This window comes from Micromonospora sp. MW-13, from assembly GCF_003434305.1.
Taxonomy (GTDB): domain Bacteria; phylum Actinomycetota; class Actinomycetes; order Mycobacteriales; family Micromonosporaceae; genus Micromonospora.
Genome location: NZ_QKKX01000033.1, coordinates 114675 through 172345 on the forward strand (window position 1 = coordinate 114675; position 57671 = coordinate 172345).

Consider the following 57671-nt stretch of genomic DNA (forward strand, 5'->3'; position numbering starts at 1 on the left):
GTAGTTGCCCTCGGCGGGCTCGTCGAGGGCGGCGACCCGGCGGACCGCGTCGTCGATCAGGGCCACCACGTGCGGGAACGCGTCGCGGAAGAACCCGGAGATGCGGACGGTGACGTCGACCCGGGGGCGGCCCAGCTCCGCCAGCGGCACCACCTCGACACCGGTGACCCGCCGGGAACGATCGTCCCAGGTGGGGCGGCAGCCGAGCAGGGCGAGCACCTCGGCGATGTCGTCGCCCTGGGTGCGCATCGCGCTGGTGCCCCAGACGGTGAGCCCGACCGAACGCGGGTACCCGCCGGTGTCGGCGACGTGCCGGGCCAGCAGCGAGTCCGCCAGGGCCACGCCGACGTCCCAGGCGTTGCGGGACGGGATGGCCTTCGGGTCGACGGAGTAGAAGTTCCGGCCGGTGGGCAGCACGTTGACCAGGCCCCGGGTGGGCGAGCCGGACGGCCCGGGCGGGACGAACCGGCCGTCGAGCGCGGCGAGCACCCGGTCGATCTCGTCGGTGGTCCGGTCGAGGCGGGGCACCACCTCGCGGGCGGCGAAGCGCAACACGTCGGCGGCGTCCGGGACGCCCCGGCCGACGACCTCCGCGACGATGGCGTCGACCTTGCCGGCGTCCCAGCCGAGGGTCTCCATGCCGACGACGAGCCGGCGGGCCAGCCCCTCGATCAGGTCGACGGCGTCGGCGGCGGTGCCGGCCGGGCCGTCGACCGCCTCGGTGAGCGCCGCCGGCACCGCGATCCGCTCGCCCGGCGTGGCGAGCAACGCCTGCTCGTCGAGGCCGTACGCGGCGGCGAGGGCCTGGCGCAGGCCGGGCAGGGCGCGCACGCCGCCCCACACCTGCGGGGCGCGCAGCACGGCGAGGACCAGGTTGACCCGGGCCTCCCCGGCGGGGGCGCCGCCGAGGACGTGCAGGCCGTCGCGGATCTGCACGTCCTTGACCTCGCACAGGTACCCGTCGAGGTGCAGCACGAAGTCGTCGAAGTCGTCGGCGGCCGGCATGTCGTCGGTGTGCAGGTCGTGGTGCAGCTCGGCGGCGCGGACCAGGTCCCAGATCTGCGCCCGCACGACCGGCACCTTGACCGGGTCGAGGGCCTGCACCGTGGCGTACTCGTCGAGGAGCTGTTCCAGCTTCGCCAGGTCGCCGTACGTCTCGGCGCGGGCCATCGGCGGGACGAGGTGGTCGACGACGACGGCGTGGGCGCGGCGCTTGGCCTGGGTGCCCTCGCCGGGGTCGTTGACGATGAACGGGTACACCAGCGGCAGGTCGCCGAGGACGGCGTCCGGGGCGCAGTCGGCGGCCAGCCCGAGCCCCTTGCCGGGCAGCCACTCCAGGGTGCCGTGCTTGCCCAGGTGCACCACGGCGTCCGCGCCGAACCCGCCGTCGACGGCGGGCGCGGCCAGCCACCGGTACGCGGCCAGGTAGTGGTGGCTGGGCGGCAGGTCCGGATCGTGGTAGATGGCGATCGGGTTCTCGCCGAAGCCGCGCGGCGGCTGGATCATCAGCAGCACGTTGCCCAGCCGCAGCCCGGCCAGCACGACGTGCCCGTCGTCGGTGTACAGCTCGCCCGGCGGCTCCCCCCAGTGCGCCACGATCCGCTCACGCAGCCCGGCGGGGAGCCGGTCGAACCAGCGCCGGTACGCGTGCGCGGGCACCCGGGCGTCGGCGGCGGCGAGCTGCTCGGGGGTGAGCCACTCGACGTCGTGCCCGCCGGCGGCGATCAGGGCGTGGATGAGGGCGTCCCCGTCGTCGGGGACGGGCCGGTCGCCGAGGTGGTAGCCGGCGTCGGCGAGGGCGGCGAGCAGCCGCACCGCCGAGGCGGGGGTGTCCAGACCGACGGCGTTGCCGACCCGGGAGTGCTTCGTCGGGTACGAGCTGAGCACCACGGCGACCCGCTTGTCGGCGTTGGGCACGTGCCGCAGCCGGGCCTGGCGCACCGCGATCCCGGCGACCCGGGCGGCCCGCTCCGGGTCGGGCTCGTAGACCGACAGCCCGTCGGCGTCGATCCGTTTGAACGAGAACGGCACGGTGACGATCCGGCCGTCGAACTCGGGGATGGCCACCTGCATCGCGGCGTCCAGCGGGGACAACCCGGCGTCGCTGCCGGCCCACTGGTCACGGGTGCTGGTCAGGCAGAGCGCCTGCACGACGGGCACGTCCAGGGCGGCGAGCGCGCCGACGTCCCAGGCGTCCTCGTCGCCTCCGCCGGAGGCGTCGGCGGCGACCGTGCCGCCGGCGGCGAGCACGGTGACGACCAGGGCGTCGCAGCGGGCGAACAGGTCCAGGGGCCCGGTGCCGGCGGCCAGCCCGCGCAGCGAGCCGCAGAAGATCGGCAGCGGGGTCCCGCCGGCCGCGTCGACGGCGTGGGCGAGGGCGTCGACGAAGGCGGTGTTCCCGGCCAGGGCGTGCGCCCGGTAGAACACGATGCCGACGACCGGCCGGCCGGGCGTCGGGGGGTGGTCGCCGTGGATCCCGTACGCCGGGGTGGGGGCGGGCGGGGCGAAACCCTCGCCGGTGAGCAGCACCGTGTCGGAGAGGAACCGGGCCAGCTCGGCGAGGTTCTCCGGCCCGCCCTCGACCAGGTAGGACAGCGCCTGGGTGGCCGCGCCGGAGGCCACCGTGGAGGCCGCCATCAGCTCCGCGTCGGGCACCGCCTCGCCACCGAGGGCCACCGTCGGCACGCCGGAGGCGAGCACCGCGGCGAGGCCGTCCGGCCACGCCTGCCGGCCCCCGAGCAGCCGTACGACGGCCAGGTCGACGCCGTCGAGCAGCGCCGGTACCGCGTCGGCGGCGACCCGCGCGGGGTTGGCCAGCCGGTAGTCGGCGCCGCTGGCCCGGGCGGCGAGCAGGTCGGTGTCGGCGGTGGACAGCAGCAGGATGCGCACGGGATGCTCCGGACAGTGACGCCCGGGGTGGCGGTTCGGCCGTTCCGGGCAGCGGGTGGGCGCGGGCTCAGCGGGCACGGCGGGCCGGGAGCCGGTTCACCGGCGACGGCCGGTGAGCCGGGGGCGCGGCAGGGTACGCGCTGCGGGAGATCAGCGGCCGGGATCCCCGGCGGACGGCACGGCGGGCAGCACGCGGACGCCCGGCGGCGCGGCGCGGCGACGCCCGACGGTCGGCCCGGCGGTGAGCGCCCGGGCGCCGGGCCGAGCCGGCGGGGCGGCCAGGTGGGCGGCGGCCAGCCGGGCGACGCGGCGGCCGGCCGCTCCGGCAGCGGGTGGGCGGCCGGCGCCCGGCGCGGCGGCGCGGCGGCCGGCGGGCGCGGTGCCCCGCGCCGACCTGCGGCGACGGCGGCCGTCGATGTGCGAGACGCGACGCGTCATCGGGTCCTCCTCGGGTGTCCACGCCCTGGGGTCGTCCCGACGGCCGAAGTATCCTGGCTTCCGGATCGACGCTCACCCCCGGCCTTCCAACCGCAGACACACGGCCGTGGCGCTCGAGGGGGGATCGCTCCCCGGTGACAGTGGCGGGACCGCGCCGGAATCGCACCGGCTTCCTTCACTGCCGTCAGGCCGCGAATGCTGCCACACCGGCCCGCTGCCGGTCAACGCCGCCCCTCCCGTCACCGGACACCCCCGACGCATTGACATATGTCAATTCTTATTCCCCTCGGCGGAATGCCGTTCGAGTGGCGTCGGTCCATGGCTGTCGTCGGTTCTGCGGCGCGTTCACCGCCCTGCCCCCCGACCGGTCCGCCCGGCCCGCGCCGGGTGCCGGGCGGGCCGGGCCGCCGGTCGCCGACGGCCGCCGACCAGGGGCGCTGACCTGCTGTTTCCACCCGGACTCGGCAGGCGTCGGGCGACGCGGGCGACACCGCCGGCGGCCGGCCGCGACGGTGGCAAGGCACCGTCCGGCGTCGATCGGCGCGCAATGCCGGGACCCACCCGATCGGCGTGGGCCGGCCCGCCGGTCCGGCGCGGCTCCGCACCGGCGAGGCGGGCCCGGCAACCCCCGGGACGACGCCGACGAGCCCGGCGGTGTGATCGCCGACGCGCGGCGGAGCCCGACGCGCGGCGGGGGTTCCGGGTCCCGACGGGGCGGGTGCCTGCCCGCCGGGCCGGGTCCGGGTTCAGCGCGCCCGACGCTCCGGGTGCGCCCGGTTCCAGGCCCGCATCCGCTCCGGGTACCCGGTGCGCGCGGCCTCGTACAGCGGCACCGCGTGCCGCCGGGCGATCTTCGCCGCCGCCCGGGGCGAACCGGTCCGCCGCCGGATCCACTCCCCGTCGTGGGCGATCGCCATCACGGTGGTGTCGGTCGCGGTGGTCTCCGGCTCGAGGTAGAACTCCACCCCCCGGCGGCTGGCCACGAACGCCTCCAGGGCGGCGAGGTCGTCCGGGGTCGCCTCCCGGTCGAGTTTCGTCGGGGTCCCGTCGACGGCGCGCTGTCGCCGGCTGAACCAGCCCATGCCCGGCTCCTCTCCTCGGCGTCCCCCCAGTGGAGCACCCCCGCCTGGCAACCTGCTGGGCGCGCGGTGGGAGGAACCTGACCACGGGGCCGGTGGTCCACCCCGCGCCCGGTGACGGCGTGGCGGGCGACGACCGCGGCCCGGCGGCGGGCGCGGCGGTACGACGGCCGCCCGGCGCCCTCCGGCACCGGGCCGCACCCCACGGGGCGAGCCGGGGCGGATCAGCCGGTGGGCCGCGAGCCGGCCAGCGGCCGGGTCACCGGGACCAGGGCGAGCGCGGGCAGCAGCAGGAGCGGCACCACGATCAGGGCGCGCAGCGTGCCCACCTGGTCGCCGAGCAGGCCGAGCAGCGGCGGACCGCCGAGGAACGCGGAGTAGCCGATCACCCCGACGACGCTGACCCGGGCCGGCGCCCGGTCCTCGTCGTCCGCGGCGGCGCTCAGCCCCACCGGGAAGCCGAGCGACGCGCCGAGACCCCACAGCGCGACCCCGACGATCGCGACCGGCCCGGAGCCCGCCAGCACCGCGAGGGTGGCGCCGACCCCCGCGCACAGGATCGTGCCGAGCAGCACCGGCACCCGGCCCCAGCGGTCGAGCGCCACCGTTCCGGCGGTGCGGCCGACGGTCATGCCGACCACGAAGACGCCGAAGACGGCGGCCCCGGCGGCCTCGCTCAGCCCGTACCCGTCGACGAACGCCACCGCCAGCCAGTCGTTGGCGCTGCCCTCGGTGAACGCCATCACCAGCACCAGCAGGCCGATGAGCAGGGTGCGCGGCTCCCGCCAGGCGGCGAGCAGCGAGCCGCGGCGCGCGGCGGCGTCGTCGCGGGCGGACGCCGGGTCGGCGTCACGGGCCGCCAGGAAGGAACGGGCCCCGAGCAGGGTGCCGGCGAGCACGACCGCCGCCAGCACCGTCAGGTGCGCGGCGATCGGCACCCCGACCCGGGCGGCCCCCGCGCCGAGGCCCGCGCCGGCCACCGAGCCGAGGCTCCACGCCGCGTGGAACCGGGGCAGGATCGTCCGGCCCAGCCGCCGTTCGACGGCCGTCCCCTCGATGTTCATCGCCACGTCGCAGGTGCCGGAGCCGTAGCCGAAGAGGAACAGGCCGACGGCGACGCCGGGCAGGAACCCGGCGAACCCGGCGGACATCCCGGCCACCGTCATCCCGCCCGCCACCAGCAGGACGCTGACCGCCACCGTCCGGGTCGCGCCGAGGCGCTGGGTGACCAGCCCGGCGGTCGGCATCGCCAGCAGCGCGCCCACGGACATGGCGAGCAGCAGCAGCCCGAGCCGCCCCGCGCTGAGGTCCAGCGCCTCGCGGACCGCCGGCACCCGGGAGAACCAGGAGGCGACCGCGAGGCCGTTGAGGGCGAACACGGCCGCGACGCCGTTGCGGGCGGCCAGGACCGGGCGGGGCACGCCGGCCGGCGCGTTGCCCGGATCGGCGGTCGGGGCGTCGGCGGTGCTGCTCACGGGGGTGGTTTCCTCTCCGGCGTGGGGACGTCGTCCGACTATTGGACATCCCGGTACGACAGCACCACCTGTCGACCCCACCCCTTACCGCGATCCGGACCGGTTAACCGGCGGCGGACCGGGTACCCGCCCCGGCAGCGACCGACGCGAGGCGGTGAGGACGACGTGACCGAGCCCGCCCTGCCGCACCGGGAGCCGGCGCAGGACCACCGGCACGGACGGCTGGCCGCCCGACCGGCCCCGCCGACCGGCCGGGCCCGGCGGGGGCTGACCCCGGTGACCGGTCCCGGGGGCGAGCCCCGGGCACTGGTGTACGCCCCGGACGACGCCGACGAGCGGCCGTACCGGTTGGTGCTGCTGCTGCACGGCGCCGGCGGCTCGGCCCGGCAGGGCCTGGACCTGCTGCTGCCGCTGGCCGACGCGCACCACCTGCTGCTCGTCGCGCCGCAGGCCACCGCGTCGACGTGGGACCTGATCGCCGAGGGCTTCGGGCCGGACGTACGCCGGATCGACGAACTGCTGGAGAGCGTCCTGTCCGCCCACCCGGTCGCCGACGTGGCGTTCGGCGGCTTCTCCGACGGCGCCTCGTACGCGCTGTCCCTGGGCCTGACCAACGGCGACCTGGTCCGCGCGGTGCTGGCCTTCTCCCCCGGGTTCGCCGCGCCCCTGGTCACCCGTGGCCGGCCCCGGGTGTTCGTCTCGCACGGCGCCGCCGACCCGGTGCTGCCGGCGGACGTGTGCAGTCGCCGGCTGGTGCCCCGGCTGCGCGCGCTCGGCTACCCGGTCGACTACGCGGAGTTCACCGGCGGGCACGAGGTGCCGGCGGAGCTGCGCCGCCGCGCGGCGGACTGGCTCGTCGCCGCCCCCGCGTCCGGCCCGGCCTGACCGCCCGCGTCCGCGCCGGCCGGGTCACAGCGCCGGCAGGCCGAGCGCCTCGTCGACCCGACCGAGGACGGTCGCGTCGTCGTCCGCCCCGACCCCGCGCAGCAGGTCGATGGCGGTGGCCCGCACCGACCCGACGATCATGGCCAGCGGCAGGGTCTGACCGGCGGTGAACAGGCGGCCGGCGCCCCGGACCGCCTCCAGCGCGGTTGTCTCGGCGCGGGCGGCGTGCTCGTCGGCGAGGGCGTCCCGGCCGTCCAGGTCGGCGGCGAACGCCTCCCCGGCGGCGTGCATCGCGTCGGCCAGCGAGCGGATGGCGACCCCCAGACCGGGCGGGACGGGGGTGGGCAGCCGGGTGAGGGTCACCCCGGACCGGGCCAGGACCCGCACGTTGCGCACCGCGTAGTCGATCTGCCCGATGGACGCGTCGACCGAGCGCAGCCGGCCCAGGTGCCGGCGGCGGCGGACGTGCAGGGTCAGCGCCTCACCGGCGGCGAGCACCCCGGCGCGCAGCCGCTCCACGGCGGCGTCCATCCCCCGGGCCCGGTCGAGGGCGGCTAGGGCGGCGGTCGGGTCGCGTTCGTCCAGCGCGTCGGCGACCTCGCGCAGCAGCCCGGCGAGGTCCTCGAAGGTCTGCCGGAACTCGGCGACCAGCGGGGCGAGCGGGCGCCGGGCGTCGACGAGCTGGCTGGCGACGAGGGCCACCGCCCCACCGATCAGCGCGTCGACGAACCGGAACGGGACCAGCGACTCGGTGGGCGGGGAGACCACCACCAGGTAGAGGGCCGAGACGGCGGCCTGCACCACGGAGACGCTGCTCGCGCCGACCGCCACGGCCAGCACGATGGTCAGCAGGATGACCGTGAAGACCGTCCAGCTGGTGCGCGGCCCGAGGGCCTGCACCACCACGTCGGCGACGAGCACCCCGGCGGCGACGCCGAGCACCACCTCCACCGCCCGGCGCGTCCGCTGCCCGCGGGCCTGCCCGAGGACGATCAGCGCGGCGGCCGGGGCGAAGAACGGCTGCGGGTGCCCGACCAGGCGGGTGGCCAGCACCCAGGCGACGGTCGCCGCCAGGGTGCCCTCCACCACCGGCAGCCAGCCCCGCCGGACCCGGCCGGCGGCCTCCCGCAACCAGCCCCACCGCGCCATCGCCGCCTCCTTCGCCGTCACACCGCCCCACCATGGTGCCTCCCGGCGAACCGGGCGGCCGGGCCAGGAGGCGGTGCTCGTCGCCGACCTGCGGTACGTGCCGAACGCGCACGCCCAGCTACTGGCCCGGCCGCAGCGCGGCGTGGTCGGGGTCGTCGTGCACGACGACTCGGACCCGTGCTTCGCCGAGGTGACCCGGGGCTGCAACGGGTGGCCATCGAACGGGGCCGGCTGCTGATCATCTGCAACAGCTACCGCGACCCGAACTCGGTGCAGGCGGCCGTCACAGCGGGCGCGGGCACCGGCCGCCCCCGCTGTGCGGGCGGGGCCCTCCTGACGCACCGGGACGACAGGGCACCCGACCCGGCGTGCCGGGGCGGCGGACATCCCGCTCGCCGCCGCCCCGGCACGCCGACCCACCGCGCAACCGGCCCCGCGGCCTCATCCGGCGGCCCGGCGGGCGGCCCGGCGGTGCCGCCAGAGACGGGCCACCACCAGCACCACCAGCAGGGCCAGCAGCGCCTCCCCGCCCAGGCCGAGGCGATGCTCCAGCAGCCGGTACGAGGCTCCCGCCAGGTAGCCGAGCACCGCCACGGTCACCGCCCAGAGCACCCCGCCGCAGAGGTTGGCCAGGGTGAACGTGCCCCGTGGCACCCCGCTGAGCCCGGCGATCCCCGGCACGAGGGCGCGCAGCGCCGCCACCCAGCGGCCGAGCACCACCGCCACCGCGCCCCGGCGGCGGACCAGGTCCAGCGCCCGCCGCAGCTCCCCGGAGCGGACCAGTCGACGGGGCGCGCGGGACAGCAGCCGGCGGCCGTACCGGCGGCCGATGAGGTAGCCGGTCTGGTCGCCCAGCGCCGCCCCGGCCACCGCCGCGGCGACCACCGCCCACAGCGGCAGCCGACCCGAGTGCGCGAGCACTCCGCCGACCAGCACCGCGACCTCCCCCGGCACGAACAGCCCGAGGAAGGTGGACGCCTCCAGCGCGGGAAGCAGGAAGACCAGGGCGAGCACCAGCGCGGGCGGCAACGCCACCAGCACCGCGAACACCCGGTCCACCCGACCATTCTCCCCCGCACGGCGGCGGCCGGGTGACGCCGATCGCCGTTTCCGGCCGGCCCCGACCAGCGCCGCGCACCGGGCGAGGGACTGGGCGGCCACCCCGCCGGGCCCGGTGGAGTCCATCGCGGCCGGGGGGGCAACTGATCATGACCCGCCTGCTGGAGCGGGCCAGCGTGCACGCCACCCCGGAGGGGACCACGGTCCGGCTGGTCGAGCGGGTGTCTGGCAGCGGCCGGCCCGCGGCGGTTGCCGTCGCAAGGCCGACGACGGGACCCACGAACGGTGAAGATCAGCTATAAGTGGTCCATGGACTTCCCGCCGTACCTGGCCACCATGCCGATGCACGCGATCACCGAGATCCACGGCGAGCCCGGCCTGTTGGAGCGGTTCCGGCTGGAGATCCGCGCGTTCGACTCCGACGCGCGGGCCCGACTCACCGCCGCCCTCGACCTGGCCGCCGAGCTGCACCGCGACGACCGGCGGGTACGCGAGCCGTACCTGAACCACCTGCTGCGGGTGGCGATCCGGCTGATGCACCACTACCAGGTGCGCGACGTGGACGTGATCGTCTCCGGCCTGCTGCACGACGCGGTGGAGGACCACCCAACGGAGCTGGCAGGCCTGACGGAGGGCCACCCGGTGGGGCCGGCGGCGGCCGGCGACCGCACGGCGGCGGCGCTGGCGGTGCTCGCCGCGCGGTTCGGCCCCCGGGTCGCCCGACTGGTCGCCGCGGTCACCAACCCGGCGTACGACCCGGACCGCGACCGGCACACGCAGTACCGGGAGCACGTGGCGGCCAGCCTGGACCGGGAGCCGTGGGCCCGGGTCATCAAGGTCTCCGACTTCACCGACAACGGGGTTGGCGTGATCCACACCGTCGGCCCGAAGGTGTTCTCCTCGGCGACGAAGTACCGGCCGCTGGTGCCCGTCTTCCGCGAGCTGATCGCCCGGCCGGACACCCCGCTCGCCCCGGCGGTGAAGGCCCACATCTTCAGCCAGCTCGACCTGGCCGAGGAGCGCTTCAGCGCGATCCTCGACCATCCGGTGAGCGCCTCCTGAGGCCGGGCCCCGGTGGACCGACACGGCGCGGCGACCGGGCACCGCCCCGGCGGGCCGGCGGCCGGGGAGCCAGGAACCGGACGGCCAGCGGCAGGCGGCCGGGGCCAGGAACGCAACGGCCAGCGGTAGCCGGCCGGGGGCCGAGCGGTCAGCGGCGGGGCAGGGCGGCGACCGCCCGGCGGCGCAGGACCGGTATCCGGTCGGGGGCGTCGCGCAGCACGACCCGCAGCGGGTGCAGGGCGTCGGCGGCGGCGTCGCCGAGCAGGGTCAGCAGCAGGCCGAGGTGGCCGGGGGGCTCGTCGGCGAGCAACTGCGTGGCGTCGTCGACCAGCAGGGTCAGCGGGCCGGCGTCGAGCAGGTCGCGCAGGCTGTCGGCGAGCGCATCCCAGTTGCGCCCGACGTACCCGGGCAGGTCCAGGACGTCGACCAGCGCCGCGAACAGGTCGGCCCGGGTGCGGGCGGTCGCCGCCGGCAGCACCGCGTCCCGCGCACCGGGCCCCGGGGTGCGCTCGGTCGCCGTGACGGCCAGCCACGGCGGCAGCTCGGGCGGGTGCCCCTCGGTCATGGTGCCCTCCCCGGCGCGGGCCCGGACCCTGCGGCCCGGCCCCGCGAGGCGTCGCGTCAGAGGCGGTAGAAGTCGGTGTAGTGGTTGGGCGAGAACCACGTCGCGCCCGTGCTCCTGTTGACCACGATCCGGTACGCGTCGCGCGCGGCGCCGGAGGCGCGCGGGTAGACGTCGTACTCGTGGTAGGTGGCGCCGGCGGGGAGTTGGCCCTCGTAGTTGTGGAACTGGCCGCCGGCGAAGTTGGCGAGCCCGCCGCTCCACGAGTACCAGCCCCGGCTGGTCGGGAAGCCCTTGGCGGACCAGCCGGAACGGGCGGTGCGCGCGTCCGCGCAGCGGGTCATGGTGCAGGAGCTGTGGACGGCCGCCTGGGCGGGCTCGGCCAGCGTGGGCGTCACCACGGACGGCCCCGCCAGGGCCGCGGCGACCATCGCGGTGAGCAGGGCGAGCAGGCCGATCGTGCGGCGCACCCGGCCGCCGGTCGTCGTGGTGGTGGGCATCCTCGTGTCTGTCACTGTTCCTCCCCATCTCGGCGGCACCGATTTCATCGATGCACATGAGTTCCTTGCTGGGAACAGTGTCGACGCGACACCCGGCGTTGGCCAGGGTCGGCGGCGAAACTCGTCCGCACACCTCGATGAGGACCGCGCCAACTCGGGTCGGGTCGCCCGGGCGGAGCCACCCGACCCGCGTGGGGTCAGCAGCCGACCCGGCTCGACCCGACCGCGACGTCGTCGAACCAGAGGGTGTCCGACCCGTCGCCGTAGCTCTCCCAGCCCAGCCGCAGGTCGGTGAGCTGTGGGCGCCAGGTCCGGTTGAGCCACTGCCCGTCGATGTCGTGGGTCGGCGTCCCGTCCACGGTCAGGCCGGCCACCGCCGTGCCGTCGACCCAGGTGCGCAGCAGCCCCTGTGCGCCGTCCACCATGAACTCCAGGCAGGACCAGCGGCCGGTGGCCAATGGCACGCTCAGCGCCACCGACGGCGCGGGAAGCTACGGGAACGCTCGCGTGGCGACGCGCGACGGCGCGTACGCGCTGGGCCCGGCTCGGGCGGACGATCAGCCGCCGGGCCGACCATCGGTCGGACGGGGCGACACCCGCACAAAATGTAGTGACGCGAGCCTATGTATGCAAGCTCTACGGCAAGCCTGTGTCCGGACTCCGCCCAGTCGGGCGAGCCCCCGAGCAGGTACACCATTCGGACACGTTCGGTCAGCACCGAACGGGCCACGGGTGGGTCAGCGCATGCAGCACGGCCATGCGACTTGCCGGAGCCGAAGGAGCCGGGCAGGTAGGCGGCCTGGAGCGGGCCCCCTCGACGGATACCGTTCTGAGAGGAACACGAACCGCATGAGCCCCACGCGGCCGACCGGGCCTGGCCGGCACCACCCAGCCTGACCCACCCTGTCGGTGTTTGAACGGCGACGCAACGCATGACACGCTTCCGGCCATGCGACGCGCCACGGGCGGGATACGGCTGCCGAGACACCCGCGTCGCCTCGATCACGCCGAGTGCCTCGCGGTCGTCTCGGCGGCGACGGCGTTGAGCGCGGCGACCGGCCTCCGGTGGGCAGTGGCGAAGGAGATGCCGGACCGGGGCCTGCCGGACCTGTCCGAGGGTCTGGCCCGGGCGCGCCGGGAGGGCCAGGTCTTCCTTCTTCCGCCGGGCTCCCGCTCCTGGCTCGGCCTGCGGTACGCGCATGCCGACACCGGCTACCCGCTGGCCCTGATGGTGGTGTGGTCGTACGGCGCGAGCCGGACACCGGCCGACCGGGCACGGCCCGGCGATTACGTGGAGGTCGCCATGTGGCATCTGCGGCTGCTGTCACCACCGCACACGCACCGCATGCTGGAGCACGTGGAGGCTGCCTTGGTCAGGCACCGCTCGGCCGCGCGGACGGCGGCGGACGAGTCGCCGTGAACGGGCCAACGCAGGTCGCTTCGGAGAATCACGCCCGGGGCTGCCGGAATGCCCGTTCGAGGTGCATGAGCAGCAGGAAGGGTCGGGCGCGCTGAGCCGCCTTACGCCACGTGAGAGCGCGGAGGCCGTACTTGAAGACCACCGTCGAGGGGACGGTCGCGCCGAGGATGTCCCAGGCGACCTCCTCCACGGCCTGCCGGGCGACCCGCGGCCGGGCGAACTCCGCCACCGTTTCGCGGTAGCGGCGGGTCAGCTCGCGCGCGGTGGCCTCCGGGGTCAGCACCGGGTCGTAGCCACGCGCCATCGCGAGCAGCGAGTCGTCCAGCAGGGCACGGAAGGCACCGTTGAGCCGTCGCGCTTCAACGATCTGCGCCACGCTGAGCTGATTCAGCGAGCCGATTCGCAACTGCCCGAGGACGTCCCGGACAACCGCGGCCTCGAACCGCTCCGCCGGTTGGTGCCCGAGGCTGTTGGCGAGGTGCGTCCTGACCGCGGGGTTGGTCAACATTCCATCCTGCTGGAGCTCGGAGGAGATCACCAGCGAGGCCATGTGGTTACGGAGGCTGACGATCTCCGCCGCTCCCTGCCTCAGGGGTCGCGCCGCGCCCTCGGCAGGCCGATAGGCTTCCTCCCGGACGGCGCGCATCACCTCGTCCATCCGGGTCAGGCTCTCGCGCAACTGGCCCTGCGGTATCACGAGATCAGCTCTCCGGCCGCGCCCGGCGGCACGTCCCACCCGCACCCTGCCCGAGTCGTCCAGCTCGTACTCGTGGCCCCACAGCTTCAGCAGGCCCGCGTCGTGCAGGTCGTCGATCCGTCGGTCTATTTCCACGGTCCGCTCGCGATACGGCGTTGCGACCTCGAAGGACGCGCGCAGCACGACGCGGTCGGAGAAGAACACGACCGACTGCAGAAGCTTGTCGATCGTGTGAGAGTCGATCACGCCGCTGTCGAGCAGCGTCAGCGAACGGGTCATCACGCCCCCGACACATACGTCAGGTAGTCGACTTCGTACAGGTGGGCGCTCCATGCCTGGTAACACACCTTGCTTCCGGTGAGCCGCAGGTCCAGCGCCGCGTCCGAGACGAGCTGCCCGAAGGTGAGCAACTCGGGCACCAGGCCCACCCAGACGTCCACACTGCGCGCGGTCAGGAAGAGGAGAAGGTTGCCTCCGACGATCCTCAGCGCGCCGCCCACCGGTGAGACGGGAAACAGGCCGCCGAGGTCCTCCTCCGGCCGCCAGGTCGAGAAGACCGCCGATCGGGTGTGCTCGTCCTGGCGGAGCAGGGCGACCGCCTGCTCGAACTGGTCGACCGGTGCGCCGGCCGGCGGGGCCCAGCGGCGCAGCCGCTGATAGAGCAGCGAAGACTCGCGCTGCTCACCGAAGACCCGGTCCCGGTAGTCCTTGATCAGCTCGGGATAGGGGTACCCCGGGGGCGGCGTCAGGTCCGCCGGATTCCGCAGCCACACCGTCAGGCCGGGAATGTCGAACGACACGCCGTGACGCGTGGCGATCCGGACAGGTAGCTGCCCGGAGTACAGGGCGATGACGTTCTGCCAGCCGGACGCGACGGTTCCGATCTCAATCTCCACCGTGCGACCCCCGTGACCGGTCCCGCGTCGTCGTCGCGCAGGCCCTCTGCAGGTACCTGTTGGACTGGTAGAACGCCTCCACGCTGCCGAAGTCCCACCAGCCCGTCAGCTCGGGCCGTACGACCAGGTCGGGCCGGTGGAACGCGACGGCCCCCGAGTCCAGCCGGGCTCCGGTGTCGAGCCACTGCTCACTCACGGCGATCCAGCCCGGCATCAGACCACACCGCTTCCGTCCGGCCGCTGCTGCCGCCATGAAGGACGGCATCTCCAGGACGGGCATCGCCGCGAGGTCGAACACCCCCGGAACGGGCGAGTCCGCGGTACGGGTCACCAGGCAGACGTCCGTCGCCATCAGGGGGATGTCGTGGTCCAGCCCGTTCACCGCCAGCGTCTCGCCCGATGTCACGAGCAGGACGCCGGCGCCGTGCGGATCCGCCCTGATGACTCCCTCCGTGGAGCCGTGCAACGTCACGACCCGTGGCTCCCCGGCACCGGCCCGCGCCGTGATCCACGCGCGGGTGATGGCCGGGTACTCGGTGTAGATCGTCCGCACGTCGCGGCCGGGCACCGTGCAGTACGTGACGAAGGACGTCCGCACGGCGGGTAGCGCGCGCAACACCAGCCTCTCGGCGCGGGCGAGCGACCATTCGACGCATACGTCGTAACCGGTGATCCCGACGTCGACGACGCCCGTCGCGACCAACTGCGGGATGTCGAAGCCTCGGCAGAGGACGAGGGTGTCGGCGGCGGCGCGGTGCCACAGGGAACGAGGATGGCCCCGCGCCAGACCCGGAAAGAGACCGGTGGTGAGACCGGCGACCGGGCCGTGCAGGCGGCTGGACGAGCCGGGCGCGGCGACGATCACGCCGAGCCCTCGGCAGGTGAGACCCGGCTGATCCGACGCACCTCGTCACCGATCTCGTCGACCGGCACGACCGCGTCGACCAACGCCCGCAGGGCGAACTCGGTCGGCTGCTCGGAGAACACCACCGTCTTGCCCTGGCCGACGGCGTAGCCCACTTCGATGCAGACGCTCACCCCCGCATACCCACCGTTCGCGATGACGAAGACAGCATCAGACCTGGCGACCTTGTCGAGAAACTCGCGGGTCAGTCGAATCTTGTCCGACTCGCCGACCCGCACCTGCTCCTCGCTGTAGTCGTAGCGCGGGGTGTAGACGGTCAGACCCGCCTTGCGGAGAAGGTCCTCGGCTCGCCGCGCCGTGTCGTAGAACTTGGAACTGCTGCAGATCGTGACTGAGCTGATCACGGAAACTCTCTCCACACTACCGAAATGCGATCATCAGTTCAACGGCACCAGGTGCCGAGGTCTTTGGAGATACCTCGCGCCCGACCTGCTGAGGAGAATGTTCTCCCACAACACGGACGGCGCCTCGGATTCCCTGGGACGGGGCAGTCGCCGCCGGTCGGCCAGGACGGGATAGTCGAGGTGGAACGGCCGCACCGCCAGCCGTGCGGGGAGACCGGGGCTGATCTCGGCCAGTTCGTCGTGGAGCCGTTCGAGTTGCTCGCCGGTCCAGTCGTTCGCGCCGACAGCCGGGTACACGTCGAACCCGATACCGAGTGCGAACTCGATGCCGCTCCGGATCGCCGGCCAGAGCTTGGCGCCCGGAGGGAAATGGAGGGTGGAGTGGAGCTTGACGCGGGACATTTCGACGGCCTCGTCCTGCGTCAGCCGGATCGAGTTCTCCCGCCAGGCCGACGGAAGCGCGGAGAGATTGGACTCCACCTTGAGCACGCTGGAGGAGAGCAGTTCGCGCCGGCGCAGTTCGCGATGGATGCCGATCACGAGAGCGGGCGCCAGCAGGGGTTCGCCGCCGCTGACGCGGAGCAGGCTGAGCCTGCGGCCAGGCGCCTCCATCGACCGCCGCAGCAGGACGAACTCGTCGACCACGTCAGCGGCGGTGGCGACGAAACTGTCAGCACCGGACAGGTGACCGAAGTCGACATAGCAGTAGGGACATCGGAAGTTGCAGGCGGCGACGTGGGTGATGGCGGCGAGGTTGTGCTCAGTCCAGTGCCCGCCGAGTTCGGCCGCGACCGTGAGCGGGCTGTCCGACAGGTTGGCCACATGCCGGAGGGCGGAGAACTCCGGAAGGGAGGTGGGCAGTCGCATCCGCTTCCGCTTGACCGGCGTGAAAAGGCGAAAATGCCGGTTCTGCACGCCGCCGAGCGCTGTCTCACGAAGATCGGTGAATGCGTACTCGCCGCAACCGGCGTTGACGATGCGATACGACCTGGACAGCAATCGCCCCTCGTCCTGGCCGGGCGTCGGTAACGATTCAGCCACGCGCTCCTCCGGCGAGGTGGGTTTGGGTGGCTCCGACGCCCTTCGCGCCGACGTCGGTCGATGACGAGAATGCTCCCCTGACGAACGGTGGCCGGTCAAGTCAGCACGGCTCCGCGAGTCCCGATCCGATCAGTCCCGCACGTCGAATGGAGGGTCAGTCCTGGTCGTCGAGGAGCGGGCGGAGTTGTTCCAACAATCGAGCCCGGCTGACATTCCGCGGCAGGTCCACCTTCAGGTCGATTCCGGGGCCGGTGACCGTCAGGGTCACCGAGGGGCGCGGATCCCGCAGCCGCCAGTTGCGAATCGCGGCCACCAGGTCGCTCAGTTGGGGCTGCAACGCGGCGAGTGCGGCGAGGTTCGCCAGCAGGCCCGTCCCTTCGACGGCGAGGGTGATCGCCGACAGGTCACGGACGCCCTCGTACGGCAGGTCGAGTTCCTCGAAGACCTCGGCCGGCAACAGCAGTTTGACGGTGGTCATTCCTCGCCTCTCACCAGGCCCGCGATCCGCTCGCGGGCGGCTTGATCCAGTGGTTGCAGCGACGTCGACGCGACGGCGCCGCTGAAGAATCCCTGCACGTGGTGGATTCCCAGGTCGTAGATCTGCTTGAGGGTCACCGGCGCCGCCTCGTCGAACCCCTCCACGATGACGGCTCGCGGCGTGGGGGCCTGCCCGAGGTCGCTCGCGTGCCGGGACACCCGCGCCACCAGCGCGAGTTCCTCCAGCGCCATCGGATGGTGCAGCACCGCGCGGTCGACCTTGATCTGGGTCAGCGGCAGCTCCGCCATCCGGGCCAGCGAGGCGTACCCGACGCCGAAGTCGTCGACGGCGAAGCTGATCCGAAGCTCCCGGGCCAGTTCGGTGAGTCGTCGGTGGAAGTAGAGCAGCGGCTCCTGCGGCCACCGCTCCCCCGGACCGGGCTGGATCGCGTCCTGCTCGGAGATCTCCAGCGTGAGCGTTCGCGGATGCATGGCGGCCTCGGCTAGCGCCCGACTCACCTGGTTGACGTACGAGGCGCTGAGCAGTGAGCGGACCGCGACGTTCACCGACAGCGGCTTGGTGCCGTGCCACGGGGCGTCCGCGTCCGCGGCGGCGTACGAGTGGATCGACTTGGCGAGCAGCAGCGAGTCTCGCTCGATGATGAAGCGGTCGCCCCAGACGTACGCCATCTGCAGCGCGGCGAGTGGCGCGCGAAGCTCCTTGTCGCTGCGGCGCGCGAGGGCCTCGAAGCTGTGGATGCTCACTCCGGCCGGGCGCAGGTCCAGCTCCACGACGGGCTGGAACACCATGATCATGGAGTCGACCAGCTTCTGGTAGAGGCTGAAGGCGTACTCGTACAGGTTCAGTGGCAGCCGACCGAAGGCGGTGCGCAGGGCGGTCGCCACCTGCATCTCGGCCTGTAACGGGTCGCCGAGGAGGTCCGAGTCCCACAGGGCCCGGAGCATGACGGCGAGCGGCTCGCCCATGTCGAGCAGCGCGACGGCCGGGTCGACGACGGTCAACGTGAGGATGCGATCGTCCTCGTAGGAGAGCGGAACGCAGAGCAGCCGCAGCCCGGCGTCGTTCGAGACGATGTGCCCGGGCATCGACGTGCGGTACCGGCTCGCGTCGGCGGAGCTGAGTTCCAGCAGCGGTCGCAGCTCCTCCTTGTCGAAGCGGGCAGTGGAGTCGGCCACCCGGATGGCCGAGCCGGAGAACTCCACCACGGCCACGGAGCTCGCGGCCAGCGCGTGCCGGACGATCTCCACCCGCTCGGCGTGCCCGCGCTGCTGGGACCCCCGCATCGGGTGGGCCTCGGACCGGAAGACCCGACCGAGCAGCTGCACGATGGAGCTGGACTGGTCCTCAAGGGGGCTCTTGCAGGGCCGGGTGGTGCTGGGGTTGGCGGGCGAACTCTGCAACCGACGCTCGTGCCGCGAGGTCGGCGGTTGGACCAGCACGGTGGTCGGGCCCCACATGTGGACGAGTTGGACCGGCGGTGGTTCGAGCCCCTGCTCGGCCACGAACGCGGCCATCTGACCGAACGACACCCGGCCCCTGTCGTCCGCGGCCCCACCGCGAAGGGCGCTGAGCAGGTGGTAGGTCAGCACGCCGTGCCCGTACTCCTCGTTCTCCCGCGCCGCCGCACCCTTGCGACAGGCCAGCAGCGCGCTGTGCCGGTCGACCCGGGTGCGGTAGGTCTGCATCGCCTCGGCGTGGCGCAGGTCGGCGTCGAGATAGATCCCGGCGTGGCAGCAGTCGAGGACGAGGAAGGAGGTGCCGGCGAAGGTCTCGAAGACGTCCCGCTTGAGGAAGGCCATCCGCAGGCCGTTGTCCGGCTCCCGGCGGAGGGCGTCCGGGTTGAGGTCCGCCGTGACGAGGTACGCGTCGAGCTGGGTGCTCCACTCGGGCACCAACGCGTGGCCGGCGAAGTACACGAGCAGCACGTCGGAGGGGCCGGAGTCCAACGCCATCTCGCGAAGCCCGGCCTTGATCTCACGCCAGGTCGCCTCCGCGCCGACGTACATCCTGATGTCGGCGTCGTCGAAGGTGCCGATCTCCTCGTCGAGCAGCACTCCCCGGACCGCCTGGACATCGCGTTCCGCATATCGCAGGGCGGGCAGCCGAACGTCGCTCCCGCCCTGGTTGACCCCGATCAGAACCGCCCGCCGCCGGCTCGGCGCCATGCAGAACCCCCACTGGATGATCCGCCCGCGCTGACGAGACGGAATCGGAGCAGCGCTCAGGGCGAGGTTATCGGTTTCGACGAGCGTCCTTGATCTGACGGCCGAGTCAGATACCCGTCAATGGGAAATCGGCCGGCGAGCACCCGGCCTGCCGCCCGAGCGGACGGCCGATCGGGAGACTCAGCGGGCCACGCACAGGCCCGGGGGCGGTGTGCGCGTCCACGCCCAGGTTTCCAGAGCCGCCCGGTCCACCAGCGCGATGTCGAGCTGCCGGGCCAGCCGCACGCCGTCGCCCGCCGTGAAGAAGCTGTTGGTCACGATCACGCAGAGCTGGCCCCCGTGCACCTCGCGGCAGGTCCCCGCGAAGCGCTGGATGGCGGCGCTGCCCACCCGGTTGTGCGCGCTCTGCCGCTTGCACTGCACCACCACCCGCCGCCCGTCCGGCGCGACCGCCACGACGTCCGCGCCCCGGTCCCCCGCCCCACCCGTGACCGTGACCTGCCGGAACCCCGACGCCTCCAACAGCCGGGCGAACCACCGCTCGAACTCCGGCCCGGACATCGCGTCCGTCACCGCGATCAGCCGGTCCCGCCGGGCCTGTTCAGCCCGCTGTCGTTCCTGCTCAGCCCGCTGTCGGGCCCGCTGCCTCGCCCGCGCGAAGAGCAACCCGGCGACGGCGAGGCCGACGACCGCCACCAGGAGGACCGACCAGTACGGGTGCCGCCGCACGAAGTCGACCGCCAGGACCACGAGCACCAGCGCGGGCACGCCCCAGAGGAGTGGCGCCGCGCTGCCGGACCGACCACGGCGGGCCGCCCCGCCGCCGCGAGCGCGCCGCCGCTTGCGGTAGTGGGCCCGGACCCGGGCACCGTCGCGGCGGATGTGGGACTTCACGTACGGCATGCGGCACCTCCGACGACGGGACACCAGCTTGCCGATCGGCGGGGACAGATTTCACGCCCCGACGCCGGTTCTGTCGGCTACCCGTCACGCCGGCACCGGCCTCGTCCGTCTACGGCTCCCGCATCCAGGTCTTCGGATCGGTGACGAAGATGCCCTTGCCCTGGTGCCGCCGGATGACGCGCAACGCCTCAAGGCGCACATAGACCATCTGAATCGTGGACGTGCCGACCTTGTAGTCCACCGCCATCTGCGCGATCGGCGGCAGCTTGTCCTCGGGCTTGAGCTTGCGCGCCTTGACAGCGGCAACGATGTCGTCGGCAATGCGGATGTAGTCGGGTGTTGTAGGCATGGCGCTCCTTGCGTGGCTCGCCAATTCGATCACGAAACGCCCATGAACGACAACAGCCAGTGGTTGACTTAAACGACTAAGCCGTTACTGTTGGACCAGGGCCGCTCCTCGCGTGGCAACGAGATCGGCTCATCCCCCGATCGGGGCGGGCGCCCCCTGCCCGCCCCGATCCACCGGGCTGCTCCACTGCCGTACCGCCGAACCGGGCTGCGGCGGCGGAGCGGGCGGGCCGTCCGTGGCCGGCGCGGACGGCCCGCCCTTCCCGACCCACCGCACGGACCCTGCACGTTTCCGTCTGCCCCGGAAAGGATCATCGTGGCCCAGGTGTACCGAGGTGGCCAGCTCCACGGAACGGGCCAGCCGGCCCGGTTGACCCCGCACGAGGTGCGTACCCGAGCGTTCGACCCGCGTCGGCGCGGCGTCGACGCCGATCAGGTACGCGAGTTCCAGACCCGGCTGGCCGACGAGCTGACCGAGCTGTACGAGGAGGTGCGGCTGCTCGTACAGGAGAACGACCGGCTCAAGCGGGCGCTGCGCGACTGGCAGATCATGCACGCCCAGGAGTGCCGCCCGCCGGAGCCGCAGCCACCCGACCGGGGCCGCTGGTAGCGATGCACCCCTCTCCTGGCGACCTGCTGACCATCGACGGCCGCGCCTCGGTGCAGTTCGCCGGGGACCGGGCCCTCACCTTCCGCGTCGTGTCGGTGCCCGACCTGCCGACCTACCACGGCTGGATCTGGCTGACCGGTTACGTGCTCGACCATCGCGGCCTGGCCACCGCCAAACGCGAAATCTACGTCCAGCTCGCCGGCCTTCGTCCGGCGCTGCCCGCCGGACCGCCGGGGCAGGTCAGGCCACGCCGGACCGGTGATCCGCCCGTGCGTACCGGGGCGGCCCGACCACTCCCGCCGGTTCGCACGCGGTCGTGAGGGGCGGCGCGGCCAGCCGGACCAGGCGCCACCCGTTCGACCGGTCAGGCGGCGAGGGCGGCGTAGCGGCCGGCGCGGTCGAGCAGGCCGTCGTGCGTGCCGGACTCGACGATCCGACCGTGGTCGAGGACGGCGATCTGGTCGGCGTCGCGCACGGTGGAGAGCCGGTGGGCGATCGTGATCGTGGTACGTCCCCGGGACAACTCGTCGAACGCCCGCTGCACGGCGCGCTCGGTCTCGGTGTCCAGCGCGCTGGTGGCCTCGTCGAGGACCAGCACCCGGGGGTCGCGCAGCAGGGTACGGGCGATGGCGAGGCGCTGCTTCTCCCCGCCGGAGAACCGGTGCCCCCGCGAGCCGACCATGGTGTCGTACCCGTCGGGCAGGGCGACGATGAGGTCGTGGATCTGGGCGGCGCGGGCCGCGCCCTCGATCTCGGCGTCGGTGGCGTCCGGCCGGGCGTACCGCAGGTTCTCCCGCACGGTGGTGTGCAGCAGGTACGTCTCCTGGCTGACCACGCCCACGACGGCGGCCAGGTCGGTCAGCCGCAGGTCGCGCAGGTCGACGCCGTCGATGGTGACCCGGCCGGCGGTGGGGTCGTGCAGGCGGCTGACCAGGGCGGCGAGGGTGCTCTTGCCCGAACCGGTGTGCCCGACCACGGCCAGGCCGGTGCCCGCCGGCACGTCGAGGGTGACCCCGGCGAGGGCGGCGGTGTCGCTGCCCGGGTACGTGAACGTGACGCCCTCGACGCGGACGTGGCCGCGGACCCGGCGCGGGTCGATCTCGACCGGCCGCTCGGGGTCGGCGACCTCGACGGGGAGGTCGAGGTACTCGAAGATCCGGGCGAACAGCGCCATCGAGGCGGTGAGCGAGACACCCACGTCGAGCAGGCCCATGAGCGGCCGGAACAGCCCGCCCTGGAGGGCGGTGAAGGCGACCAGGGTGCCGATGCTCAGCGTGCCGGCGGTCCCGGGGAGGCCGGCGCCGAGGTAGATGAGCGCGGGGATGGCGGCGAAGATGACACTCATCGAGGCCATCCGCCAGCGGCCGGCCAGGTCGGAGCGCAGCTCCAGGTCGACCAGGCGGGCCGACGAGGCGGTGAACCGGTCGACGAGCGCGGCCCCCGCGCCGAGGGTCTTGCTGAGCTGCACGCCGCTGATCGACAGCCCTTCCTCGATGGTGACGTTGAGGTCGGCCAGTTCCCGCTGCCGCTGCACGGTGATCTCCCGCCGCATCCGGGCGACCCGGCGGGTGAGCCAGATCGACGGGGGAAGCACGACCAGGGAGATCAGCGACAGCCGCCAGGACAGCGCCGCCATGGCGACGGCGGTGGCGACGACCGTGGTGAGGTTCGACGCGACCGAGGTGGCGGTGGAGGTGACCACCGTCTGCATGCCGCCGATGTCGTTGGTGATCCGGGACTGCACCTCGCCGGTGCGAGTGCGGGTGAAGAACGCGATCGACTGGCGGTGCAGGTGGGCGAAGACGTCCGTGCGCAGCCGGTGCATGACCTGCTGGCCGACGCGGGTGGAGAGCCAGGTCTGGATCACGCCGAGGGCCGCGGTCACGACCGCGACGGCGACCATGCCGAGCACCAGCCGGGCCAGCAGCGACAGGTCGCGCTCCGGCAGGGCCCGGTCGATCACGGTACGCAGCAGGAACGGCGACGCCATGGCGACGACCGAGGAGGCCACGATGATCGCGGTGACGGTGCCGAGCTGCCAGCGGTGCGGGGCGAAGAGCCGGCCGATCCGGCGCAGCGACACCTGTCGGGCCTGGGCCTTCTCGGCGGGGCTGACGGTGCGGGGATCGCCCCGGCCCGCACGATGGGTGGGGGGTGTGTCCAAGGGGGTGCCTTCCGGTGGGGAACGATGATGCTGAGGTTACCTCATCATGAGGTGACAACAGGAAATGCTGCTACGGTATTCCGGTGACCGCCGACGACCGCGCATCCGGTCCGGAGCACCCTGCCCGGGCGGGCGAGGAGAGCGCCGGAGCGGGCGAGGAGAGCGCGGGGGCGCACGAGGAGGGCCTGGCCGAGAGCTTCTGGGCCGTCGCCCGGCGGCTGCGTCACCTGTCCCGGCAGACCCTCGAACCGTGGGCGATCAACCCCGGGCACGCCCGCGCGCTGGGCGTGCTGACCCGGCACGGCCCGATGCGGCTCAGCGCGCTCGCCGAGCACCTGCGCATCGCGCCGCGCTCCACCACCGAGGTGGTCGACGGGCTGGAGGAACGAGGGCTGGTCGCCCGCCGTCCCGACCCGGCCGACCGGCGGGCCACCCTGGTCACGCCGACCGCCGAGGGCACCCGGGTCGGGGCGGCGATCCGGGCGGCCCGGCATGCGGAGGCAGAGCGCCTCTTCGGCGGGCTCGGCCCGACCGACCGGGCCCACCTGGCCCGCATCCTGCGCACCCTGCGCGACTGACCGTCCCCCGGCCGGGAAGGACCGCACCTGGTCCGGGCCGACCGAACCCGGCTGGCGGGCCACCGCGGCCGACCGCCCCGCCCCCGCCCAGCGGCCCCGCCTCCGTGGGCGCCCCGCCTCCCGCACAGCCTGCCCGCCGACCGCGTGAAGGGGGTGAGCTGCGCGGAGGGCTCCGCCCCCCGGGCCGGGCCGCCGCCTGGCAGGTCAGCCGGTGCGGCGGCTGGCCAGGATGGCCAGGACCTCGGCGCGCACCCGGTCCGGCTCGCCTACCAGCCTGCGGTGGGCGAAGCGGACGACGAGGATGCCGCGGGTGGCCAGCAGCGCGTCGCGGCGCAGGTCGACCTCCCGCTGCCGGGGATCACCGTGGGTGGTGGCCCCGTCCAGCTCGAAGTCGACCCGTTCCCGCTCGGCGTAGACGTCGAGGTACATGGTGCGCCCCTCGATCCGCACCCGGAACTGCCGCCGCAGACGGGGCATCGCCGGGCCGGTGAAGACGTGGTCGTGCCCCCACACCTCCAGCGGGCTGCGGCAGCCGGCGGCCAGCCGGTCCAGCAGCGCGCGCAGTGCGGCACGGCGAGTGAGCCTGGGCGCCCCGGCGAGCGCCGCCTCGACCCTGGCCGGGGTGGTCAGGCCGTCGTTGACCGCTCGGATCAGCGGGGCGGGGCGGTCGACGGCTGGCAGCAGCGGCCAGGCGTCGACCAGCGCCCGTTCCAGCCGGGCGACGGTCACGCCGCGCCGGGTCACGGCGTGCGGGGGCGCCGCGACGAACCCACGCCGGTGGTGCAGCACGAGGTACGGCCGGCAGCGCAGCCCCGAACCGGCCGGCACGTCGAGGTGCACCGGCTCCCCGTCGGGTTGCCCGCGTACGCCCCAGGCGTGCAGGGCGGTGAGCCCGCCGAGCGCGCCGCGCCCGGCCCCGTACGCCAGCGCGGCGCGGTGCCGCAGCTCGGCCGGGAACCGCGCGAGAGGCGGGACGGGCGGCGACGCGTCGGGCGGAAGTCGGTGCCGCGAAGGGGCGCCGGACGGGTGCGCCAGCCGAGCGTCGACGTACACGCCGGGCAGCACCCGGAGCAGCCGTCCCGCCTCGCGTGCCTGGCGCAGCACCCAGGCGGGCACCACCTGGGTCGCCAGTGACTGGGTGAGCAGCCCGTCATGGCGGTCCAGCAGTGATTCCAACTCGGCGTTCACGCCGCCGACGGTGTCCCCCGACGACCTCGGCCGCAACCCGCCCTGTGGACGGCGCACCACCTGTGGACGGGCACCAGCCACCCCCCGGACCTGCTATGGGAAACCATGATCGGGCAACCGTGATCGTCTGCTGATTTCGGAGCCGACACGCCGGCCGGAGTCTCCGAAATCAGCAGACGATCACGGGGCGGGCACGCGGCGGGGCGCGGCGGCCGTAACTCCCCCACGTCGCCGCCAGCGACACCCCCTCCGGGAGGAAAGATGTATCGCCCCCTACGACTGGTCGACCGCCTGGGCCAACGGCGCCCGGTTCGCGTACGTCAAGGCGACCGAGGGCACCGGGTACACCAACCCGTACTTCGCCCAGCAGTACGAGTACAACCCGTACGGCGCCACCTGCTCAGGGCTGAGCCAGGCGTCGATGCGTAGCTGGATCGCCCGCATCGTATAAGCCGAGTCTGATATAAAGGGCGGGTGCATGCCTTCGACGTCCTCGGCGAGCCGGTACGCCGGCGGATCCTGGAGCTGCTCGCCGAGGGCGAGCGCAGCGCCGGGGCCGTCTGCGAGGTGATCCGGGCGGAGTTCGGCATCTCCCAGCCGGCCGTGTCCCAGCACCTGAAGGTGCTGCGGGACAGCGGCTTCGCCACCGTGCGACCGCAGGGCGCCCGCCGGCTGTACGCGGTCAACCCGGAGCCGCTGCGCGAGGTCGACGACTGGCTCGGCCACTTCCGCCGGTTCTGGACGCCGCCGCTGCACGCCTTGGCCACGGAGCTGGCCCGGGGCCGCCGGGAACGCCGGCTGGCCGCCGAGGAACCCGGAGAGGACATCCCACGATGATCGACGCGACCCACCAGATCAGCACCGTGCAGCGCCGGATGGGCAGCCGGATGCTGCCGGCCGGCGAGGCCCGGGTGCTCACCATCAGCCAGACGTACGACGCCCCGGTCGAGGACGTCTGGGACGCCTGCACCAGCCCCGAGCGCATCCCGCGCTGGTTCCTGCCGGTCAGCGGCGAGCTGCGGCTGCACGGCCGCTACCAGTTCGAGGGCAACGCCGGCGGCGTGGTGCAGCGCTGCGACCCGCCGGAGAGCTTCGCCGCCACCTGGGAGTACGGCGGCGAGGTGAGCTGGATCGAGGTGCGTCTCACCCCGGAGACCAGCGGCCGGACCCGGTTCACGCTGGAGCACGTCGCGCACGTCGACGACGTGAGCTGGGCCAACTTCGGGCCCGGCGCGACCGGCATCGGCTGGGACATGGGGCTGCTCGGGCTGGCCACGTACCTGCGCATCGGGGGCGAGGACGCCGGCATACCGGAACAGGGCGCGCAGTGGGCGGCGTCGGCCGAGGGGCGGGAGTTCATAGCGGCGAGCAGCCGGCTGTGGGCCGAGGCCGACGTGGCGGCCGGCACCGACCCGGCCGAGGCCGCCGCGGCGGCGGAACGCGTCACGGCGGCGTACACCGCCCCGGCGGGCTGACCGCCCGGCCGAAATCCGGCGGCGCGCCGTCGGGGTGACGGGGCAGACTGTCGGCCATGTCGCCTCGATCCGTCGCCGACCTGGTGGCCCTGCACGACGCCGGCGCCCCGGTGAGATACCTCCCCTTCTGGGGCCACCGGCCCCGGCGCGACGGCTCCGTCGGGCCGGGCTGCCTGAGTCAGTGGTGGCCCGCGCCGTTCACCGTGGACGGTCGGGTCTTCGACACCGCCGAGCACTGGATGATGTGGCGCAAAGCCGTCCACTTCGGCGACGACGCGGTGGCGGAGCAGGTCCTCGCCGCCGGGCACCCGCAGCGGGCCAAGGCCCTCGGCCGCCGGGTGCGCGGCTTCGACGAGGCCGTCTGGGCGGCCCACCGGTACGACGTCGTGGTGGCCGGCAGCGTGGCCAAGTTCGCCCAGCACGCGGACCTGCGCGCGTTCCTGCTGGCCACCGGCGACCGGGTGCTGGTCGAGGCGAGCCCGGTGGACCGGGTGTGGGGCGTCGGCCTGGCCGCCGATGACCCCGCCGTCGAGGATCCGGCCCGCTGGCGGGGCGACAACCTGCTCGGCTTCGCCCTGATGGACGCCCGGGCGGCCCTGCGCGCCTGACAGGCGGCGACCGGCCCGGCCCCTGGACGGGGGCCGGGCCGGCGGGCCCCGGGGCGACCGCTCGCCCCGGTCGCGCCCGGGGGACGAGGACGGTCAGGCCGGGCGCTGGTCGAGGACGGTCAGGCCGGGCGCTGGTCGTGCGGGACGGTGACGGTGACGGAGCAGCCCACCGGGCGACCGATCTCGTCGTGGCCGGCGTACCGCAGGGTGTAGACCCGGTCCCCGCCGTTGCCGGCGCGTTCGGCGCGCAGCCGACCGGCGGTGTCCGGGGTGCCGGTGACGAACCCGGCGACATCGGCGGCGTCACCGCCGGTGACCTCGGCCAGGGTGAAGGCGCGCGGGCCGAGCACCCCGTCGGGCAGGTCGACGGTGACGTCGACGTCGACGAGTTGGTGGTTCGGCGGCCAGAGCACGGGCCGGTCCACCGCGCAGTCCAGCTCCCTGGTGGGCACCGGCGCGGGCAGGGTGGCCACGGCGTGCCCGATCGTCGCGGTGAGTCGGCCGCCGGCCTCGTAGTACATGTGCGCGGTGCTTCCGTCGAAGTAGAACGTCGGCGCGGCCGAGCGGCCGAGGTCCGGGGCCCCGGCCAGGGAGTCGTGCACGACGCCGAGGTGTACCTCGCGGTCGAAATTCTCGCCGACGTCGACGGCGTGCATGTTGCCGTCAGCGGCGTGGAAGACCACCAGGTTGCGGCCCTGCCAGCGCAGGAAGAACGGACCGGAGGCGTTCGGCCCCTCATCGCCCTGCGGGGTGACCATGGGCTCCGGCTGGATCGCCCAGTTCCGGGCGTCGTTCGACACCGCCCAGCGGATGCGCCGGGACACCGGGCCGGTCGGGCCGGGCAGGGCGGCCGTGGGGTTGTCCATGAACAGCATCAGGTACCGGGTGCCGAGCCGGGGCACCGACTGCTCGAAGACCCGGGCGTAGGAGGTCTCCCCGCCGGTGGTGCTGTTCCGGCTGATCGCGGTGCCGCCGTAGTCGAAGTGGACGCCGTCGGTGGAGGTCGCGTACCGGGTGATCGAGTTCTCGCCGTGGAAGTAGAGGAAGAGCTTGCCCTCGCCCTCGACCCACACCGCGTGCGGTGAGGAGACGTGGCTGACCGTCGGGTAGTGCGGCAGCCAGGTGTTGCCGACCAGCGGGTTGGCCGCGTACTCGGTCCACGGGCCGTCGATCGAGTCGGAGTAGGCCAGGGAGATGCCGCCGGGCCGCTCGTGCGGGGCGTAGTACAGGTAGTACTCGCCCAGCGGGTCGGCGAAGTAGTCGGCGGCCCGGATGACGCTGGGGAAGATGAACTCGTTGGTCGGGTTGTAGGAGAGCTGGCTCTTGTCGAACGCGGTCCCCGCGTAGCTGAACCGCGGGAAGTCGACCTCCGGGCCGCTGGCGGCGGCGGGGGCGGTGCCGGTGGCGGCGACCAGCAGGCCGACGCCGGCCAGCGCGACGGCGGCGCGGCGCTGCGGGGACGCGGACAGGTGCGTCATGTCGTCTTCCTCATCTCTGCGGTGGTGGGACTCTCGTCGGCGGTGGGCGCGCCGCGGTGGGGCCTGCCTCAGGTGGTGGGGCATCCTTCGGGCGGTCGGCGCCGCGGTGCGGGTGGGGTGGGACGGCGACGCCGCCGGGCGGGCACGGGGTGCGCTCCGGCGCTCCGGCCCGCCGCCCAGCGACGTCACGCAAGGTGAACAGGGGGTGGTCGACGGGGCCGCATGCGGCCCCGTCGAGGTCTGCTAATACGTATTAGCATCTATGCTTCTCCGATGTTCGCCGGCCGGCCAGCCCGCTGTCAAGGGGGCGGTTCGATCTCCGTCCGAAACGGCCGGGAGCGGCGGAGGCGCGTCGGGCCCCGCAAGCTAATGCGCATTAGTCCAGGGACTTCATCGCGAGGAAATCTCCGGGAACTCTTGACATCCCCCGGGAGCAGAGGCCAGAGTCCTCCCCAACGCCGATCGCTAATACGCATTAGCACCCCCCGGAGGACTCCCCCGTGCCCTCTTCGCCGCGCCGCGTCACCCAGCGTGACATCGCCCGCCTGGCTGGCGTCAGTCAGGCCACCGTGTCCCTGGTGCTCAACAACCGCTCCGACGCCGACGTGCGGATCGCGCCGGAGACCCGGGGCCGCGTCCTGCGGGCCATCGAGGAGACCGGCTACGCCGCCGACCCGGTGGCCCGGCGGCTGGCCGCCCGGTTCAACCGGATCATCGGCGTGTTCACCTACGAGCCGGCGTTCCCCAGCGGCAGCCGGGACTTCTTCCACCCGTTCCTGCTCGGCATCGAGGAGTACGCCGAGCGCGTCGGCTGCGACCTGCTGCTGTTCACCAGCGCCCCGGTGGTCGACGGGCGGCGGCGGATCTTCCACCAGGACAACCGGCTGCGGCTGGCCGACGGCTGCCTCCTGCTCGGCCGGGAGATCGACGCCGCCGAGCTGCACCGGCTCAACCGGGACGGCTTCCCGTACGTGGCGGTCGGCCGGCGCGACGACGCCGGGGGTCCGGTGCCGTACGTGGGCGCGGACTACGCCGCGGCGGTGAGCGCCCTGACCGAGCGGGCCCTCGGCCGCGGGCACCGCCGCCTGGCCTACCTGCCGATGGGCACCAACGCCGAGTCGTCCGAGGACCGGCGGCGCGGCTTCGCCGCGCACAGCGGCGCGGTGGAGAGCGCCCGGGAGCTGCCCGGCGCCGGCAGCCGCGACGTCGGGGCCGTCCTCGACGACCTGCGCGCCGACCGGACCACCGTGGTGTTCGTGGAGGACTTCGCCACGGCGGTCGCCCTGGCGCAGGCCGCCCGGCTACGCGGGCTGACGGTGCCCGGCGACCTGTCCGTGGTCACCCTCGGCGACCCCACCGTTCCGGTCCCCACCGCGCTCACCTTCACCGGCTTCCTCATCCCCCGCGAGGAGATGGGACGCCAGTCCGTCGAGCTGCTGACCTCGGTCATCGACGGCAGCGCCGACGGCGTCGGGCAGCGCCTGCTGCCGTGCGAACTGGTCGAGGGGGACACCCTCGGCGCCCCCGATCCGGCGGTCGGCCGCTCCTGAGCGGCGATCGCGCAACTGGAAGGAAGCAAGTGGTATCGATGCGTGCGGACGTCCTCGTCGTCGGCGGCGGGCTGGGCGGGGTGGCGGCGGCGCTGGCCGCTCTCCGGGCCGGCCGGAGCGTCATCCTGACCGAGGAGTTCGACTGGCTCGGCGGACAGCTCACCAGCCAGGCGGTTCCCCCGGACGAGCACTCCTGGGTCGAGCAGTTCGGCGTCACCGCCAGCTACCGGGCGCTGCGCACCGGAATCCGGGACTACTACCGGCGGCACTTCCCGCTGACCGAGCGGTCCCGGGGCTGGACCGACCTGAACCCGGGGGCCGGCTGGGTCAGCCGGCTGTGCCACGAGCCCCGGGTCGCGGTGGCGGTGCTGGAGCAGATGCTGGCGCCGTACCGGGGGTCCGGGCGGCTGACCGTGCTCCAGCCGTACCGGCCGGTCTCGGCGGCCTCCGACGGCGACCGGGTGACCGGGGTGACCGTCGCGCACCGCGACCGCCCGGACGAGCTGGTCGAGCTGACCGCCCCGTACGTGCTGGACGCCACCGAGACCGGTGAGCTGCTGCCGCTGGCCGGCGTCGAGTACGTCACCGGCTTCGAGTCGCGGGAGGAGACCGGCGAGCCCAGCGCCCCGGCCCAGGCGCAGCCGATGAACATGCAGGCCGTGTCGGTCTGCTTCGCCCTGGACCACGTCGACGGCGACCACACCATCGACCGCCCGGCCGGGTACGACTTCTGGCGCGACTACAAGCCGGACTTCTGGGGCGATCGGCTGCTGTCCTGGCGTTCCCCGCACCCGCGCACGCTGGAGATCACCGAGCGCAGCTTCACCCCGAACCCGGACGACGACCCCCTGGCGGTCAACGCCGACCAGCGGCTCAACCCCGGCGACGGCAACCTGTGGACGTTCCGGCGGATCGCCGCCCGGCGCAACTTCGTCGACGGGGCGTACGGCAGCGACATCACGCTGGTGAACTGGCCGATGATCGACTACTTCGAGGGCCCGGTCATCGACGTGCCGAACGCGTCCTGGCACCTGTCGAAGGCCCGGGAGCTGTCGTACTCGGTGTTGTACTGGATGCAGACCGAGGCGCCCCGGCCCGACGGCGGCACCGGCTTCCCCGGGCTGCGGCTGCGCGGCGACGTCACCGGCAGCGCCGACGGCCTGGCCCAGGCCCCGTACATCCGCGAGTCGCGGCGCATCCGGGCCGAGTACACGGTCGTCGAGCAGGACCTGTCGCTGGCGGTGCGCGGCGCGCACGGCGCGGTCAGCTACCCCGACTCGATCGGCGTGGGCATGTACCGGATCGACCTGCACCCGTCGACCGGCGGCGACAACTACATCGACGTCGGGTCCTGCCCCTTCGAGATCCCGCTCGGCGCGCTGATCCCGCAGCGGGTGGAGAACCTGCTGCCGGCCGGCAAGAACATCGGCACCACGCACGTCACCAACGGCAGCTACCGGCTGCACCCGGTCGAGTGGAACGTCGGCGAGGTCGCCGGCCTGCTCGCCGACTTCTGTCTGGAGCGGGGCGAGTCCCCGCGCGCGGTCCGCGACACCCCCCGTCTGCTGGCCGACTTCCAGGACCGCCTTACGGCGGCCGGCGTGGAACTGCGTTGGCCGCAGATCGCGGGCTACTGAACACACCCCCGGTGAGGAGAAGACTGTGAGAGCAGGAAAGGCCCTACGTGGCGTCGCCCTGGCGCTGGCCGGCGCGCTCGCCCTGACGGCCTGCGGCGGCGGGGACGACGCCGGCGACGGCGGTCCGGCGAAGCTGCGGATGACCGTCTGGTCCGCCAACGAGGCGCACCTGAAGCTGTTCAACGAGATCGCGGACGAGTACAAGAAGTCCCACCCGGACGTGGAGTCGATCACCTTCGACCCGCTGCCGTTCGAGAACTACACCACCACGCTGACCACCCAGATCGCCGGTGGCAACGCCCCCGACCTGGCCTGGGTGTTCGAGAACTCGGCCCCCGACTTCGTGTCCTCGGGCGCGCTGCTGCCGCTGGACGAGACCCTGAAGAAGGCCGAGGGGTACGCCTACGACGACCTCTCCCCCGCCACCACGAAGCTCTGGCAGGGCGGCGGCAAGCTGTACGCCTACCCGTTCTCCAACTCGCCGTTCGGCGTGTTCGTCAACACCGACATGGTCAAGAAGGCCGGGCAGAAGACGCCGGCCGAGCTGATCGCCGCCGGGCAGTGGAACTGGGAGAACGCCCTGGCCACCGCCGCGGCGTCCGCCGCGAAGTCCGGCAAGGCCGGCCTGGTGATCCGGGACTTCGACTACAAGGGCTGGGACAACCTGTCCACCTTCTTCACCGGCTGGGGCGCGCAGGCGTGGAGCGAGGACGGCAAGTCCTGCGGCTTCAACTCCCCGGAGATGGTCGCGGCGATGACCGCCCTGCACAAGGGGATCTTCACCGACAAGGCGCTGCCCGGCCCGGGTACCACGGCGGACTTCTTCGCCGGTGACGCGGCCATGACGGTCACCCAGATCTCCCGGGCGTCGCTGCTCAAGGACGACGGCTTCGGCTGGGACCTGGTGCCGCTGCCGGCCGGCCCGAAGGGCAACTACGCGGTGCTCGGCCAGGCCGGCATCGGCGTGATGAAGAAGAGCCCGCACGCCGACCAGGCGGCCGACTTCCTGGCCTTCTTCACCAATCCCGCCAACTCGGCGAAGCTGGCCCAGTTCTTCCCGCCGCCGCGACAGTCGCTGCTGACCGCCGAGACGCTGGGCAAGACCAACCCGAAGCTCAAGCCGGAGCAGTTGCAGAAGGTCGTCATCGACGGCATCACCAGCGGCGTGGTCAAGCCGAGCCACGCCGGGCAGGCCGAGCTGAGCCAGCAGGTCCGGGCCGGGCTCGACCCGCTGTGGCAGCAGAACGCCGACGTCAAGGCGGTCCTGGACGGCGTGTGCGCCAAGATCCAGCCGCTGCTGGCGAAGTGACCGGGTCCCCGACGGACACCAGGACGGGCCCGGTCGCCAAGACCGGGCCCGCCCCGGGCCGGCCCCGCCGCCCGTGGTGGACCAGCCACCGGCGCGACCAGCTCGCCGGCTACCTGTTCGTCGCCCCGCAGTTGCTCGGCAGCATCGTGTTCGTGATCCTGCCGCTGGTCCTGGTGGTCTGGTACAGCCTGCACGAGTGGAACGTGCTCGCCGGCACGTTCGACTACGTCGGCGGGGACAACTACGCGCAGCTCGCCGAGGACACCAACCTGGGTGGGGTACTGCGGGCCACCGGGCTGTTCTCGGTCGGACTGGTGGTGTTCAACCTCGCCCTGGCGCTGCTGCTGGCCGTGCTGCTCAACCAGAAGCTGCGCGGCACCATCGTGTTCCGCACCCTGTTCTTCTCCCCCGTGGTGGTCTCCCTGGTCGCCTGGACGATCGTGTGGGGCTTCCTGCTCCAGGACAACGGCGGGATCAACGGGCTGCTCGACACGATCGGCGTGGCCGGGCCGAACTGGCTGCGCGGCGAGGGCACCGCGATGCTGTCGGTGGTCGTCGTGCAGGTGTTCAAGAACGTCGGCCTGAACATGGTGCTGTTCCTGGCCGCCCTCCAGGGCGTGCCGGCCGAGTTGTACGAGGCCGCCGAGGTGGACGGGGCCCGCCGGATGCGGCAGTTCTGGCGGATCACCGTGCCGCTGATCAGCCCGACGATCCTGCTCACCTCGATCATCACGGTGGTCGGCTCGTTGCAGGTGTTCGCGCAGATCGCCGTGCTCACCCAGGGCGGCCCGGGCACCTCGACCACGGTGCTCGTCTACTACCTCTACCAGCAGGCCTTCCAGTTCCACCACTTCGGCTACGGCGCCACCCTGTCGATCGTGCTGTTCGCGATCGTGCTCGCGTTGACCGTGCTGCAGTGGCAGATGCGCAAGAGATGGGTCTTCCATGAGTCGTGACCTGTCGCCCAGGACGAAGCTGGTGCTCTACGGGGTGCTGATGGTCCTGGCGATCCCGTTCGTCTTCCCCACCTGGTGGATGGTCACCTCGTCGCTGAAGCCGGTGGCGGACATCTTCGCCTTCCCGCCGCAGCTCTGGCCGACGGACCCGCGGCTGGAGGCGTACCAGCGGGTGTTCGAGTTGCAGCCGTTCGGGCGGCAGTATCTCAACAGCGTCTACATCGCCCTGGTGGTCACCGTGGGCACCCTCGCGGTGGCGGCGCTGGCCGGGTACGCCTTCGCCCGGATCCGGTTCCGGGGCCAGAACGTGCTGTTCCTGGTGGTGCTCGCCGGCCTGCTCATCCCGAGCGAGGTCACGATCGTCCCGCTGTTCCAGATGTTCTTCAAGCTGGGCCTGGTCGACACCCACTGGCCGCTGATCCTGGTGCCGATCTTCGGGGCGCCGAGCGTGCTGGCCACGTTCATCATGCGGCAGTTCTTCATCGCCCTGCCCGGCGAGTTGGAGGAGGCGGCCCGGGTCGACGGGCTGGGCCGGTTCGCCACCTTCTGGAAGATCGCCCTGCCGCTGTCCCGCCCCGCGCTGGGCGCGGTGGCCATCTTCACCTTCCTGCACAGCTGGAACCTCTACCTCGAACCGATCGTGTTCCTCTCCTCGCCGGAGAAGTTCACCCTGCCGCAGGCGCTGACCCAGTTCGTCGACGCGTACGGCGGGCCGATGTGGAACGTCCAGCTCGCGGCGGCGTCGATGACCGCCCTGCCGGTGCTGGCGGTGTTCGTGATCGCGCAGAAGCAGTTCGTCGAGGGCCTGGCGCACACCGGCCTGAAGGGATGACCTCCCCGGCATGCCGCCGTCGGTGCCGGTGCCGGTTGCGGGCAGCGCGGCCACCCCGGTCGGGGCCGGGCGGCCGGGGCGGTAACGTGCAGCGGCATGACCGGCGCACCGTACTCCCACTGTTCCTACTGCGGCGCCGCCTATCCGGCGGGGGCCGGCTGGCCCCGGGTCTGCGCGCCCTGCGGGCACACCGTCTGGCGTAACCCGCTGCCGGTCGCGGTCGCGGTGCTGCCGGTCCGCACCGACGCCGGCCTGGGCGTGGTCGTGGTGCGCCGGGACATCGAGCCCGCGCGCGGGCTGCTCGCCCTCCCCGGCGGCTTCGTCGAGTACGGCGAGGAGTGGCGCGAGGCCCTGGTCCGGGAGCTGCGGGAGGAGACCGGGCTGGTCGCGTCGGCCGGGGACGCGGAGCTGTTCGCGGTGCACAGCGCCCCGGCCGGCGGCACCATGATGGTCTTCGGGACGCTGCCCGAGCGGGCGGCCGGGCAGCTCCCGCCGTCCGCGCCGACCGAGGAGGCGACCGAGTGGCTGGTGCTCACCGAGCCGGCCGAGCTGGCCTTCTCCACCCACACCCGGGTACTCGCCGACTTCCTCGCCGCCCACCGGGACGCCTGAGAGACCGCGCCCACCGGGCAACCCTGGGCAGGGAAGTCGGCACGATGCGTTAACCACAGCGCCCCGTCGGGTCAGTAGGCTGTTTCCGCTCGCTGAGATGCGTCGATGCGACCGGTCCGGCACGCCGACCCCGGAGGAAGCCGCCATGAGCCGCTGGACACCCGACCCGTCCTTCTATCCCTCGCCCCGCGACGCCGCCCGGGCCCCCGCCGAGAAGTTGGCCTACGTGGCCGCGTTCGACCGCTCGGCGGCCCGTCCCGACGCCATCGCGGTCCTCGACACCGACCCCGCCTCCCCCGGGTACGGGCGGGTGGTGGGCTGGACCGACCTGCCGCACACCGGCGACGAGCTGCACCACTTCGGGTGGAACGCGTGCAGCAGCGCGCTCTGCCCGACCGCGCCGCACCCGCACGTCGAGCGGCGCTACCTGATCGTGCCCGGGCTGCGCTCGTCGCGGGTGCACGTGTACGACACCCAGCCCGACCCGCGCGCCCCGAGGCTGGTCAAGGTGATCGGCCCGGAGGAGCTGGCGCGGCGGGCCGGCTACTCCCGGCCGCACACCGTGCACTGCGGCCCCGACGGGATCTACCTGTCCGCCCTCGGCGGCGCCGACGGCGCCGAGGGACCCGGCGGCATCGCGATCCTCGACCACACCAGCTTCGACGTCCGCCGGGCGTGGGAGGCCGACCGGGGGCCGCAGTTCCTCGCGTACGACTTCTGGTGGCACTACAACCACGACGTGCTGGTGACCAGCGAGTGGGGCACCCCGTCGATGATCGAGGACGGCATCGTCGGCGAGCTGCTGCTGGGGCGGAAGTACGGGCACGCCATCCACTTCTGGGACCTGGCGAGGCGCCGGCACGTGCAGCGGGTCGACCTCGGCGACGCGTACCAGATGCCGCTGGAGCTGCGCCCCGCGCACGACCCGACGAAGACGTACGGGTTCGTCGGCGTGGTGATCAGCGTCGAGGACCTGTCCGCCTCGATCTGGCTGTGGCACCGCGACGGCGACGCCTGGGCGGTGACCAAGGTGATCGACATCCCGGCCGAGCCGGCCGACCCGGCCGACCTGCCGGACCTGCTCAAGCCGTTCGGGGCGGTCCCGCCACTGGTCACCGACATCGACCTGTCGGTCGACGACAAGCATCTCTACGTCTCCTGCTGGGGCACCGGGGAGCTGCGCCAGTACGACGTCAGCGACCCGTTCCACCCCGTGCAGACCGGGTCGGTGCGTCTCGGCGGCATCGTGCGGCGCACCCCCCACCCCGGCTTCCCCGACGAGCCCCTCGCCGGCGGCCCGCAGATGGTCGAGATCAGCCGCGACGGCCGCCGGGTGTACGTGTCCAACTCGCTCTACGGCTCGTGGGACGACCAGTTCTACCCGGACGGGGTGGGCGCCTGGCTGGCCAAGCTGGACGTCGATCCGGACGCCGGCGGGCTCACCCCGGACCCGCGGTTCTTCCCGCGCGGGGACGAGTTCCGGGGGCTGCGGGTGCACCAGACCAGGTTGCAGGGCGGCGACGCCTCCTCCGACTCGTACTGCTTCCCGTGACCGGGGCGACCTGGCTGGCGCTGGCCGGGCTCGGCGCGTTCCACGGGCTGAACCCGGCCATGGGCTGGCTGTTCGCGGTGGGCCGGGGCCTTCAGGAACGCAGCCGGCGGATGCTGGTGACGTCGCTGCTGCCCATCGCGCTGGGCCACCTCGCCTCGGTGGGCCTGGTGGCCGCACTGGTCAGCGCCACCAGGTCGGTCGTGGCGAGCACCACCGTGGCGGTGGTCGGCGGGCTGCTGCTGGTCGGGTTCGGGCTGTGGCAGCTACTCTCGCGGCAGCACTTCCGGTGGGCCGGGATGCGGCCGTCCAACGCGCAGCTCGCCGGGTGGTCGTTCCTGATGTCGTCGGCGCACGGCGCCGGGCTGATGCTGCTGCCGGTGCTGCTCGCCGAGCCGGTCGCGGCCGGCGGGCACGGCGGCCACGGTGGACATGCCGGGCAGTTGTCGGCCGCCCCGGTCGGCGCGCTGCCCGGACTGGCCGCCGCCGGGGTGCACACGGTGGCGATGTTCGGCGTGGCGCTGGCCGCCGCCGTGGCGGTGTACGAGGTGCTCGGCGTCGGGGTGCTGCGGCGGGCCTGGTTCAACGTGGACCGGCTGTGGGCCGGGGTGCTGGTGGTCGCGGGGGTGATCACCGTCGTGGCCGCGGTGACCTGAGCCGCGCCGGTCGGCTCGGCCGAAGGGGCCGGCGGTTCCCGCCGCGCGGCGCCGCCCCGACGGAAACTCCTACTGTTTGAATAGGAGTTTGTGTCGCCGAACCGGAGGGACCTCCCGATGCCGCACCCCCTGTCGTACGACGAAGCCGACCACGACGCCCGACGGGCCCGGCAGTGGCTGGCCGGCCGGGCCCGGGGCGCGGGCGTGTCCCGCCCCCGCCTGCTGGAGCTGGGCGCGGCGATGACCGCCCTGGCCGCCGCGGCGGACGAACGCGAGCCGGTCGCGGTCGCGGCCGACCCGGTCGGCGCCGACCCCGGGCGGGACGGCGCCGGGCCGGGCGTGGTCAAGCCGCTGCCGGACCGGCTGTTCACCCGGCACGACACCAACGCCGAGATGCGCTGGGAGGCGATGGCCGGGCAGGGGTACGTCGTGCCCACCGACCGGTTCTTCGTCCGCAACCACACCAGCACTCCGCTGATCGACCCCGACACGTGGCGGCTGAGCCTGTTCGGCGACGGCCTGCGCGGCGCGCCCACCCGGGACCGGCCGGTCGAGTTCGGCTACGACGACCTGCGCCGGCTGCCCGCCGAACGGGTCACCGCGCTGGTCGAGTGCGCCGGCAACGCCCGCCGGTTCTTCGCCGGGCAGCAGGACCGGCCCTCCCCCGGGGTGGCGTGGGGCCTGGGCGGCGTCGGGGTGGCGCACTGGCGGGGCGTGCGGCTGTCCACCGTGCTGCGGCGGGCCGGGCTGACCGGCGCGGCGGTCGACGTGATGCCGGAGGGACTGGACCCGGAGTACGTCACCGGCGGGGTGAACCTGGGCCGGGTCCGCCGGCCGCTGCCGGTCGGCAAGGCCCTCGACGACGTACTGCTGGCGTACGAGATGAACGGCGAGCCGCTGCCGCCGGACCACGGCTTCCCGGTGCGGGTGGTGGTGCCGGGCTGGATCGGCGTCTCCTCGGTCAAGTGGGTCGGCCCGGTGGAGGTGTCGGCCGCCCCGCTGTTCTCGCCGTGGAACACCCAGCTCTACCGGATGTTCGGCCCCGGCCACCCGGACGGCGGCGGGGAGTTGGACGCGCAGTCGGTGAAGAGCGCCTTCGAACTGCCCTGGGACGCCCGGGTCCCGGCCGGCGCGGAGGTGCTGCTGCGCGGCCGGTCCTGGTCGGGCCGGGGCCCGATCCGGTCGGTGCTGGTGCACACCGGCGACGACGGCTGGCGGCCGGCCGAACTGGTCGCCGGGGACGTGGGCGGGCCGTGGCAGCGGTGGACGGCGCGCTGGCGGCCGGCGGGGCCGGGGCCGGCGACGCTGCGGGCGCGGGCCACCGACGTCACCGGGGCCGGCCAGCCGGAGCGGGCCCGGCACAACGACCTCGGGTACCTCTTCGACGGCGTCGTCCGGCACCCGGTCACGGTCCGATGACCCGGCCGGCGACGTGACCGGCGGCGGCGAGGTGCCAGGTGGCGGGCGCCGACGCGGCGCCGAGGCCGGGGACGAACTTCGGGAGGGAATGGGCTGGTCAGTGGGGAGCCGGGGAGGGGTCGCCGGCCTCCCCGGCGGCGTCGGCGAGGTACCCGCTGGCCTGCAAGTGGAACAGCTCGCGGTAGAGCCCGTCGGCGGCGATCAACTCGTCGTGGGTGCCGCGCTGGACCAGCCGGCCGCGCCTCATCACGAATATCTGGTCGGCGTGCCGGACGTTGGCCAGCCGATGGGTGATCAGCACGACCGCCCGGTCGGGACGGCGGCGCAGGTGCTGGAAGAGGGCGTGCTCGGCCCGGGCGTCGAGCGCCGCCGACGGCTCGTCGCAGATCAGCAGCGGGGCGTCCCGGTACAGGCCACGGGCGGCGACGAGGCGCTGCCACTGGCCGCCGGAGAGGTCGTGGCCGTCCTTGAACTCGCGGTCCAGCAGGGTGTCGTACCCGAACGGCAGGTCCATGATCATGTCGTGGGCGGCGGCGGCCCGGGCCGCGTCCCGCACGCTCGGCCCCCCGGCCGCCCGGTCGTGCCGGCCGACGCGGATGTTCTGGGCGGCGGTGAACGGGAACTTCCACCAGTCCTGGGTGAGCACCGCGACGTGCGCGCCGGCCTGGCGGGGGTCGAGCTCGGCGGTGTCCACGCCGTCCCAGCGGATCACCCCGCCGGTGGGCCGGTACAGGCCGGCGATCAGCTTGGCCAGGGTGGACTTGCCCGAGCCGTTCTCGCCGACCAGGGCGACCACCTGTCCCCGGTGGACGGTCAGGCTCACCTCGTCCACGGCGGGGCTGTCGGTGTCCGGGTAGCGCAGGCTGACCGCGTCCAGTTCGATGGCCTCGAAGCCGTCGGTCGGCCGGTCGCCGCGGGGGCCGGTCCGACTGCGGGCCCGGTCCAGGAAGTCCCGGTAGTCCTGGTAGTAGAGGGCGTCCTCGTAGAGCGAGTTGGTGGCGAACACGGCCACGCCGAGGCTGGAGCGCGCGGACTGGAGGGCGATCAGCGCGGTCGCGGCGGCGGCGAGCGCCACCATGCCGGTCAGGAGCAGGCCGGCGAGGACGGCGTACACGCCGAAGGCGGCCAGGCCCGCGGCGGACGTGCCGAGCACCCGGGTCCGGGTCTGGGTGCGGACCAGGCGCAGGTGGGCGCGCGTCTCGGTGGCCATCATCCGCCGGTACTCGCCGAGCAGGAAGTCCCCCATCTGGTACGCCCGGACCTCGGCGGCGGTGTGCCGGTTGGCCATCAGGTTGGCCAGCATCGACATTCGGCGGCGCCGGTTGATCCTGGCCAGCATCTCCAGGTACTGCCGGCGGGCGATCTTCACCGCGGTCGCCGCCTCGGGCACCGCGGCGAGCAGCAGGCAGGGCAGCAGCAGCGGCTGGATCACGGTGACCGCCGCCGCGGTGGCCAGCACCCCGACCACGCCGGTGATCAGGTCGACGGTGTGGTCGACGATCCAGGCCGCCTCGGTCACCCCGCGCTCCCGGGCCCGGTCCATCTCCTCGGCGAACCCGGCGTCGTCGAAGGCCGCCAGGTCGACGGCCGTGGTGGCCTCGAACAGCCGCAGCTCGACCTGGTAGTTGATCTGCGGGGTCAGCCGGGCCTGCGCCCAACCGGCGGCGATGGTGAGCCCACCCTTGGCCATCACGGCGGCGGCGGTCAGCGCCAGGGCCGGCAGGGCCCCCCGGATCCGGTCCGGCGTGGGGCCGGCCGCGAACAGTTCGCGCAGCACGCCGGTGGTGGCCAGCAGGCCGAGGGTGGTCATCGCCCCGGCGGCGACGTTCAGCCCGATGGAAGCGGCGGTGTCCCGGCGGCTGGTCGCCCAGGCCAGGGCGATCGCCTCCCGGACCAGCCGGGGCAGCCGACGGGCCACCGCCCAGAAGCTGGTGTGGGCGAAGTCGTTCGCGTGGTGCATCCACGCCCGGTCCTCCAGCTCGGGCAGGGTCGACGCCTCGACGCCGTCGGCCGGCGAGGTCTCGGCCGGGTCGGGATCGACCGGCGGGGGCTGGTCGGGTGATCGGCGTTGGCGGACGGCTTTCTCCACGGCCCCTCCCGGAGAGCTGGCTCCGGCTCCGGACCGCCCGCGACGGTCGGCAGCCACGGGGAGCCTACTGTCCGCGACATTCCGATGTCCCCCCGTCACCGGCGTGTCGAACCCGCGTCGCCGGCGACGGTCGCCGGCCGCCCTGTCGATGACCGACCCCCACTCAGGGCGCCCGGACGCCCCGGAAGGAACGGCTGACGAATGACCTCCAGCACCTGGCGGCGCGTGCTCGTGCTGCTGGCCCTCGCGCTGTCCGCGTTCACCTTCAACACCACCGAGAACCTGCCGATCGGCCTGCTCTCGCTGATCTCCTCCGACCTCGACGTGTCCCTGTCCTCGGTCGGCTACCTCGTCACCTGGTACGGCCTCACCGTGGCCGTGATCTCGCTGCCGATCGCGCACCTGACCCGCGGCTGGCCCCGGCGGTACGTGCTCAGCGGCGTGCTGGTCGTCATGGTGGCGGCGACCCTGGTGTCGGTCCTGGCCGACTCGTACCGGGTCCTGCTCACCGCCCGGGTGGCCACGGCGCTGGCCCAGGCGCTGTTCTGGGCGGTGCTGGCTCCGGTGGCGGTGGGACTGTTCTCCCCCGCCGTGCGGGGTCGGGTGATCGCGGTGACGTCGGTGGGCGGCTCGCTGGCCACCGTGCTCGGAGTGCCGGCCGGCACCTGGCTGGGCCAGCAGGGCGGTTGGCGCGCGCCGTTCCTGGCGCTGACCGCCCTGGGACTGGCCGCGCTGGTGGTGATCGCGGTGCTGCTGCCGACGAGCCGACCGGAGGACAGCCACGGCGCGTACGGCTCCGCCCCGCACACCGGCCGGTTCGCCATCGTGTTGGCCACCACCGCCATCTCGGTGACCGGCATGTTCGCCGGGTTCACCTACGTGGAGCGGTTCCTCACCACCGTGACCGGCTTCGCCCCGGAGACGGTGAGCGTGCTGCTGTTCGTCTTCGGCCTGGCCGGCATCGCCGGGGTGAGCGGGGTGGGCCAGTTCCTCGACCGGTTCCCGCACGGCTCGCTCGTGCTGGCGGTGGGGTTGCAGGCGGTCGCGCTGACCGGGCTGTACCTGTTCGCCGACGTCAAGGGCGCCGTGGTCGGCCTGCTCGCCCTGCTCGGTGCCTCGGCGGCCCCGGTGTTCATGGCCACCCAGGCGCGCATCCTCCAGGTCGCGCCGGGGCGGACCGAGCTGGGCTTCGCGGCGAACTCGGCGGCGTTCAACGTGGGTATCGCGGGCGGCGCGCTGATCGGCGGCCTCGCGCTGTCCACGGTGGACGCCCGGGGCACGTTCCTGGTCGGCGCGGTGCTGACCTTCGTGTCGCTGGCGATCGTGCTCGCCGAGCGGCTGTTCCCGGGCGGAGCCACCCCGGACGGGGCCACCCGGGCACAGGTGACCCCGGCACAGGTGACCCCGGAGCGGGCCACCCCGGAGCGGGCGGTCGAGCCCTCCTGAGCCTGGCCGGCCGGTGACGTGGGCCGGCGGGAAGGGAACCCCGGAGCGCCGCGGGCGCTGGCCGGGGTCCCCTTCCGTTCCGCTCAGCTCGCGGTGAGGGTGACGTCGTCGATGACGAAGCTGGTCTGTAGTGAGGCGTCCTCGACACCGGTGAACTTCAGGGTGACCGTCTGGCCGGCGTACGCGGCGGCGTTGAAGGTGCGCTGCACGTACCCGGTGGCGGCGGTGAGGTTCGAGTACGTCGCCAGGGTGGTGCTGCCCACCTGGACGGTGAGCTTGTCGTACGCCGTGGACGAGGTGGTCTCGGCGGTGTCGACGTGCAGCCAGAACGACAGGGTGTACGTGGCGCAGCCGGCCGGGACGGTCAGCGACTGGGACAGCGAGTCGGTGTGGCTGCTGCCGTACCCGTTGAGCCACGCCTTGTAGGAGCCGGAGCGGGCGGGCTGGCCCTGGTCGGTGGTGATCACGCCGGAGGACGAGGTCCAGACGGTCGCGCCGCTCTCGAAGCCGGAGTTGCCGACCACCTGGCCGCCGGCGCAGCCGCCGGTGCCGGTCACGGTGAGGGTGTACGTGGTGGTGCGGGCGACCGAGCCGGTGCCGGTGACCGTGATGGTGTACGTGCCGGTGGCCGCCGTCGAGGAGGCCGCGACGGTCATCGTGGACGAGCCGCCGGAGGTCACCGACGCCGGGCTGAACGACACGGTCACCCCGCTGGGCGCGCCGGAGGCCGACAGGGCGACGGTCTGGGCGCTACCGGAGGTGGTGGCGGTGGAGACGGTGGCGGTGGTGGACGCGCCCTGGGCGATGCTGCCGGAGGTCGGGCTCACCGCGACGGAGAAGTTGTTGGTCGGGGTGCCGGTGCCGACCGCCTGGTCCCAGATGGCGTACGCGACGCCGTCGGCGCTGCGGTTCAGCCCGGTGGCGTTGATGTTGCTGGTGGTGTCACAGGACGCGTGGTAGCAGGGGTCGTACGAGGCGTTGGCGGTGCCGCCCCACTTGCTGGCCTGCGCGCTGGTCTTGCGGGCGCTGGCCCCCATCGCGTACCCGGAGGTGGGGATGCCGGCCTGCTGGAACGAGTAGTCGTCGGAGCGGCCCTGGCCCTCGACGTTCTCCTCCGGCGCCAGGCCCAGCGAGTCCCAGTACGCCTTCAGTGGCGCGGCGGTGGTGGAGGTGACCCGGTTGATGAAGTAGCCGCCGTTGGTGGAGGCGACCATGTCGAAGTTGTAGTACCCCTTGATGTAGCCCTTCTGGACGGCGCTGAGCGAGTTGACGTAGAACTTGGAGCCCTGTAGGCCCTGCTCCTCGCCGTTCCACCAGGCGAACCGGACCCGCTTGGTCATGGTCGGGTTCTGCTGGGCCAGCACGAGGGCGTTCTCCAGCAGGACCGAGGAGCCGGAGCCGTTGTCGTTGATGCCGGGGCCGGCGGAGACGCCGTCCAGGTGGGCGCCGAACATGATCACCTGGTCGGCCGGGCCGCCCGGCCACTCGGCGATGACGTTGTTGCCCGGGTAGGTGCAGCCGGTGCAGTTCTGCTCGGTGACCGTGTAACCGGCGGCCTGGAGCTTGCTCTTGACGTAGCTGACCGAGGCCGTGTAGCCGGCCGAGCCGGCCCGGCGGTGCCCGCCGTTGCTGGTGGCGATGCTCTGGAGCTGGGACAGGTGGGCCTGGACGTTGGTCACGGAGATGTCCGGGGCGGCCAGCGCGGCGAGCGCCGGGGCGGGGGCGGGGGCGGCGGCGGCCGGCAGCGTCGCCGTCGACGCCGTCAGCGCGACGGCGGCGGCGAGCGCGATGCCCGCGGTCAACGTGGTGCGTCTCATGGATGCTCCTCGGTGCAGGTCGGGGGTTTCGTGCACCTGGGCGTGACCGGGCCCCCGCGCGCGGGGGTGGGCGGCGGGGTCCGGCGGCGTCCTGAGGGGACGCCGCGACGTTCGTTCCAGGGAAGCAAACACTGACATGCGTCTATTCCCTGGTCAATATCCATTCCGGTCATACTCCCGCGCCGATCCCCCGATCCCCCGATCGCGGCGCGACGTCGAAGCTGCCCGCCGCCGCGCCGGACAGCCCACGGCGGCGTCCCGGGCGAGCCCGCCCACCCCGCTCGGAGGCGTCGACCGGGGCCTAGGCTGCTGGCCATGCTGCCACTCGATGATCCACGCTGGCCGGACCTCGACCACCGGGGCTGGTCGGCGGGCCGGGGCGGGCCGGACGCCCCGTTCGTCCCCGACGAACTGCGCCAGCTACGGGCCGACCCGACGGACCGGGGGCGGTTCAGCGACCTGTGGCCGTACCTGTGTTCCGAGGGCACCGCCTGGCCCGCCGCCTACGCCGCCGTCCCCCACCTGGTCGACATCGCCCGCCAACTCCCCGCGGCCGGACGCGACGAGTACCTCATCGTCGTCGGCCTGGTCGCCACCTGCTCACGCGGCTACGGGCAGACCTCCGACGGTCTGCCCGACGACATCACCACCGCCTACCGGCACGCTCTGCCCGAGGCCCTGGCCCTGCTGGCCGAGACGCTGGCCGGCGCGCGGCACGACGAGACCACCACCCGGTACCTGCTCTCCGCCGTCGCGGCGCTGAAGGGCCACCCCGAACTCGCCGAGGTCCTCGACGACCTCGACACCGTCGAGTGCCCGGCCTGCGGCGAACCCGTCTTCGACGGTTCGGACGACGCGGATCCAGACGACGAGACAGCCGACCAGCCGCTCGGCTGACGCGTACCGCCGCGCCCGCCGGCCGCCGAGCGGGCGGGCGTGGCGGCGGCCGGGTGGCCCGGCGCGCGGGTCGGGGCGGTCAGGCGGTCGCGGCGGTCTGGGCCACCGCCCCGAACCGCCCCCACCCCGGACCAGCCCGCCCCGAACCGCCCCCACCCCGGCGGACCGCCCATGATCGACTCCATGTCACCGACATCGCGCCTTGCCCTGGCGCGGATACCCCCATGTCAATGACACGGAGTCGATCATGGGCGAGGCGAGGCGGGGTTGGGCGGGTCAGTGGGCCGGGGCGAGCAGGGCCTCGACCTCGGCCGTGGTGGCGGGATACGCGGCGAGCAGGTCGGCCACCTCCGGATCGACCGCCGGACCGGGCCCGGTCGCCGGCTCGCCGACCCGCCACCCGCCGGGGCAGCCGAGCAGGTCGGCCACGGCGTCGCAGGTGGCCGGATAGTCGACGAGCAGGTCGACCACCGGCCCGGCCGGGGCGGACACCGGCGCGGTGGCGGGCGACGCCGCCGGTCGGGCCGTCCACGGCGGCACCCAGGCGTCCAGGGCGGGCAGGGTGGCGGGGAACGTCCGGCCGGCCTCGCGGACCAGCGTCGGCACCAGCTCGCCCGCCTGGTCGCGCAGGGTGGTGATCAGCGTCGGCAGCCAGGGCAGCAGCACCGGGTCGGGCAGCCGGGCGAACGCCGTGGACATCAGCTCGACCACGAACGGCGCCAGCCCGGGCACCGGCTCCAGGGCCTGCACGAACCCGCTGAGGTACTGCGGGAACGCCGGCACCACCAGCGGGTTGGCCAGCAGCTCCACGGCGCGGGACCGCAGCTCGGCCAGGGGCAGCAGCCCGAGCTGGTGCTGGGCGGCCCAGTGCAGCGCGACCCGGGCCGGCGCCTCCGGCCGGGACTGCCGCACGGCCAGTTCGAGCTGGGCCCGGTCGCAGCCGAGCGCCAGCGCGAGGCTCTCCATGCTGAACAGGAAGCCCAGCATGGCGGCCACCTGCCGGACCGCCGCCTCCGCGTCGACGAACGCGGTGGGCAGCAGGGTGCAGTAGTGGGCGTACCCGGTGGTGACGAAGGCCGCGCACCAGGCCGGCAGGTCCGGCTCGGTGGCCCGGTAGTGAGCCAGCAGCCGACGGATCCGGCGCAGCACCTCGGGGGCCTCGTCGACGGTCCGCTCGGCGGCGAGCAGCTCCACGGCGCGGGCACCCAGCTCGTCGACGAGCCGGCGGCCGTCGAGCAGCAGGATCGCGTCCTCGACCGCCTCCAGCGCGACCGCCGCGGTGGCCTGCGGCCCCCACGCCCGGCGGCGCAGCCGCTGCTCGAGGACCTGCTCGACGGTGACGCCCTCGTAGCCCAGCTCGATCAGCGCGCGCTGGTGGCGGCCGAGCGCCAGGTCCCAGCTCTCCTGCGCCGAGCGCTCCCCCAGCCGCCGCTCGCCCATGATGGGGCGGACCGCGTCGCGGGGTAGCAGGTGGCGCAGCCGCCACAGCAGGTCCGAGCAGGGAGCCACGGCCGGCTGGCCGTGCAGGTCCAGCAGGGCCCGCTGGATGGTGCGTTTGTCCAGGTCCAGCCCGAGCGGGGCGAGCCGGTCGAGCACGTCGCGGGCCAGCGGCGGCAGGGCGTCGTAGCCGACCTGGCCGATCCGGTCGCCGCCGAGCAGGATCTCGCAGAGCCGACGGACGTCCCGCCGGCCCGGCACCACGTCCTTCTCGATGCAGGTCACCGCCGCGTCGGCGAAGTCGTACGGGGTGGGGCGGGCCCGGTTGCGCAGCCCGGCGAGCAGGATCGACGTCTCGAACACGGCGATCGCGTCGGCGGTGCTGGCCAGGTACCCGTTGCGCCGGGCCAGCCGGACGATGTCCACGCACCAGCCGCGCAGCTCGGCCTCGTCGAGGTCGTCGAGGACCGGCGGGCGGGCCAGGAAGCCCGACAGCCGGTCGGTCACCGGCTCGTCGGCTACCGCGGCCGGGGCGGCGGCCTTGCGGGCCCTGCCCTTCGCCGGCTTGCCGCCCTGCTGGCCGGCGAGCCGGAACGGGACCGCTCCCGAGCGGGACACCGCCTTGGCCCAGGTGGCGGCGGCGATGGACACCGAGCCGGGGGCCAGCCCGAACTGCGCCTCGATCGCCGAGTGGCTGGACGGGATCAGCCCGTACAGCCAGCGGGTGGCGGTGCGCGGGCTGATCTCGTAAGCCGCGGCGTCGGGGCCGGTGCCGAACTGCGCGACGGGGCTGGCGGCGTGGAACGCGCCGCAGACGTACAGGCAGTCGGCCGGGTCGGCGCCGGAGGCGGCGAGGTGCTCCCGCATCCGGGTCCACATGTAGCGCTCGCGCTCCTCGTCGCGGTCGAGCCGCTCGGCGTCGGCCGGGCGCAGCCGCCGGAACAGGCTGCCGATCAGCACCATCACCTGGCGGTACGTCTCGTGGTCGGCGCCGACCAGGGGCTGCTCGACGTACTGGTCCCACCACTCCGACCAGTGCCGCACCTTGCCGTGGTGCAGCAGGTACGCCTCCAGCTCGGCGAAGCGGGGCCGCAGGTCGCCGATCTCCACACCGACGGCGTCGCCGTGCAGCGCCGCCTCCTCCTCGTGGGTCGCCGCCGCCTCCTCCGGCGTTCCGTCGGCGGGGCCGCCCGCCTCGCCCCGGCCCTCGGCCGGATCGCGGGGCGACCACTGGAACACGTGGTCGACCGAGCGGTCCACCAGGACCAGCTCCACGCCGGGGGTCTCCAGCGCGTACGCGATGGCCTGGTACTCCGCCGACGCCTCGGTGATCGGCGCGACGACGCTCAGCGGCGCCCACTCGGCGGGGAACCCGTCGAGCTTCGAGGCGAACGCCTGCACCGCCACCGGCAGCCGGCAGTTGCGCAGCTCCCCCAGCAGGGGTTGCAGGTCCTCGCACAGCTCCAGGTAGATGACCTTCGGCTGCTTCGCGCGCAGCCGGCGCACCATCGCCAGCGCGGAGGCCGGCGAGTGGTGGCAGACCGGGAAGATCTCCAGCCGCTCGCCGAGCGCCCGGTCGACGTCGTCGATCATCCCGGTGAGGATGTCGGCGAGCGCCCCCGGGCTGCCGGCGAATGCCTCGGCGGCGTCGGTGAGCTGGTCGCGCAGCCCCCGGAACGCGCCGGACGCGGCGCCGGGGGGCGGGCCGGCCGGTCGGGTCGCCGGTACGGGTGCCGGGGTCCTGCCGGGCGGCGCGGTCGTCGGGCCGGTCACGACAGGTTGGCGATCGCCTGGCGGCCACCGTCGAGGAAGCCCTCCCAGGAACCGCCGTCCTTCTTGGCCCGGGGCTCCACGACGCCGTGCAGGTACTTGTTGAGGATGGCCAGGTCCTCCGGGCTGCGCCGGGCCAGCGAGCCGACCAGCGAGCCGGCGAGGGTCTCGGCGCGCAGGATGCGGTCGCCGAAGAACTGGCTGTGCAGGATCGCGTCCTCCAGCACGCCGATCTGCTCGGCGGTGGACAGCGCCGACTCCAGCTTCTCGTCGTCGCTGGTGGCCGAGGCGGCGGCGGCCCGCAGGTCGGCGAAGCTCTGCAACAGGATGTCCAGCAGGGTGGGCGGGACGTCCAGCTCGATGCGGTGCCGGCGCAGCAGCTCCTCGGTGCGGAACCGGACGATCTCCGCCTCGCTGCGCTTGTTGGTCACCACCGGGATGCGGACGAAGTTGAACCGCCGCTTGAGCGCCGAGGAGAGGTCGTTGACGCCCCGGTCCCGGCTGTTGGCGGTGGCGATGATGGAGAAGCCGGGCCGGGCGAAGACGATGTTGTCGTCGTCCAGCTCGGGGATGGAGACGTACTTCTCCGACAGGATGGAGATCAGGGCGTCCTGCACGTCGCTGGTGGAGCGGGTCAGCTCCTCGAACCGGCCGATCACCCCCTGCTCCATCGCGTTCATGATCGGCGAGGGGATCATCGACTCCCGGGACTGCCCCTTGGCGATCACCATGGAGACGTTCCACGAGTACTTGATGTGGTCCTCGGTGGTGCCGGCGGTGCCCTGCACGACCAGGGTGGAGTTGCCGCAGATCGCGGCGGCGAGCAGCTCGGCCAGCCAGCTCTTGCCGGTGCCCGGGTCGCCGATCAGCAGCAGGCCCCGGTCGGAGGCGAGGGTGACGATGGCCCGCTCGACGAAGCTGCGGTCGCCGAACCACTTCTGGGCGACCTCCCGGTCGAGCCCGTCGGCCCGCTCGGAGCCGAGCACGAACAGCCGCACCATCCGGGGGCTCAGCCGCCAGGAGAACGGCTTCGGGTCGGTGTCGACCGACTCCAGCCAGGCCAGCTCCTCGGCGAACTTGACCTCGGCGGGGGCGCGCAACATCTCGGACATGTCAGGGGTCTCCTAGGTGAGGAAGTTCTTGAGCTCGAAGACGAGTTTGCGGATGTGGCCGGAGATGACCGGGGTGCCCAGGTCCTTCAGTCGCTGGCGGAACCAGGGGTTGACGATCTGGCTGCCGGAGCTGTTGACCGAGCCGACCGGGATGAACTTGACCCCGGAGCGGTGCACCGCCTCGATGCCGTCGAACAGCGGCTGGGAGCGGTTGAACTCGTAGAAGTCCGAGATCCAGACCATGACGGTGTTGCGCGGCTCGACGATCTTGGGCCGGGCCATGGCCATCGCCACCGGCCCGTCGTTGCCGCCGCCGAGCTTGGTGCGCAGCAGCACCTCGAACGGGTCGTGCACCCACGGGGTCAGGTCCAGCGCCCGGGTGTCGTACGCGATGAGGTGCACGTCCACCTTGGGCAGCCCGGCGAAGATGGACGCCAGGATGGTGCAGTTGACCATCGAGTCGACCATCGAGCCGGACTGGTCGACCACCACGATCAGCCGGGCCGGGGTGGTGCGCCGGGTGGTCTGCCGGTAGTAGAGCTTGTCGACGTAGAGGCGCTGGTCCTCCGGGCTCCAGTTGGTGAGGTTCTTCCAGATCGTGCGGTCCAGGTCCAGGTTGCGGAACACCCGCTTCGGCGGCACCGACCGGTCGATCGTGCCGACGCTGGTCTGCTCGACCTGGGTGCGCAGTACCTCGGCGACCTCGTCGACGTACCGGCGGATCAGCGCCTTGGCGTTGGCCAGCGCCACCCCGGACAGGTTGGACTTGTCCCGCAGTAGCTGCTCGATCAGCGACATGCTCGGGGTGAGCTTCGCGGCCAGTTTCGGGTCGGCGAGCACCTCACGCAGGTGCATCCGGCGCACCAGGTCGCCCTCCAGGCCGGCCAGCACGCCGCCCAGCCCGCCGCCGGCAGCGGCCTGCCGGCGCAGCTCACCGGGCTCGCAGCCGAGCGCCCGCTCGAACCAGCCGGCGTCGGACTGCCACCGGGCGAGCTGGCTGGCGCTGACGCTGCCCCCGCCGGTGGCGAAAACGTTGAGCAGCAGCTTGGACACCAGCGCCGCCCGCCGTACCTCGGCCTGCCCCGCCGGCTCCGGCTGGTCGTCCGCCGGCTGGTCGTCCGCCGGCTGGCCGGCGGTGAGCAGGCCGTCCAGCTCGTCGGCGAGGCCGGGGAAACGCTGGACCACGGTGTCGACGGAGACCGACGGGTCCAGCAGCGCGGCCGGCAGGCCGAGGTCGTCGACGACGGCGACGCTCGCCGCCTCCAGGGACGGCTGTTCGTCGGCGGGGTCGAAGAGCCGGGCCAGCAGCCGCCAGTAGAGCACCTGCCGACGGTTGGCGTCGGGGTTCACCTGCGCGCCTCCTCCGGGCGCCTCGGGGGTCGCGGTCATCGGCGCAGCAGCCGTCCGGCGCGTTCCCGCAGCACGGCGACGGAGTCACCGGCCTTCGCCTCGGCCTTGGCGACCTTGGGGTCGGTGGGGCCCTGCGCCCAGTCGCCGTTGTGCGCGACGACCGGGGCGCGTTTGACCGTGGCCTGGACGGCGAGCGGCTGCACCGTCCACCGGCCGTCCCACCGCAGCAGCCCCAGGCAGGCCGTCGAGGCGGCGACCATGGCCGGGGTGAGCGGACCACAGGCCGGCAGCCGGTCGACGTCCACCGCGACGTGCGCCCCGTCGACGGTGAACCGGAGTCCGCCGTCGTCGCCGGCGTCGACGGCGTACCCCTCCAGCAGCACCGGCTCGGCGACGGCGACCGGGTGCCGGTGCAGCGGCGGGACCGGCGCGGCGACCGCGGCGGGCAGCAGCACCCGGGCGGTGGCGAACGGGTCGGCCGAATTGCCGACGTGGGCCTGCCCGTCGCGCCACCACAGGTCGCCGCCGGCCAGCGGCAGGTCGGTCACCTCGATGCTGCGGTGCTCGGCGAGCGCCGCCAGCAGGACCGGGTGGTCGGCGAGCAGCCGCCACAGCGCCGGCCCGACGATGGTGTCGACCTTGGCGGCGGCGACGCCGGTACGCACGAGGCGGGCCGGGCCGCCGTCGGCCGGTTCGAGGACGGCGTGCGCCTGCACCTGGACGGCGGTGGCGTGCTCGTGCACGTCGACGCCGAGCAGCAGCAGCCGCCCGGAGACGGTCTCGACACCGGCGGCGGACGGGTCGGGGACGCCGGCGGACTCCTGGGCGAGCAGCACGGCGCGGGCCCACAGGTCGGCCCAGCGGCGCACCGGCACCGCCGGCATGGTGGCGACCGGGCAGGACGCGCGCAGCTCGGCGGCCAGGCCGTCGAGGAGGACGGCCAGCCGGCGCAGCGCCGGGACGGCGAGGGTCGCCTCGACCGGCCGGCTGCCCGCCGCGACGAGGTCGTGGTCGACGCCGCGCCAGCCGGTGATGGCCAGCTCGGACAGCCAGGACCGGGCGGCGGACAGCGGGGCCACCGCCTCGGCGGGCAGCGGACCGGCGGGCGGGGTCGGCTGCGCGGCGCGTTCCCGGCCGAGGGCGGCGTCGGCCCCGGCGAGCAGGGCGTCGTGCGCCGCGCCGAGCAGGGCGGTGCGCGCCCCGGCCAGGGCGGCCAGGTGCTCGTCGGCCAGCGACCCGGTGGTGACCTTGGCGACCGCCTCGGCGACCCGGTCGCCGAGCGGGGTGGCGGCCAGCGCGGCGGCGAGGTCGCCGAGCGCGGCGGCCTGCGCCTCGCCCACCCGGGCCAGGCCGGCGACGAGCGCGTCGTCGAGGCCGGCGACCAGGTCCAGGGCCGGGGCGAGTCCGGCCGGCGCGACGTCGCGCAACGCGGTGAGCTGGGCCCCGCGCATCAGCGTCCCGCCCCGGTCGCCGGGAACCAGTGCAGCTCGGGCAGCGGGCCGTCGGCGGCCGGCAGCTCCAGGTAGGCCAGGTGGCGCAGGAACCGGCTGAACACCACCGCCGCCGGGGTCGGCTCGTGCCGGCCGTCGAGCCGGCGGGCCAGGTCGGCGCCGGTGGTCACGCCGTCGGTGACGTCGATGCGCAGGTACCGGCCGACGCGCTCGACGCCGTACTGGAGGACGGCCTCGTCGAGCAGGGCGTGCAGGTGCTTGCAGGGCGCGCCGCGCAGGCCGCCGCACGGCCGGTTGTTGTTGGTGGAGCAGTTGAAGCCGTGGCTGCCGGCGGCGATCGAGGAGACGTAGACCCGCTCGATGTCGGAACCGCTGGACACCACCCCCTGCAACCGGCCGTCCGCCAGCTCGACGAAGGGGACCTTCGCCAGCTTGCGGGGACGCACCGCGGGCAGCACCGGCGCGAGGGCGCGCCGCTCCCACGGGACGTGCTCCGTCTCCAGCACCTACGACCTCCGCACCCGGCACACCCGCGGGCGTGCCGACTCAGCGCCGACGGGGGCCGGCGCACGACGAATAGGGGTGACGGGCGCGACGACCCGCCGGAACCGGGCCCACCGGGGCGCCCGTCCTGAGAAAGATCTTGCCCCATGGGTACGACAGGAAACGCCGGCCCCGGGGGCCGGGCGTGGTGCTGGTCGCCCCGTGCCGGTGCCGGCTCGACGGCGGCATCGCCCGGGTGCCCTGAGCCGACCGGGGTGCGACACGTCCCGGCTGGTGGCAATCTGGCCCGGGCGGGCCGGCACGCGCAGTACGGTGACGGCCGCCGGTGAAGCGAGCAGGTGCGGGAGGAGAGCCGGGAATGGCCGAGGAGATCACCACCAGCGACGAGTGGCGGGCGCTGGCGGCGCACGCGGAGAAGGTCCGGGAGGCGCACCTGCGCGACCTGTTCGCCGCCGACCCGGACCGCGGTGTCCGGCTCGCCGGCGAGGTGGCGGACCTCCACGTCGACTGGAGCAAGAACCTGGTCACCGACGAGACGCTGACCCTGCTCGCCGCCCTGGCTGGGCGGGCCCGGCTGACCGACCGGATCGCCGCGATGTTCTCCGGCGCGCACGTCAACGCCACGGAGGACCGGGCGGTGCTGCACACGGCGCTGCGTCAGCCGCGGGGCGCCTCGCTGAGCGTGGACGGCCGGGACGTGGTGGCCGACGTGCACGAGGTGCTGGACCGGATGTCCGCGTTCACCGACCGGGTCCGCTGCGGACAGTGGGTCGGGCACACCGGCGAGCGAATCCGCACCGTGGTCAACATCGGCATCGGCGGCTCCGACCTCGGGCCGGTGATGGCGTACGAGGCGCTGAAGGGGTACCGGGACGCCGGGATCTCCTGCCGGTTCGTCTCCAACATCGACCCCACCGACATCGCCGAGGCCACCGCCGACCTGGACCCGGCGAGCACCCTGTTCGTGGTGGTGTCGAAGACGTTCTCCACCCAGGAGACCCTGGCCAACGCCCGGCAGGCGCGCGACTGGCTGCTGGCCGGTCTCGGCGCCGACTCCGAGGCCGTGGCCCGGCACTTCGTCGCGGTGAGCACCAACGCCGATCGGGTACGGGACTTCGGCATCGACCCGGACAACATGTTCGGCTTCTGGGACTGGGTGGGCGGCCGGTACTCGCTGCCCTCGGCCGTCGGCCTGGCGGTGATGCTGGCGGTCGGGCCGGAGCACTTCCGTGAGCTGCTGGCCGGGTACCACGCCGTCGACGAGCACTTCCGGACCACGCCGGTGGAGCGCAACGTGCCGGCGCTGCTCGGGCTGCTCAACGTGTGGTACACGAACTTCCTGGGCGCGCAGACCCACGCGGTGCTGCCGTACTCGCAGTACCTGCACCGGTTCCCGGCGTACTTGCAACAGCTCACCATGGAGAGCAACGGCAAGTCGGTGACCCTGGACGGCACCCGGGTGTCGTACGACACCGGGGAGATCTTCTGGGGCGAGCCGGGCACCAACGGCCAGCACGCCTTCTACCAGCTCATCCATCAGGGCACCCGGCTGGTGCCGGCGGACTTCATCGGGTTCAGCCGCCCCCGGCACGACCTGGACGACATGCACGACCTGTTCATGTCGAACTTCTTCGCGCAGACCGCCGCGCTGGCCTTCGGCCGGACCCGGGAGCAGGTCGAGGCGGAGGGCACCCCGGCGGAGTTGGTGCCGCACAAGGTGATGCCGGGCAACCACCCGAGCACCTCGATCACGGCCGCCGAGCTGACCCCGGCGGTGCTCGGCCAGCTCATCGCGCTGTACGAGCACATCGTGTTCACCGAGGGCGCGATCTGGGACATCAACCCGTTCGACCAGTGGGGCGTGGAGCTGGGCAAGGTGCTGGCCAACCAGCTCGCGCCGCTGCTCACCGGGGACGAGGCCGACCTGTCCGGGCTGGACTCCTCGACCCGGGCGCTGATCGCCCGGTACCGGGTGCAGCGGCACGCCGCCGGCTGACCCGCCCCGCCCCCGCCGAGCCGGCCGACGCCCCGTGGCGTCGGCCGGCTCGTCCCGTTCCGGCCCGTTCACGCAGGTCGCACGGCTGGTCGCTGACTTTTGTCACCCCAACCCGTGTAACACGCATTCGGATTCGTGACTTAGTGCACTGGGGTCGGCTGGGTCCCTTCCACGAGACTCGATGCGTCGCCGGGAACGGAACCGGCCGAGATCGCGGAGGGGGCCACGGTGGACGAGCGCTACGACAACTACTGCGCCGCTGACCGGCTCTTCTACGACTCGCTCGGCAGCGCGGTCGCGCAGCCGGCCTTCGCCGCCGCCGAGCGGGAGGTGCCGGCGGGCTGGCGCCGCGAGTCGCTCGACGACTGGCTGATCCACGCACCGCAGGGCGGCTCCCTGCCGCAGCAGGGCTGGAAGATCCACGTGTCGGCCACCCTGGCCAACGCCGAGCGGGTGCTCGACGCCGTGTGGGCGTACTGCGTGCCGCGCGGGCTGTCGTTCAAGTTCCTGCGCGGCCCGCGCACGCTGCTGCTGCGCAACTCCAAGTACGCGTCCCGCTCGGCCAGCGGCAAGTTCGTCACCATCTATCCGCGCGACGCCGCCGAGCTGGAGCTGGCCTGCAAGGAGCTCGACGCGCTGCTGGCCGGGGAGGCCGGGCCGTACGTCCTCAGCGACCTGCGCTACGGCGCCGGCCCGGTGCACGTGCGCTACGGCGGCTTCGCCCGCCGCTACTGCCTGTCCCCGGACGGGCAGGTGGTCCCGGCGATCGCCGACGGCGCCGGCACGCTGGTGCCCGACCGGCGCGACCCGGTGTTCCACCTGCCGGACTGGGTCACCCTGCCGGACTTCCTCGCCCCGCACCTGGCCGCCCGTGGCGCCACCAGCACGACCGAGGTGCCGTACCGGATCGAGAAGGTCATCCACTTCTCCAACGGCGGGGGCCTGTACGTGGGCCGGGACCTGCGCACCGACGCCGAGGTGGTGCTCAAGGAGGCCCGCCCGCACGCCGGCCTGGACGCCGACGGCACCGACGCGGTGGCCCGGCTGGACCGGGAGGCGACCGCCCTGCGCCGCCTCGCCGACCTGCCCCAGGTGCCCGCCGTGCACGACGAGTTCGCCCTCGGCGAGCACCGCTTCCTGGCCCTGGAGTTCATCGAGGGCCGGGCGCTGAACAAGGTCGTCGTCGACCGGTACCCGCTGATCGACGCCGACGCCACCGAGGCCGACCGGGCGGCGTACGCCGACTGGGCGCGCGACGTGCTGGCGCAGGTCGAGGCGATCGTCGCCGCGATCCACGAGCGCGGCCTGGTCTACGGCGACCTGCACCTGTTCAACATCATGGTCCGCCCCGACGGCCGGGTGGCGCTGGTCGACTTCGAGGTCGCCGCGCCGATCGAGGGACACCGCCGGCCCGGGCTGCGCAACCAGGGGTTCGCCGCGCCCGGCGACCGGACCGGCCCGGCGGTCGACCGGTACGCCCTGGCCTGCCTGCGCCTGGCGCTGTTCCTCCCGCTGACCCAGCTCGTCCGGATCGCCCCGGACAAGGCCGCGCACCTGGCCGACGTGATCGCCGAGAGCTTTCCGGTCCCCCGACCGTGGCTGGCCGAGGCGGTCGCCGAGATCACCGGCACCGCCGCGCCCACCGCGTCCGGCCGCGCGGCCGGGTCCGGGGCCGCCGCCGACCCGCGCCGGTACGACCTGGACGGCGACTGGCCCGACGTGCGACGGCGGATCGCCACCGCCATCCTGGCCAGCGCCACCCCCGACCGCGACGACCGGCTCTTCCCCGGCGACATCGCGCAGTTCCACAGCGGCGGGCTCAACCTCGCCCACGGTGCCGCCGGGGTGCTGCACGCCCTGGCCGTCAGCGGCGCGGGTCGCCGGCCGGAGCACGAGGACTGGCTGGTGCGGCGGGCCACCGCCCCCGCGTCCGGCACCCGGCTCGGCTTCTACGACGGCCTGCACGGGGTGGCGTACGCGCTGGAGCACCTGGACCGCCGGTCCGACGCCCTCGACGTGCTCGACATCTGCCTGCGCCAGTCCTGGGCCGAGCTGGACCTGAGCCTGGCCAGCGGGCTGTCCGGGATCGCCCTGAACCTCGCCGAGCTGGCCGGGCGCACCGGGGAGACCGGGCTGCGCGACGCCGCCGAGCAGGTGACGGCGGCCGTCGTCGAGCGGCTCGCCGACGACCCGGGCCCGGACGTCAGCGGCGGACGCAACCCGTACGCGGGCCTGCTGCGCGGTCGCACCGGGCCGGCGCTGCTGCTGTTGCGGCTGCACGAGCTGACCGGCGAGGAGGCCCTGCTGGACCACGCCGCCACCGCGCTGCGCCAGGACCTGCGCCGGTGTGTGGTCCGCCCGAACGGCGCGCTGGAGGTCGACGAGGGCTGGCGGACCATGCCGTATCTCGGGCAGGGCAGCGTCGGCATCGGACTGGTGCTGGACCAGTACCTGCGCCACCGCGCCGACGAGCGGTTCGCCGAGGCGAGCGCCGGGGTGCGCCGGGCCGCCCGGTCCCCGTTCTACGCCCAGTCCGGCCTCTTCGCCGGGCGGGCCGGGATCATCGGGTACCTGGCCACCCTGACCGACGACCCGGAGCAGCGCCGCGAGCTGGACGCGCAGGTGCGCCGGCTCGCCTGGCACGCCCTGCCGTACGGCGGCGGCACCGCCTTCCCCGGCGAGCAGCTCCTGCGGCTGTCCATGGACCTGGGCACCGGCGCCGCCGGGGTGCTGCTCGCGCTGGCCGCCGTGCGGCACGACGAGCCGGTGGTCCTGCCCTTCCTCGCGCCGCTGGCCGGCGCGCCGAGGCTCCCTCGCAGCGGCGAGGGCGACCGTGACCGCACGC

Annotated in this window: 52 protein-coding genes and 1 riboswitch (2 of these 53 cut by a window edge); of the genes, 24 read left to right on the forward strand and 28 right to left on the reverse strand. The window is 73.8% G+C overall.

Features of this window, described 5'->3' with window-relative positions:
* The 4 genes from cobN to C5N14_RS17940 form a co-directional block, all read right to left on the reverse strand.
* Nucleotides 1-2889: the 5' portion of a cobaltochelatase subunit CobN gene (gene cobN / locus C5N14_RS17925; RefSeq protein WP_117669242.1), read on the reverse strand. The gene continues 780 nt to the left of window position 1, outside the view; the window shows 2889 of its 3669 coding nt (coding positions 1-2889); it begins with the start codon at nt 2887-2889; its stop codon lies beyond the left edge, outside the window.
* A 150-nt stretch (nt 2890-3039) separates the two neighbouring features.
* Nucleotides 3040-3327, reverse strand: coding sequence for a hypothetical protein (locus C5N14_RS17930; protein ID WP_117669243.1), 288 nt, complete (start codon nt 3325-3327; stop codon nt 3040-3042).
* Nucleotides 3328-3373: 46 nt separating this feature from the next.
* Nucleotides 3374-3503: riboswitch (cobalamin riboswitch) on the reverse strand.
* A 570-nt stretch (nt 3504-4073) separates the two neighbouring features.
* Nucleotides 4074-4409, reverse strand: a complete 336-nt coding sequence (locus C5N14_RS17935; protein WP_117669244.1) for a hypothetical protein — start codon at nt 4407-4409, stop codon at nt 4074-4076.
* Between the two features lie 221 nt (nt 4410-4630).
* Nucleotides 4631-5881: an MFS transporter gene (locus C5N14_RS17940; protein ID WP_117669245.1), complete on the reverse strand. Its 1251-nt coding sequence runs from the start codon at nt 5879-5881 to the stop codon at nt 4631-4633.
* 165 nt (nt 5882-6046) lie between these two features.
* On the opposite strand from C5N14_RS17940, the gene C5N14_RS17945 reads away from it, so the two are divergent.
* Complete coding sequence (locus C5N14_RS17945; protein ID WP_243639725.1) at nt 6047-6766, forward strand: alpha/beta hydrolase; 720 nt, start codon at nt 6047-6049, stop codon at nt 6764-6766.
* A gap of 24 nt (nt 6767-6790) precedes the next feature.
* Here C5N14_RS17945 and C5N14_RS17950 read toward each other — a convergent pair whose 3' ends face one another.
* On the reverse strand, nt 6791-7936 hold the full coding sequence (locus tag C5N14_RS17950; protein ID WP_243639726.1) for an aromatic acid exporter family protein: 1146 nt from the start codon (nt 7934-7936) through the stop codon (nt 6791-6793).
* A 52-nt stretch (nt 7937-7988) separates the two neighbouring features.
* Here C5N14_RS17950 and C5N14_RS17955 point away from each other — a divergent pair, with 52 nt between their 5' ends.
* Nucleotides 7989-8153 carry a hypothetical protein gene (locus C5N14_RS17955; RefSeq protein ID WP_371685862.1) on the forward strand — a complete coding sequence of 55 codons (165 nt, stop codon included), beginning with the start codon at nt 7989-7991 and terminating at the stop codon, nt 8151-8153.
* Nucleotides 8154-8356: 203 nt separating this feature from the next.
* Here the strand turns inward: C5N14_RS17955 and C5N14_RS17960 are convergent, their stop codons facing one another.
* On the reverse strand, nt 8357-8974 hold the full coding sequence (locus tag C5N14_RS17960; RefSeq protein ID WP_207892774.1) for a DedA family protein: 618 nt from the start codon (nt 8972-8974) through the stop codon (nt 8357-8359).
* A 309-nt stretch (nt 8975-9283) separates the two neighbouring features.
* Here C5N14_RS17960 and C5N14_RS17965 point away from each other — a divergent pair, with 309 nt between their 5' ends.
* Nucleotides 9284-10036 (forward strand): HD domain-containing protein, encoded by a 753-nt coding sequence (locus tag C5N14_RS17965; RefSeq protein ID WP_117669247.1) that lies wholly within the window; start codon nt 9284-9286, stop codon nt 10034-10036.
* 148 nt (nt 10037-10184) lie between these two features.
* On the opposite strand, the gene C5N14_RS17970 is transcribed toward C5N14_RS17965, so the two are convergent.
* The 3 genes from C5N14_RS17970 to C5N14_RS17980 form a co-directional block, all read right to left on the reverse strand.
* On the reverse strand, nt 10185-10601 hold the full coding sequence (locus C5N14_RS17970; protein ID WP_117669248.1) for a barstar family protein: 417 nt from the start codon (nt 10599-10601) through the stop codon (nt 10185-10187).
* Between the two features lie 56 nt (nt 10602-10657).
* On the reverse strand, nt 10658-11098 hold the full coding sequence (locus C5N14_RS17975) for a ribonuclease domain-containing protein (protein ID WP_117669249.1): 441 nt from the start codon (nt 11096-11098) through the stop codon (nt 10658-10660).
* A 197-nt stretch (nt 11099-11295) separates the two neighbouring features.
* Nucleotides 11296-11574, reverse strand: a complete 279-nt coding sequence (locus C5N14_RS17980; RefSeq protein ID WP_243639729.1) for a hypothetical protein — start codon at nt 11572-11574, stop codon at nt 11296-11298.
* A 473-nt stretch (nt 11575-12047) separates the two neighbouring features.
* Between C5N14_RS17980 and C5N14_RS17985 the strand changes: the two genes are divergently transcribed.
* Nucleotides 12048-12518, forward strand: coding sequence for a hypothetical protein (locus C5N14_RS17985; RefSeq protein WP_128763602.1), 471 nt, complete (start codon nt 12048-12050; stop codon nt 12516-12518).
* Between the two features lie 28 nt (nt 12519-12546).
* Here C5N14_RS17985 and C5N14_RS17990 read toward each other — a convergent pair whose 3' ends face one another.
* From C5N14_RS17990 to C5N14_RS18030, 9 genes are all read right to left on the reverse strand, one after another.
* Complete coding sequence (locus C5N14_RS17990) at nt 12547-13494, reverse strand: hypothetical protein (RefSeq protein WP_128763603.1); 948 nt, start codon at nt 13492-13494, stop codon at nt 12547-12549.
* Nucleotides 13494-14111 (reverse strand): thymidylate synthase, encoded by a 618-nt coding sequence (locus C5N14_RS17995; RefSeq protein WP_117669252.1) that lies wholly within the window; start codon nt 14109-14111, stop codon nt 13494-13496. The genes C5N14_RS17990 and C5N14_RS17995 overlap by 1 nt, the downstream gene beginning before the upstream one ends.
* Entirely contained in the window at nt 14101-14976 is an 876-nt protein-coding gene (locus C5N14_RS18000; protein WP_117669253.1) for a hypothetical protein, read from the reverse strand. The genes C5N14_RS17995 and C5N14_RS18000 overlap by 11 nt, the downstream gene beginning before the upstream one ends.
* Nucleotides 14973-15380 (reverse strand): hypothetical protein, encoded by a 408-nt coding sequence (locus C5N14_RS18005; RefSeq protein WP_117669254.1) that lies wholly within the window; start codon nt 15378-15380, stop codon nt 14973-14975. Before C5N14_RS18005 ends, C5N14_RS18000 begins: the two co-directional genes overlap by 4 nt.
* Before the next feature lie 33 nt (nt 15381-15413).
* Complete coding sequence (locus C5N14_RS18010; RefSeq protein ID WP_117669255.1) at nt 15414-16421, reverse strand: hypothetical protein; 1008 nt, start codon at nt 16419-16421, stop codon at nt 15414-15416.
* A gap of 154 nt (nt 16422-16575) precedes the next feature.
* Nucleotides 16576-16899, reverse strand: coding sequence for a hypothetical protein (locus C5N14_RS18015; RefSeq protein WP_117669256.1), 324 nt, complete (start codon nt 16897-16899; stop codon nt 16576-16578).
* Nucleotides 16896-19085: an EAL domain-containing protein gene (locus C5N14_RS18020; protein WP_117669257.1), complete on the reverse strand. Its 2190-nt coding sequence runs from the start codon at nt 19083-19085 to the stop codon at nt 16896-16898. The genes C5N14_RS18015 and C5N14_RS18020 overlap by 4 nt, the downstream gene beginning before the upstream one ends.
* Before the next feature lie 180 nt (nt 19086-19265).
* Nucleotides 19266-19988, reverse strand: a complete 723-nt coding sequence (locus C5N14_RS32705; RefSeq protein WP_207892775.1) for a restriction endonuclease — start codon at nt 19986-19988, stop codon at nt 19266-19268.
* A gap of 109 nt (nt 19989-20097) precedes the next feature.
* Nucleotides 20098-20337 (reverse strand): winged helix-turn-helix domain-containing protein, encoded by a 240-nt coding sequence (locus tag C5N14_RS18030; protein WP_117669325.1) that lies wholly within the window; start codon nt 20335-20337, stop codon nt 20098-20100.
* 315 nt (nt 20338-20652) lie between these two features.
* Here C5N14_RS18030 and C5N14_RS18035 point away from each other — a divergent pair, with 315 nt between their 5' ends.
* Nucleotides 20653-20946 carry a DivIVA domain-containing protein gene (locus C5N14_RS18035; protein ID WP_243639730.1) on the forward strand — a complete coding sequence of 98 codons (294 nt, stop codon included), beginning with the start codon at nt 20653-20655 and terminating at the stop codon, nt 20944-20946.
* A 2-nt stretch (nt 20947-20948) separates the two neighbouring features.
* Entirely contained in the window at nt 20949-21266 is a 318-nt protein-coding gene (locus C5N14_RS18040) for a hypothetical protein (protein ID WP_117669258.1), read from the forward strand.
* Between the two features lie 44 nt (nt 21267-21310).
* On the opposite strand, the gene C5N14_RS18045 is transcribed toward C5N14_RS18040, so the two are convergent.
* On the reverse strand, nt 21311-23110 hold the full coding sequence (locus tag C5N14_RS18045; protein WP_117669259.1) for an ABC transporter ATP-binding protein: 1800 nt from the start codon (nt 23108-23110) through the stop codon (nt 21311-21313).
* Between the two features lie 185 nt (nt 23111-23295).
* Here C5N14_RS18045 and C5N14_RS18050 point away from each other — a divergent pair, with 185 nt between their 5' ends.
* Complete coding sequence (locus C5N14_RS18050; RefSeq protein ID WP_117669327.1) at nt 23296-23688, forward strand: MarR family winged helix-turn-helix transcriptional regulator; 393 nt, start codon at nt 23296-23298, stop codon at nt 23686-23688.
* Between the two features lie 204 nt (nt 23689-23892).
* On the opposite strand, the gene C5N14_RS18055 is transcribed toward C5N14_RS18050, so the two are convergent.
* Nucleotides 23893-24876, reverse strand: coding sequence for a DUF559 domain-containing protein (locus C5N14_RS18055; protein ID WP_117669260.1), 984 nt, complete (start codon nt 24874-24876; stop codon nt 23893-23895).
* 265 nt (nt 24877-25141) lie between these two features.
* Here C5N14_RS18055 and C5N14_RS18060 point away from each other — a divergent pair, with 265 nt between their 5' ends.
* From C5N14_RS18060 to C5N14_RS18075, 4 genes are read left to right on the forward strand one after another with little or no spacing between them, the layout of a single operon-like run.
* Nucleotides 25142-25327, forward strand: a complete 186-nt coding sequence (locus C5N14_RS18060; RefSeq protein ID WP_243639743.1) for a GH25 family lysozyme — start codon at nt 25142-25144, stop codon at nt 25325-25327.
* Between the two features lie 23 nt (nt 25328-25350).
* Entirely contained in the window at nt 25351-25713 is a 363-nt protein-coding gene (locus C5N14_RS18065; RefSeq protein ID WP_117669261.1) for a helix-turn-helix transcriptional regulator, read from the forward strand.
* Complete coding sequence (locus C5N14_RS18070) at nt 25710-26351, forward strand: SRPBCC family protein (RefSeq protein WP_117669262.1); 642 nt, start codon at nt 25710-25712, stop codon at nt 26349-26351. Before C5N14_RS18065 ends, C5N14_RS18070 begins: the two co-directional genes overlap by 4 nt.
* A gap of 56 nt (nt 26352-26407) precedes the next feature.
* Nucleotides 26408-26959: an NADAR family protein gene (locus C5N14_RS18075; RefSeq protein ID WP_117669263.1), complete on the forward strand. Its 552-nt coding sequence runs from the start codon at nt 26408-26410 to the stop codon at nt 26957-26959.
* Nucleotides 26960-27078: 119 nt separating this feature from the next.
* On the opposite strand, the gene C5N14_RS18080 is transcribed toward C5N14_RS18075, so the two are convergent.
* Nucleotides 27079-28437, reverse strand: coding sequence for a hypothetical protein (locus tag C5N14_RS18080; RefSeq protein ID WP_207892776.1), 1359 nt, complete (start codon nt 28435-28437; stop codon nt 27079-27081).
* A gap of 500 nt (nt 28438-28937) precedes the next feature.
* Between C5N14_RS18080 and C5N14_RS18085 the strand changes: the two genes are divergently transcribed.
* From C5N14_RS18085 to C5N14_RS18125, 9 genes are all read left to right on the forward strand, one after another.
* Complete coding sequence (locus C5N14_RS18085; protein WP_117669264.1) at nt 28938-29987, forward strand: LacI family DNA-binding transcriptional regulator; 1050 nt, start codon at nt 28938-28940, stop codon at nt 29985-29987.
* Between the two features lie 38 nt (nt 29988-30025).
* Nucleotides 30026-31624: an FAD-dependent oxidoreductase gene (locus C5N14_RS18090; protein ID WP_117669265.1), complete on the forward strand. Its 1599-nt coding sequence runs from the start codon at nt 30026-30028 to the stop codon at nt 31622-31624.
* A gap of 25 nt (nt 31625-31649) precedes the next feature.
* Nucleotides 31650-32933, forward strand: coding sequence for a sugar ABC transporter substrate-binding protein (locus tag C5N14_RS18095; RefSeq protein ID WP_117669266.1), 1284 nt, complete (start codon nt 31650-31652; stop codon nt 32931-32933).
* On the forward strand, nt 32930-33889 hold the full coding sequence (locus tag C5N14_RS18100; RefSeq protein ID WP_117669267.1) for a carbohydrate ABC transporter permease: 960 nt from the start codon (nt 32930-32932) through the stop codon (nt 33887-33889). Before C5N14_RS18095 ends, C5N14_RS18100 begins: the two co-directional genes overlap by 4 nt.
* Nucleotides 33879-34721 (forward strand): carbohydrate ABC transporter permease, encoded by an 843-nt coding sequence (locus C5N14_RS18105; protein ID WP_117669268.1) that lies wholly within the window; start codon nt 33879-33881, stop codon nt 34719-34721. Before C5N14_RS18100 ends, C5N14_RS18105 begins: the two co-directional genes overlap by 11 nt.
* Nucleotides 34722-34817: 96 nt before the next feature.
* Entirely contained in the window at nt 34818-35333 is a 516-nt protein-coding gene (locus C5N14_RS18110) for an NUDIX domain-containing protein (RefSeq protein WP_117669269.1), read from the forward strand.
* 145 nt (nt 35334-35478) lie between these two features.
* Nucleotides 35479-36885 (forward strand): selenium-binding family protein, encoded by a 1407-nt coding sequence (locus tag C5N14_RS18115; protein ID WP_117669270.1) that lies wholly within the window; start codon nt 35479-35481, stop codon nt 36883-36885.
* Nucleotides 36882-37538 carry a hypothetical protein gene (locus C5N14_RS18120; protein WP_117669271.1) on the forward strand — a complete coding sequence of 219 codons (657 nt, stop codon included), beginning with the start codon at nt 36882-36884 and terminating at the stop codon, nt 37536-37538. Before C5N14_RS18115 ends, C5N14_RS18120 begins: the two co-directional genes overlap by 4 nt.
* 117 nt (nt 37539-37655) lie before the next feature.
* On the forward strand, nt 37656-38957 hold the full coding sequence (locus C5N14_RS18125) for a sulfite oxidase (RefSeq protein WP_117669272.1): 1302 nt from the start codon (nt 37656-37658) through the stop codon (nt 38955-38957).
* A 97-nt stretch (nt 38958-39054) separates the two neighbouring features.
* Here the strand turns inward: C5N14_RS18125 and C5N14_RS18130 are convergent, their stop codons facing one another.
* The gene (locus C5N14_RS18130; RefSeq protein ID WP_371685863.1) at nt 39055-41046 is read right to left on the reverse strand and encodes an ABC transporter ATP-binding protein; all 1992 of its coding nucleotides are present in this window, start codon (nt 41044-41046) and stop codon (nt 39055-39057) included.
* 201 nt (nt 41047-41247) lie between these two features.
* Between C5N14_RS18130 and C5N14_RS18135 the strand changes: the two genes are divergently transcribed.
* Nucleotides 41248-42492: an MFS transporter gene (locus C5N14_RS18135; RefSeq protein WP_117669273.1), complete on the forward strand. Its 1245-nt coding sequence runs from the start codon at nt 41248-41250 to the stop codon at nt 42490-42492.
* 83 nt (nt 42493-42575) lie between these two features.
* Here the strand turns inward: C5N14_RS18135 and C5N14_RS18140 are convergent, their stop codons facing one another.
* Nucleotides 42576-44309 (reverse strand): M28 family metallopeptidase, encoded by a 1734-nt coding sequence (locus tag C5N14_RS18140; protein ID WP_117669274.1) that lies wholly within the window; start codon nt 44307-44309, stop codon nt 42576-42578.
* Nucleotides 44310-44624: 315 nt separating this feature from the next.
* On the opposite strand from C5N14_RS18140, the gene C5N14_RS18145 reads away from it, so the two are divergent.
* A complete protein-coding gene (locus C5N14_RS18145; RefSeq protein WP_117669275.1) occupies nt 44625-45206 on the forward strand; it encodes a hypothetical protein in 582 nt (193 codons plus the stop codon).
* 276 nt (nt 45207-45482) lie between these two features.
* Here C5N14_RS18145 and C5N14_RS18150 read toward each other — a convergent pair whose 3' ends face one another.
* The 5 genes from C5N14_RS18150 to C5N14_RS18170 all read right to left on the reverse strand — a co-directional run bounded on the left by C5N14_RS18150 (nt 45483) and on the right by C5N14_RS18170 (nt 52829).
* The gene (locus C5N14_RS18150) at nt 45483-48311 is read right to left on the reverse strand and encodes a DUF5682 family protein (protein WP_117669329.1); all 2829 of its coding nucleotides are present in this window, start codon (nt 48309-48311) and stop codon (nt 45483-45485) included.
* Nucleotides 48312-48412: 101 nt separating this feature from the next.
* Complete coding sequence (locus C5N14_RS18155; RefSeq protein ID WP_117669276.1) at nt 48413-49525, reverse strand: AAA family ATPase; 1113 nt, start codon at nt 49523-49525, stop codon at nt 48413-48415.
* A 12-nt stretch (nt 49526-49537) separates the two neighbouring features.
* Nucleotides 49538-50914 (reverse strand): VWA domain-containing protein, encoded by a 1377-nt coding sequence (locus C5N14_RS18160; RefSeq protein WP_117669277.1) that lies wholly within the window; start codon nt 50912-50914, stop codon nt 49538-49540.
* The gene (locus tag C5N14_RS18165) at nt 50911-52326 is read right to left on the reverse strand and encodes a hypothetical protein (RefSeq protein WP_117669278.1); all 1416 of its coding nucleotides are present in this window, start codon (nt 52324-52326) and stop codon (nt 50911-50913) included. The genes C5N14_RS18160 and C5N14_RS18165 overlap by 4 nt, the downstream gene beginning before the upstream one ends.
* Complete coding sequence (locus tag C5N14_RS18170) at nt 52326-52829, reverse strand: hypothetical protein (protein ID WP_117669330.1); 504 nt, start codon at nt 52827-52829, stop codon at nt 52326-52328. Before C5N14_RS18170 ends, C5N14_RS18165 begins: the two co-directional genes overlap by 1 nt.
* A 359-nt stretch (nt 52830-53188) precedes the next feature.
* On the opposite strand from C5N14_RS18170, the gene pgi reads away from it, so the two are divergent.
* Nucleotides 53189-54826 (forward strand): glucose-6-phosphate isomerase, encoded by a 1638-nt coding sequence (pgi, locus tag C5N14_RS18175; protein WP_117669279.1) that lies wholly within the window; start codon nt 53189-53191, stop codon nt 54824-54826.
* Nucleotides 54827-55054: 228 nt separating this feature from the next.
* Nucleotides 55055-57671, forward strand: partial view of a class III lanthionine synthetase LanKC gene (gene lanKC, locus C5N14_RS18180; protein WP_117669280.1) — the 5' portion only. 17 nt of this gene lie beyond the right edge of the window; only the first 2617 of its 2634 coding nucleotides appear in the window; it begins with the start codon at nt 55055-55057; the stop codon falls past the right edge of the window.

Excerpts from the sequence above, each read along its gene's own strand:
- C5N14_RS18040 (WP_117669258.1), top strand. The coding sequence starts at position 20,949 with ATGCACCCCTCTCCTGGCGACCTGCTGACCATCGACGGCCGCGCCTCG.
- C5N14_RS17975 (WP_117669249.1), bottom strand. The coding sequence starts at position 11,098 with ATGCCCACCACCACGACGACCGGCGGCCGGGTGCGCCGCACGATCGGC.
- C5N14_RS18115 (WP_117669270.1), top strand. The coding sequence starts at position 35,479 with ATGAGCCGCTGGACACCCGACCCGTCCTTCTATCCCTCGCCCCGCGAC.
- C5N14_RS18110 (WP_117669269.1), top strand. The coding sequence starts at position 34,818 with ATGACCGGCGCACCGTACTCCCACTGTTCCTACTGCGGCGCCGCCTAT.
- C5N14_RS18160 (WP_117669277.1), bottom strand. The coding sequence starts at position 50,914 with ATGACCGCGACCCCCGAGGCGCCCGGAGGAGGCGCGCAGGTGAACCCC.
- C5N14_RS18080 (WP_207892776.1), bottom strand. The coding sequence starts at position 28,437 with ATGACGCACCTGTCCGCGTCCCCGCAGCGCCGCGCCGCCGTCGCGCTG.
- C5N14_RS17985 (WP_128763602.1), top strand. The coding sequence starts at position 12,048 with ATGCGACGCGCCACGGGCGGGATACGGCTGCCGAGACACCCGCGTCGC.
- C5N14_RS18075 (WP_117669263.1), top strand. The coding sequence starts at position 26,408 with ATGTCGCCTCGATCCGTCGCCGACCTGGTGGCCCTGCACGACGCCGGC.
- C5N14_RS17930 (WP_117669243.1), bottom strand. The coding sequence starts at position 3,327 with ATGACGCGTCGCGTCTCGCACATCGACGGCCGCCGTCGCCGCAGGTCG.
- C5N14_RS17965 (WP_117669247.1), top strand. The coding sequence starts at position 9,284 with ATGGACTTCCCGCCGTACCTGGCCACCATGCCGATGCACGCGATCACC.
- C5N14_RS18140 (WP_117669274.1), bottom strand. The coding sequence starts at position 44,309 with ATGAGACGCACCACGTTGACCGCGGGCATCGCGCTCGCCGCCGCCGTC.
- C5N14_RS18090 (WP_117669265.1), top strand. The coding sequence starts at position 30,026 with ATGCGTGCGGACGTCCTCGTCGTCGGCGGCGGGCTGGGCGGGGTGGCG.
- C5N14_RS18020 (WP_117669257.1), bottom strand. The coding sequence starts at position 19,085 with ATGGCGCCGAGCCGGCGGCGGGCGGTTCTGATCGGGGTCAACCAGGGC.
- C5N14_RS18070 (WP_117669262.1), top strand. The coding sequence starts at position 25,710 with ATGATCGACGCGACCCACCAGATCAGCACCGTGCAGCGCCGGATGGGC.
- C5N14_RS18105 (WP_117669268.1), top strand. The coding sequence starts at position 33,879 with ATGAGTCGTGACCTGTCGCCCAGGACGAAGCTGGTGCTCTACGGGGTG.
- C5N14_RS17990 (WP_128763603.1), bottom strand. The coding sequence starts at position 13,494 with ATGACCCGTTCGCTGACGCTGCTCGACAGCGGCGTGATCGACTCTCAC.
- C5N14_RS18135 (WP_117669273.1), top strand. The coding sequence starts at position 41,248 with ATGACCTCCAGCACCTGGCGGCGCGTGCTCGTGCTGCTGGCCCTCGCG.
- C5N14_RS18155 (WP_117669276.1), bottom strand. The coding sequence starts at position 49,525 with ATGTCCGAGATGTTGCGCGCCCCCGCCGAGGTCAAGTTCGCCGAGGAG.
- C5N14_RS18015 (WP_117669256.1), bottom strand. The coding sequence starts at position 16,899 with ATGACCACCGTCAAACTGCTGTTGCCGGCCGAGGTCTTCGAGGAACTC.
- C5N14_RS32705 (WP_207892775.1), bottom strand. The coding sequence starts at position 19,988 with ATGCCGTACGTGAAGTCCCACATCCGCCGCGACGGTGCCCGGGTCCGG.
- C5N14_RS18125 (WP_117669272.1), top strand. The coding sequence starts at position 37,656 with ATGCCGCACCCCCTGTCGTACGACGAAGCCGACCACGACGCCCGACGG.
- C5N14_RS18145 (WP_117669275.1), top strand. The coding sequence starts at position 44,625 with ATGCTGCCACTCGATGATCCACGCTGGCCGGACCTCGACCACCGGGGC.
- C5N14_RS18030 (WP_117669325.1), bottom strand. The coding sequence starts at position 20,337 with ATGCCTACAACACCCGACTACATCCGCATTGCCGACGACATCGTTGCC.
- C5N14_RS17935 (WP_117669244.1), bottom strand. The coding sequence starts at position 4,409 with ATGGGCTGGTTCAGCCGGCGACAGCGCGCCGTCGACGGGACCCCGACG.
- C5N14_RS17970 (WP_117669248.1), bottom strand. The coding sequence starts at position 10,601 with ATGACCGAGGGGCACCCGCCCGAGCTGCCGCCGTGGCTGGCCGTCACG.
- C5N14_RS18165 (WP_117669278.1), bottom strand. The coding sequence starts at position 52,326 with ATGCGCGGGGCCCAGCTCACCGCGTTGCGCGACGTCGCGCCGGCCGGA.
- pgi (WP_117669279.1), top strand. The coding sequence starts at position 53,189 with ATGGCCGAGGAGATCACCACCAGCGACGAGTGGCGGGCGCTGGCGGCG.